General features: G+C 30.5%; 54 protein-coding genes, 1 pseudogene, 1 riboswitch and 1 other annotated feature (1 of these 57 running past the window's edge). Of the genes and pseudogenes, 1 reads left to right on the top strand and 54 read right to left on the bottom strand.

Features of this window, described 5'->3' with window-relative positions; translation table 11 throughout:
- From rsmB to B2694_RS14650, 53 genes and pseudogenes are all read right to left on the bottom strand, one after another.
- Positions 1-953, bottom strand: partial view of a 16S rRNA (cytosine(967)-C(5))-methyltransferase RsmB gene (gene rsmB, locus B2694_RS14910; RefSeq protein ID WP_346886403.1) — the 5' portion only. 379 nt of this gene lie to the left of the window's left edge; 953 of the gene's 1332 nt are visible here — the first part of the coding sequence; its start codon is at positions 951-953; its stop codon lies beyond the left edge, outside the window.
- Between the two features lie 45 nt (positions 954-998).
- Positions 999-1694: a zinc metallopeptidase gene (locus B2694_RS14905; RefSeq protein WP_346886402.1), complete on the bottom strand. Its 696-nt coding sequence runs from the start codon at positions 1692-1694 to the stop codon at positions 999-1001.
- A gap of 32 nt (positions 1695-1726) precedes the next feature.
- On the bottom strand, positions 1727-2671 hold the full coding sequence (gene fmt, locus B2694_RS14900; RefSeq protein WP_346886401.1) for a methionyl-tRNA formyltransferase: 945 nt from the start codon (positions 2669-2671) through the stop codon (positions 1727-1729).
- 11 nt (positions 2672-2682) lie between these two features.
- Positions 2683-3123 (bottom strand): peptide deformylase, encoded by a 441-nt coding sequence (def, locus tag B2694_RS14895; protein ID WP_346886400.1) that lies wholly within the window; start codon positions 3121-3123, stop codon positions 2683-2685.
- 12 nt (positions 3124-3135) lie between these two features.
- A complete protein-coding gene (gene priA / locus B2694_RS14890) occupies positions 3136-5325 on the bottom strand; it encodes a primosomal protein N' (protein ID WP_346886399.1) in 2190 nt (729 codons plus the stop codon).
- Positions 5326-5450: 125 nt separating this feature from the next.
- Positions 5451-6638: a bifunctional phosphopantothenoylcysteine decarboxylase/phosphopantothenate--cysteine ligase CoaBC gene (coaBC, locus tag B2694_RS14885; protein ID WP_346886398.1), complete on the bottom strand. Its 1188-nt coding sequence runs from the start codon at positions 6636-6638 to the stop codon at positions 5451-5453.
- A 61-nt stretch (positions 6639-6699) separates the two neighbouring features.
- Positions 6700-6921 (bottom strand): annotated as a pseudogene (rpoZ, locus tag B2694_RS14880) (DNA-directed RNA polymerase subunit omega); the annotation flags it as partial.
- A 5-nt stretch (positions 6922-6926) separates the two neighbouring features.
- Entirely contained in the window at positions 6927-7526 is a 600-nt protein-coding gene (gmk, locus tag B2694_RS14875; RefSeq protein WP_346886396.1) for a guanylate kinase, read from the bottom strand.
- 1 nt (position 7527) lies between these two features.
- Positions 7528-7800: an extracellular matrix/biofilm regulator RemA gene (gene remA / locus B2694_RS14870; RefSeq protein ID WP_035132703.1), complete on the bottom strand. Its 273-nt coding sequence runs from the start codon at positions 7798-7800 to the stop codon at positions 7528-7530.
- Positions 7801-7816: 16 nt separating this feature from the next.
- Positions 7817-8695 (bottom strand): YicC/YloC family endoribonuclease, encoded by an 879-nt coding sequence (locus B2694_RS14865; protein ID WP_346886395.1) that lies wholly within the window; start codon positions 8693-8695, stop codon positions 7817-7819.
- A gap of 257 nt (positions 8696-8952) precedes the next feature.
- The gene (locus B2694_RS14860) at positions 8953-10308 is read right to left on the bottom strand and encodes an NCS2 family permease (protein ID WP_346886394.1); all 1356 of its coding nucleotides are present in this window, start codon (positions 10306-10308) and stop codon (positions 8953-8955) included.
- Positions 10309-10380: 72 nt separating this feature from the next.
- A riboswitch (purine riboswitch) is annotated at positions 10381-10480 on the bottom strand.
- 85 nt (positions 10481-10565) lie between these two features.
- Positions 10566-11549: an asparaginase gene (locus B2694_RS14855; RefSeq protein ID WP_346886393.1), complete on the bottom strand. Its 984-nt coding sequence runs from the start codon at positions 11547-11549 to the stop codon at positions 10566-10568.
- Positions 11550-11815: 266 nt separating this feature from the next.
- The gene (gene spoIVA, locus B2694_RS14850; protein WP_346886392.1) at positions 11816-13294 is read right to left on the bottom strand and encodes a stage IV sporulation protein A; all 1479 of its coding nucleotides are present in this window, start codon (positions 13292-13294) and stop codon (positions 11816-11818) included.
- Positions 13295-13432: 138 nt separating this feature from the next.
- Positions 13433-14383 (bottom strand): M15 family metallopeptidase, encoded by a 951-nt coding sequence (locus tag B2694_RS14845; RefSeq protein ID WP_346886391.1) that lies wholly within the window; start codon positions 14381-14383, stop codon positions 13433-13435.
- A 135-nt stretch (positions 14384-14518) separates the two neighbouring features.
- Entirely contained in the window at positions 14519-15520 is a 1002-nt protein-coding gene (locus B2694_RS14840; RefSeq protein ID WP_346886390.1) for an NAD(P)H-dependent glycerol-3-phosphate dehydrogenase, read from the bottom strand.
- A gap of 128 nt (positions 15521-15648) precedes the next feature.
- On the bottom strand, positions 15649-16968 hold the full coding sequence (der, locus tag B2694_RS14835; protein WP_346886389.1) for a ribosome biogenesis GTPase Der: 1320 nt from the start codon (positions 16966-16968) through the stop codon (positions 15649-15651).
- Position 16969: 1 nt separating this feature from the next.
- Positions 16970-18304 carry a DUF512 domain-containing protein gene (locus B2694_RS14830; RefSeq protein ID WP_346886388.1) on the bottom strand — a complete coding sequence of 445 codons (1335 nt, stop codon included), beginning with the start codon at positions 18302-18304 and terminating at the stop codon, positions 16970-16972.
- Positions 18305-18502: 198 nt separating this feature from the next.
- Positions 18503-19156 carry a phosphate signaling complex protein PhoU gene (phoU, locus tag B2694_RS14825; RefSeq protein WP_346886387.1) on the bottom strand — a complete coding sequence of 218 codons (654 nt, stop codon included), beginning with the start codon at positions 19154-19156 and terminating at the stop codon, positions 18503-18505.
- A 60-nt stretch (positions 19157-19216) separates the two neighbouring features.
- A complete protein-coding gene (gene pstB / locus B2694_RS14820; RefSeq protein WP_150844780.1) occupies positions 19217-19966 on the bottom strand; it encodes a phosphate ABC transporter ATP-binding protein PstB in 750 nt (249 codons plus the stop codon).
- Positions 19967-19995: 29 nt separating this feature from the next.
- Complete coding sequence (pstA, locus tag B2694_RS14815) at positions 19996-20820, bottom strand: phosphate ABC transporter permease PstA (protein ID WP_346886386.1); 825 nt, start codon at positions 20818-20820, stop codon at positions 19996-19998.
- Between the two features lies 1 nt (position 20821).
- A complete protein-coding gene (pstC, locus tag B2694_RS14810) occupies positions 20822-21730 on the bottom strand; it encodes a phosphate ABC transporter permease subunit PstC (protein WP_346886385.1) in 909 nt (302 codons plus the stop codon).
- A gap of 85 nt (positions 21731-21815) precedes the next feature.
- Complete coding sequence (locus B2694_RS14805) at positions 21816-22685, bottom strand: phosphate ABC transporter substrate-binding protein (protein WP_346886384.1); 870 nt, start codon at positions 22683-22685, stop codon at positions 21816-21818.
- Between the two features lie 206 nt (positions 22686-22891).
- The gene (locus B2694_RS14800) at positions 22892-24625 is read right to left on the bottom strand and encodes a HAMP domain-containing sensor histidine kinase (protein WP_346886383.1); all 1734 of its coding nucleotides are present in this window, start codon (positions 24623-24625) and stop codon (positions 22892-22894) included.
- Complete coding sequence (locus B2694_RS14795) at positions 24615-25325, bottom strand: response regulator transcription factor (protein ID WP_346886413.1); 711 nt, start codon at positions 25323-25325, stop codon at positions 24615-24617. Before B2694_RS14795 ends, B2694_RS14800 begins: the two co-directional genes overlap by 11 nt.
- Positions 25325-26059 (bottom strand): peptidoglycan editing factor PgeF, encoded by a 735-nt coding sequence (pgeF, locus tag B2694_RS14790; RefSeq protein WP_346886382.1) that lies wholly within the window; start codon positions 26057-26059, stop codon positions 25325-25327. The genes B2694_RS14795 and pgeF overlap by 1 nt, the downstream gene beginning before the upstream one ends.
- Position 26060: 1 nt before the next feature.
- Positions 26061-26516: a transcriptional regulator NrdR gene (gene nrdR / locus B2694_RS14785; protein WP_035132824.1), complete on the bottom strand. Its 456-nt coding sequence runs from the start codon at positions 26514-26516 to the stop codon at positions 26061-26063.
- An 86-nt stretch (positions 26517-26602) separates the two neighbouring features.
- Positions 26603-26860 carry a YlmC/YmxH family sporulation protein gene (locus B2694_RS14780; protein WP_346886381.1) on the bottom strand — a complete coding sequence of 86 codons (258 nt, stop codon included), beginning with the start codon at positions 26858-26860 and terminating at the stop codon, positions 26603-26605.
- 275 nt (positions 26861-27135) lie between these two features.
- Positions 27136-27909, bottom strand: coding sequence for an RNA polymerase sporulation sigma factor SigG (gene sigG, locus B2694_RS14775; RefSeq protein WP_035132671.1), 774 nt, complete (start codon positions 27907-27909; stop codon positions 27136-27138).
- 73 nt (positions 27910-27982) lie between these two features.
- On the bottom strand, positions 27983-28723 hold the full coding sequence (sigE, locus tag B2694_RS14770; RefSeq protein WP_346848319.1) for an RNA polymerase sporulation sigma factor SigE: 741 nt from the start codon (positions 28721-28723) through the stop codon (positions 27983-27985).
- An 11-nt stretch (positions 28724-28734) separates the two neighbouring features.
- On the bottom strand, positions 28735-29538 hold the full coding sequence (spoIIGA, locus tag B2694_RS14765) for a sigma-E processing peptidase SpoIIGA (RefSeq protein ID WP_346886380.1): 804 nt from the start codon (positions 29536-29538) through the stop codon (positions 28735-28737).
- Positions 29539-29853: 315 nt separating this feature from the next.
- Complete coding sequence (gene ftsZ / locus B2694_RS14760) at positions 29854-30966, bottom strand: cell division protein FtsZ (RefSeq protein ID WP_343824218.1); 1113 nt, start codon at positions 30964-30966, stop codon at positions 29854-29856.
- Positions 30963-32222 (bottom strand): cell division protein FtsA, encoded by a 1260-nt coding sequence (ftsA, locus tag B2694_RS14755; protein WP_346886379.1) that lies wholly within the window; start codon positions 32220-32222, stop codon positions 30963-30965. Before ftsA ends, ftsZ begins: the two co-directional genes overlap by 4 nt.
- A gap of 306 nt (positions 32223-32528) precedes the next feature.
- Complete coding sequence (locus B2694_RS14750) at positions 32529-33527, bottom strand: type IV pilus twitching motility protein PilT (RefSeq protein WP_346886378.1); 999 nt, start codon at positions 33525-33527, stop codon at positions 32529-32531.
- Between the two features lie 276 nt (positions 33528-33803).
- A complete protein-coding gene (gene sigK / locus B2694_RS14745; RefSeq protein ID WP_035133266.1) occupies positions 33804-34505 on the bottom strand; it encodes an RNA polymerase sporulation sigma factor SigK in 702 nt (233 codons plus the stop codon).
- A 133-nt stretch (positions 34506-34638) separates the two neighbouring features.
- On the bottom strand, positions 34639-36303 hold the full coding sequence (locus B2694_RS14740) for a penicillin-binding transpeptidase domain-containing protein (RefSeq protein ID WP_346886377.1): 1665 nt from the start codon (positions 36301-36303) through the stop codon (positions 34639-34641).
- A 90-nt stretch (positions 36304-36393) separates the two neighbouring features.
- A complete protein-coding gene (udk, locus tag B2694_RS14735; RefSeq protein WP_035133265.1) occupies positions 36394-37020 on the bottom strand; it encodes a uridine kinase in 627 nt (208 codons plus the stop codon).
- Positions 37020-38246, bottom strand: coding sequence for a U32 family peptidase (locus B2694_RS14730; protein ID WP_346886376.1), 1227 nt, complete (start codon positions 38244-38246; stop codon positions 37020-37022). The genes udk and B2694_RS14730 overlap by 1 nt, the downstream gene beginning before the upstream one ends.
- A complete protein-coding gene (locus tag B2694_RS14725; RefSeq protein ID WP_346886375.1) occupies positions 38197-38895 on the bottom strand; it encodes an O-methyltransferase in 699 nt (232 codons plus the stop codon). The genes B2694_RS14730 and B2694_RS14725 overlap by 50 nt, the downstream gene beginning before the upstream one ends.
- Positions 38896-39063: 168 nt before the next feature.
- Entirely contained in the window at positions 39064-40047 is a 984-nt protein-coding gene (gene mltG / locus B2694_RS14720) for an endolytic transglycosylase MltG (RefSeq protein WP_346886374.1), read from the bottom strand.
- 24 nt (positions 40048-40071) lie between these two features.
- Positions 40072-41895, bottom strand: a complete 1824-nt coding sequence (gene typA, locus B2694_RS14715; RefSeq protein ID WP_346886373.1) for a translational GTPase TypA — start codon at positions 41893-41895, stop codon at positions 40072-40074.
- A 213-nt stretch (positions 41896-42108) separates the two neighbouring features.
- Positions 42109-43776 carry a ribonuclease J gene (locus B2694_RS14710; RefSeq protein WP_035133258.1) on the bottom strand — a complete coding sequence of 556 codons (1668 nt, stop codon included), beginning with the start codon at positions 43774-43776 and terminating at the stop codon, positions 42109-42111.
- Between the two features lie 177 nt (positions 43777-43953).
- A complete protein-coding gene (locus B2694_RS14705; protein WP_035133257.1) occupies positions 43954-44397 on the bottom strand; it encodes a Fur family transcriptional regulator in 444 nt (147 codons plus the stop codon).
- A gap of 39 nt (positions 44398-44436) precedes the next feature.
- Positions 44437-44700: a DUF1292 domain-containing protein gene (locus B2694_RS14700; RefSeq protein WP_035133255.1), complete on the bottom strand. Its 264-nt coding sequence runs from the start codon at positions 44698-44700 to the stop codon at positions 44437-44439.
- 128 nt (positions 44701-44828) lie between these two features.
- Positions 44829-45242 carry a Holliday junction resolvase RuvX gene (ruvX, locus tag B2694_RS14695; RefSeq protein WP_035133253.1) on the bottom strand — a complete coding sequence of 138 codons (414 nt, stop codon included), beginning with the start codon at positions 45240-45242 and terminating at the stop codon, positions 44829-44831.
- 416 nt (positions 45243-45658) lie between these two features.
- A complete protein-coding gene (locus B2694_RS14690) occupies positions 45659-45910 on the bottom strand; it encodes an IreB family regulatory phosphoprotein (protein ID WP_035133250.1) in 252 nt (83 codons plus the stop codon).
- A 62-nt stretch (positions 45911-45972) separates the two neighbouring features.
- The gene (gene alaS, locus B2694_RS14685) at positions 45973-48618 is read right to left on the bottom strand and encodes an alanine--tRNA ligase (protein WP_346886372.1); all 2646 of its coding nucleotides are present in this window, start codon (positions 48616-48618) and stop codon (positions 45973-45975) included.
- Positions 48619-48702: 84 nt separating this feature from the next.
- Positions 48703-48872, bottom strand: a binding site (T-box leader).
- 195 nt (positions 48873-49067) lie between these two features.
- Entirely contained in the window at positions 49068-50102 is a 1035-nt protein-coding gene (locus B2694_RS14680; protein WP_346886371.1) for an AI-2E family transporter, read from the bottom strand.
- Positions 50089-50607, bottom strand: coding sequence for a PRC-barrel domain-containing protein (locus B2694_RS14675; RefSeq protein ID WP_035133245.1), 519 nt, complete (start codon positions 50605-50607; stop codon positions 50089-50091). The genes B2694_RS14680 and B2694_RS14675 overlap by 14 nt, the downstream gene beginning before the upstream one ends.
- 104 nt (positions 50608-50711) lie before the next feature.
- Positions 50712-51116, bottom strand: a complete 405-nt coding sequence (gene nifU / locus B2694_RS14670; protein ID WP_346886370.1) for a Fe-S cluster assembly scaffold protein NifU — start codon at positions 51114-51116, stop codon at positions 50712-50714.
- A 140-nt stretch (positions 51117-51256) separates the two neighbouring features.
- Positions 51257-52336 (bottom strand): tRNA 2-thiouridine(34) synthase MnmA, encoded by a 1080-nt coding sequence (mnmA, locus tag B2694_RS14665; RefSeq protein WP_346848303.1) that lies wholly within the window; start codon positions 52334-52336, stop codon positions 51257-51259.
- Between the two features lie 13 nt (positions 52337-52349).
- A complete protein-coding gene (gene nifU, locus B2694_RS14660; protein ID WP_035133240.1) occupies positions 52350-52778 on the bottom strand; it encodes a Fe-S cluster assembly scaffold protein NifU in 429 nt (142 codons plus the stop codon).
- 2 nt (positions 52779-52780) lie between these two features.
- Complete coding sequence (gene nifS, locus B2694_RS14655; RefSeq protein WP_346848302.1) at positions 52781-53989, bottom strand: cysteine desulfurase NifS; 1209 nt, start codon at positions 53987-53989, stop codon at positions 52781-52783.
- Positions 53982-54422: an RrF2 family transcriptional regulator gene (locus tag B2694_RS14650; RefSeq protein WP_035133236.1), complete on the bottom strand. Its 441-nt coding sequence runs from the start codon at positions 54420-54422 to the stop codon at positions 53982-53984. The genes nifS and B2694_RS14650 overlap by 8 nt, the downstream gene beginning before the upstream one ends.
- Before the next feature lie 148 nt (positions 54423-54570).
- Here B2694_RS14650 and B2694_RS14645 point away from each other — a divergent pair, with 148 nt between their 5' ends.
- Complete coding sequence (locus B2694_RS14645; protein WP_346886369.1) at positions 54571-55914, top strand: aminotransferase class V-fold PLP-dependent enzyme; 1344 nt, start codon at positions 54571-54573, stop codon at positions 55912-55914.
- Between the two features lie 189 nt (positions 55915-56103).
- Here the strand turns inward: B2694_RS14645 and trpB are convergent, their stop codons facing one another.
- Positions 56104-57270, bottom strand: a complete 1167-nt coding sequence (gene trpB, locus B2694_RS14640) for a tryptophan synthase subunit beta (RefSeq protein ID WP_346886368.1) — start codon at positions 57268-57270, stop codon at positions 56104-56106.
- Positions 57271-57671 lie beyond the last annotated feature (401 nt).

Below are 57671 nucleotides of genomic sequence, written 5' to 3'. Positions count from 1 at the left end.
AAATCTTTGCATTCTTTAGTAGCATCTAATATATCTAATTCAATGTTTGTTAGTCCTAATCTTTCACTATTACTTCTTATAAGTTCTAGCTTATGATCATAAATATCAAAAGCCTTAACTATACCTGTATTATCCATTATTTCAGCTATATGAGTAGTTTTTCCTCCTGGAGCACTACATAAATCTAATACAGTCATATGCTCTTCTAAATCCATACTAGGTGCTACTAGCATAGCACTTTCATCTTGAACTGTAATAGCACCTTTCTTAAACAATGGATTTTCTTCTACACTCTTTCCTCTTACGATTCTTATGGCTTCAGGGCATATAGACCCCTCTTCTACGTTGTAAGCATTCTTTTCCAGCTCATGAAAAACCTGTTCAAAATCTCCCTTTGTGGAGTTTACTCTAACTGTAACAGCAGGTCTTTTATTAAGCCCATCTAGTATCTTTTCTCCAACTACCTCTCCATATTGCTCAATAAATAATTTTACCATCCATTGAGGAAAAGAATATGAAAATGCTAAACTTTCATTAATGTTTTCTTTATTATAATAATCTTTATTCTTATTTCTTAAATAACTTCTTAATACACCATTTACTAATTTGGAAGCTCCCACAGACACATTAGTCTTAGCTAAATTAACGCCCTCATTTACTGCTGCAAACTCAGGTATTTTATCTAAATATCTAAGCTGATATATACAAACCCTTAATAAATTTAAAATATATTTATCTGTTTTGTCAAATTTTTTTTCTAAAAAAGTCTTAAGTATTTTATCAATTGCGTACCTATATTTTATAGTACCATAAACAAGTTCTGTAGCTAATGCTTTATCTTTATCTCCAAGATTACATTGACTAAGGTTGTTGTTTAAAACAATATTAGAATAAGCCTTATTTTCAAAGACTTGTATTACTGTATTTATTGCTACTTCTCTAGCACCTATCATTCATATCATCCTATCTACGATTTCTAGTGTTTATCCATTTTCCTACTAATCATTTCTATTTCTTATAGCAATGAGTCTTAAAAGCTGTGCAATAGCTGTAACTGCTGCTGCTACATAGGTTAATGCTGCTGCAGTCAAAACATTTTTAGCTCCCTTTACTTCATCTTCATAAAGTATATTCCTTGCACTTAATATGGCTACAGCTCTACTGGATGCATTAAACTCTACAGGCAGTGTTACTATCTGAAAAAGAACTGCTGCTGAGAATAATATAATACCAAAGTTAACTAATGGTGTAAAAGACATTACAATTCCAATAAAGAATAATATCCAAGAAGCTTGGGAGCCTATATTAGCAATTGGCACTAAAGCTGTTCTTATTTTAATTGGTGCATATCCTTCTTTATGTTGAATAGCATGACCTATCTCATGGGCAGCTACACCTATAGCTGCCAGGGATGTACCGTTGTATACATCTGTTGATAGCTTTACCACCTTTTTACTAGGGTCATAGTGATCTGTAAGGTGACCACCTGTAACTAATACTGGAATATCAAAAAGTCCGTAGGCATCTAATATCATTCTAGCTACTTGACTTCCAGTATATCCATTTCTACTATATACTTGTGAATACTTTGCATAACTACTTTTTATTTTCATCTGAGCCCATATTGAAATGATAAGGGCTGGTATAATAATAATCATTGTTGTGTCAAGAAAACTTCCATAATAATATCCCATATATATCTCTCCTTATTTTGTTTAATTAATTTTTACTCTTCTTTTGAACTTTTTAATAATATATTTTCTTCAATAGAATTTCCTTTTATATATTCTTCTACTCTTAAAGGCTTTTTATTAGGAAATTGAACCTTAGTTATTAATATATTATTATCTTCAGATGAAACCAACATTCCTTCTTTATCAACTTTTAAAATAGTCCCTGGAGTTTTAGAAGACTTCTCGTTAGTAAGTCTAGTTTCAATTACCTTCATAGGCTCATCTTTATAATAAGTATAGGCTATTGGAAAAGAGTAAAGTCCTCTTACAAAATTATGTATGTCTTTAGAACTTTGATTCCAATTAATCTTTGCCATCTCTTTATTCAGCATACTGGCATAACAACTTTCACTTTCTCCTTGCTTTATTGGAGTTATCCTGTCATTATAAAGGCCTTCTATAGTTTCAATTAAAAGCTCAGCTCCACTGCTCATAAGTTTATCATGGAGCTCTGCAGTAGTCATATTTTCTGTAATCTCTACTTTGTTCTTTAATAACATATCTCCTGTATCTAAACCTATATCCATTAGCATAGTGGTATTTCCGCTTTCCTTTTCTCCCTTCATAATAGCATAATGAATTGGTGCTGCACCTCTATATTTAGGAAGTAATGAACCATGAAGGTTTATACATCCATACTTAGGTATATCTAAGACTTCCTTAGATAGAATTTGACCAAAGGCTACAACTATTATAAAATCTAAATTCATATTTTTTAATTCTTCTATTAAACTTTTTTCATTTTTTAACTTTTCTGGTTGATATACTTTTATATTATGGTTAAGTGCTACCTGTTTTACTGGTGACATTGCCACAGATTTTCCTCTTCCTTTAGGTCTATCTGGTTGAGTTAGTACTGCCTTAACTCCATATTTTTCAATAATTGCCTCTAAAGATGGCACTGCAAAATCTGGTGTACCCATAAATACTATATTCATCTTCATACCTCCTATTTCACTGTCTTATCAGTATATAATATTCCATTTAAATGATCTATTTCATGACAAAGAGCCCTTGCTAGAAAATCCTCCCCCTGAATTTCAATAGAATTTCCATCTCTGTCTTCAGCTTTAACTTTTACATATTGAGGTCTTATAACATTTCCTTGTTTACCTGGTACACTTAGACATCCTTCTACATCCTTAACTTCACCATTAGCCTTAACAATCTCTGGATTAATAAGTATTATTGGTCCATCACCAATATCTATAACCACCACTCGCTTTAAAATACCTACTTGTGGTGCTGCAAGACCTACTCCATTAGTTTCATACATAGTATCTAGCATATCATCAATTAATATTTGTGTTCTTTCATCAATGTTTTTAACTACCTTACTAATCTTCCTTAAAATTGGGTCTTCATTAATTCTTATATTTCTTAATGCCATAATCATTCTCCCTTACAGTAAATTATTTGGATTTATATCAATACCAATTCTTATATTTTTATAATTAATCTGCTCATAGACTAAATTTTTTATATCCATAGCATAATTATCATCAAAATCACCTTTAATTATAATTTGCCATCTGTACAAGCTTTTTATTTTAGAAACCCCACAAGGACATGGTCCTAATAACTCAATTTTATCACTTCCATAGTTTTTTATCCTTACTTTATCTGCTAAACTTTGTATACTTTTTATTAAATGTTCCTCATTTTCACTACTTAAATTTATACACAGAATCTTAGAAAAAGGTGGATACTCCCTTAGCTTTCTAATAATTATTTCTTCTTCATAAAAACTTTTATAATCATTTGCAGCAGCATAAACTATACTATAATTATCTGGAGTATAAGTCTGAAGTATTACCTTTCCAGCCTTATTACCTCTACCTGCTCTCCCAGCTACTTGAGTTACTAATTGAAAAGTCTTTTCTGCAGCTCTATAGTCCGGTAGATTTAAAGATAAATCTGCAGCAATTATTCCAACTAGGGTTACTTCTTTAAAATCCAAGCCCTTAGCAATCATTTGAGTACCTATTAACACATTGTACCTTTTTGCAGAAAAGTCTTTATATATTTTTTCATAAGAATCTTTTCCCCTTGTAGTATCAAAATCCATTCTAAGAGGTTTACTATATAAAAAGGTCTTTCTAACACTATGTTCTAATTGCTCTGTGCCTACTCCAAAATATTTCACATATTTACTTTTACATTTTGGACAAGTTTTTAATGCTCTTTGCTTTGCTCCACAATAGTGACAAGTTAAATTGTTATCATTATGATAGGTAAGCGAAATATCACAATTATCACACTTAAATACGTAACCACACTCTCTGCAAGATACAAAAGTAGAATATCCTCTTCTATTTAAAAACATTATGGCTTGCTCTTTTTTTTCTAAACATGCTATCATTTCTTCATAAAGTCTTCTACTAAACATAGACTTATTTCCTTCTTTTAGCTCTTCTCTCATATCCACTATCTCTATAGTTGGAAGATTAGCTCCATCGGCTCTGTGATTTAAAGTAATTATATCATATTCACCTTCTGTAGCCTTATAATAAGTCTCAATGGAGGGTGTAGCAGATCCTAACACCACTTTACATCCTTCAATTTCAGCTTTTAAACTAGCTATATCTCTCGCATGATATTTGGGGTCACTATCTGATTTATAGCTAGTTTCATGTTCCTCATCTATAACAATAAGACCTAAATTAGAAAAAGGAAGAAAAATTGCAGATCTAGCACCTATGGCTACTTTAACATTTCCTGTTTTTACTCTCATCCATTCATCAAATCTCTCACCTATAGATAACCTACTATGAAATATAGCAATATCTCTTCCAAACCTTCCTTTAAACCTTTCAACCATTTGAGGAGTCAAGGCAATTTCCGGAATTAATATTATAGAATCTTTATTTTTTTTAATCATCTCTTTTACTAGGCTCATATATATCTCAGTTTTCCCACTACCAGTTATACCATGAATAAGAAATTTATTACTACTACTTTGGGATAATATAGTATCAACACATCTTTGTTGAATTGAATTTAATATTTTTTCCTCATATTTTTTATATACATTTTCATTATACCTATTAACTATAGTCTTTTTAACATCTAAGAATCCATTCTTAATTAATGTATTAATCCTAGATAAAGAAAATTTAAACTCACCAGTAAGTTCTGTCTTATTATAAATTCCATTATGTTCTCCTATGAAACTCACAATATTTATATATTCTTCTTTACTATATTTTTCTGTTAAGGGTCTACCAATAATTACACTATTTTTAGTTTTAAAGGTTGTTCCTTTAGTTATTCCACTGGGAATCATAACTTTTATACATTCTAAATAAGTACATAAATACTTCCTTCTCATTATTTCTATAAGACGTATATTATCCTCCGTAAGAAATTCCATACTGTCATCTATATCAACAATTTCTTTCAATTTAGTATTATCATCTATATCATAAAATATATCAACTATAAATCCATATATTTTCTTATTTCCATTTCCAAAGGGAACTGTAACCATTCTGCCTTTTTTTACTTTACCATATAAGCTTTCAGGCACCTTATATGTAAATATTTTATCTACTTTTACAGCTTCATTATTTACGATAATTCCTAAATACACTTTTAGTCCCCCTTCTAGAGGTGTCTACCTCCATTCTAAATTAACTATTAACCATATTTTCTTTTTTAAACCCATTAGATATATTATATAAATAAATAATAAAAAAAGCGACTTAGTCGCTCTTTTTATTTATTGTTTAAAATCATATTAAAAAGCTCATGTCCAACTAATCTTTTACTCATATTATCAAGAGATATTTCTTTCCCATCTCTATTTATAATAGTAACCCTATTAGTATCACTTCCAAAGCCTGCATTACTTTCAGTTATATTATTAGCTACAATATAATCAAGATTTTTCTTTTTTAGCTTTATGTGAGCATTTTCTATTACATCGTTACTCTCAGCTGCAAATCCAACTAAGATTTGGTGTTTTTTCAGGGTTCCTAGTTCCTTTAGAATATCGTTATCTCTTTCTAGTTCTATATTTAAATTACCTGGTCCCTTTTTTATCTTCTTATCTGAATAAGTCTTAGGTTTATAATCGCTTACTGCTGCAGATTTAACCACAATATCACTAGTATCAAATTCTGCTTTAACTGCATTTAACATTTCTTCATTGGTTTCTACTTTTATGATTTTAACTCCTAATGGTGCTTTTATACTGGTAAGACCACTGACAAGAACCACTTCTGCTCCCCTGTCTCTAGCCTCTTCAGCAATTGCATATCCCATCTTACCAGTAGATCTGTTAGTTAAAAACCTTACTGGATCTATATTAGCTCTAGTAGGCCCTGCTGTTACTAGCACTTTTTTACCTACTAAGTCCTTTGGTTCATGAAGATGTGATAAAATCATTTCTGCAATTTCTTCTGTGTCAGCAAGTTTTCCATCTCCTACATCTCCGCAAGCTAATCGCCCACTACTAGGATTTATAAACTCATACCCATAACTTTTCAATTTTTTAATATTTTCTTTAACTATGGGATTGTTATACATATTAGTATTCATGGCTGGTGCAAAGATTACCTTTGCATTAGTAGCCATAATAGTAGTTGATAACATATCATCAGCAATGCCATTTGCTACTTTACCTATAATGTTTGCTGTAGCTGGAACTACTACTAGTACATCTGCTTTTTTAGCTAAAGATATATGCTGAATTTCAAAAACCTTAGGTTCATCAAACATATTCTTTATTACTGCATTTTGACTTAATGATTGAAAACTTAATGGAGTAACAAACTCACAAGCTGACTTTGTCATAATAACGTCCACATTTATATCTTTCTTTTTCAATCTGCTTATAACATCTAGAGCCTTATAAACTGCAACTCCACCTGTTACTCCAACAACTACATTTTTCTTACTCATCTAAATTTGAGCCTTCTTCCACTTCTTCATTTACTAGTTCAACTTCTTGAACCTTAGTAAACTTATCATCTGCCTCTCTAATTTCTATAATCCCTTGTTTAACTTCATTAATAGCAATAGTTAATGGCTTTGCACCTACGCCTTGTACTTTTGGTTCTTCACCGTCAATTATTTTTCTTGCTCTTCTTGAAGTAGATACTACTAATGAATATCTGTTATCCACTTTTTCTAATAATTCCACAATAGATGGATTAATCATTGAATTGCTCTTTGAATTACTCATATCTTTTAGAACCTCCCTAATAGCTCATCTTTAATTTTAAATACTCTACATTTTTCAGCGACTATTATACTTTCAATTTTTTTAACTGCATCTTCAACCTTATCATTTACAACGGCATAGTCATATTTAGATGCAAAGCTTATTTCATCATAAGCACATTCCATTCTAGTCTTTAATGACTCTGGAGTTTCGCTTCCTCTATTTGTTATTCTATTTCTAAGTTCTTCCATAGATGGAGGCATAATAAATATAAATATTCCTTTAGGATATGAAGATTTAATTTTTAATGCACCTTGTATATCTATTTCTAATATTACATCCTTACCTTCTTCTAACATCTTTAAAACCTCAGATTTTGGTGTTCCATAAAAATTACCATAAACCTCTGCATATTCCAGAAAATCTTCTTTATCAATCTTATTTAAAAACTCATCTCTCTCTATAAAGAAATAATTTACTCCTTCTACTTCACCTTCTCTTGGCTTACGCGTAGTGCAAGATGTAGAAATCCATATTGGATTTTTTTCAATTAGCGCCTTACATACAGTCCCTTTGCCTGCTCCTGATGGTCCAGATATAACTAATAATTGTCCTTTACTTCCCATATTAATCCTCTACCTCATCTATAGCATCATCACCTTTAGATGACAATCTATGTGCTACTGTTTCAGGCTGAACAGCAGATAGTATTACATGGTCACTATCAGTTATTATAACTGCTCTAGTTCTTCTACCATAGGTAGCATCTATTAGCATACCCCTATCTCTAGCTTCTTGAATTATTCTTTTTATAGGCGCTGATTCTGGACTAACAATAGCTACTAATCTATTTGCTGAAACAATATTTCCAAATCCAATATTTATAAGTTTTATACCCATGCCCTACCTCCTAAATTTATTCTATGTTTTGAACCTGTTCTCTAATCTTTTCTATATCACTTTTTATATCAAGTGCTATATTAGTTAATTCCAAATCGTTAACTTTAGACGCAATTGTATTTGCTTCTCTGTTCATTTCTTGAACAATGAAGTCTAGCTTTCTACCTATTGGCTCTCCTAGTTTAAAAGTTTTGATGACTTGCGCAACATGACTTTTAAGTCTAACAATTTCTTCATCAACACAGGATTTATCAGCTTGAAGAACTACTTCCATAGCAATGCGATTTTCATCAATACTTTTTTCTGCTAAAATTTCTTCTACTTTCTTTAGAAGTTTAGCTCTATACTCTTCTGTAACTTCTGGCACCCTTCTATTAATTATATCAACATTACTTGAAATACATTCACATCTCTTTGTAATATCTATCAAAAGTTTTTCACCTTCTTGTTGCCTCATGGACACAAGATTGTGTACTGCCTCTTCTACTGCTGGTAATAATATCTTCCATGTTTTTTCTAAATCTTCTTCCTTTTGTTCTAATTTTAGAACTTCTGGAAATCGTGCTAAGGTTGTTGCAGAAATATCATCCCTTAAATCATACTTATCCCTTAAATTATGTAATACTTTCACATAATTTTCAGCTAAACTCTCGTTTACCACCACGGACATTTCTTCGTTAGCTCCTTGATTTTGAGTGATAAATATATCTACCTTTCCCCTTTTAATCTTGTCATTTACATATTTTCTTATACCATCTTCTAAAGATATTAAAGTTCTTGGCATTCTAGCATTAAGTTCAAAGTATCTGTGATTTACCGTCTTTATTTCCACAATAAAACTAGATGCTTCGCCCTCTGATGTACCTCTTCCAAATCCAGTCATGCTTTTTATCATATACAACGCACCCTTCTAGACCTTCTTAAATTCTTTATTTATTATACATAAAGTATGTGGCTTATTTCAACCCATAAACAAAAGAATTTTAAAGAAAAATGAAATATTCTTTAGAAAACCTTAGAAAAACCATTATAATTTAAAATATTCACTCTATAAACAAGGGACATAAGCTTGTATTTTAAGCTTATGTCCCTGATTTGTAAATTAATTCAATAAAATCATCAATTTTAATAAATACATATATATAACTTTATTTAACCGAAGATTATTTTAAATAAGAATATTATTGCTAGAATATATACAACGAAAGATACTTTTTTTCTATCCTTAGCTTCCTTAGTTGTAATATTAGATATTAGGTTTAATATAGCATAAGATAACATTCCTATCATTAATCCATCTCCAATACTATATGTCATAGGCATTAATGCTATAGTAAGGAACGCTGGTACACCTTCAGTGAAATCAGAAAAATCTATATTTTTAACTGATTCTATCATGAAGAACCCTACAATAATTAAAGCTGGTGCTGTTGCACAACCTGGTATAGCAACAAATAATGGTGATAAGAACATAGCAAGTAAGAATAATATTCCTGTAACTACTGCTGAAAGACCTGTTCTAGCTCCTGATGCAACTCCAGCAGAACTCTCTACATAAGTTGTAACTGTAGATGTTCCTACACAAGCTCCGAAAGTTGTCCCAATTGCATCTACTAGTAATGCCTTACCTGCATTTTTAACTTTACCATCTTTATCTATCATTCCAATCTTTGACGCTACTCCAACTAAAGTTCCAGCTGTATCAAAGAAGTCTATAAATAAGAATACAAATACAACTGAAATAAATTTTGACATAGTTCCAGCATTGGTGAATACTGAGAAATCTAATTTACCTGCAATAGGTGCTATAGATTCAAACTTTAAAATACCTTTTGGTAAATATATTCCTGCAGCTGTAGCAGCTTCTGGTGATAAAGCAGCATATATCCATGCAGCTATAGCACTAGCAGCCATTCCCCAAAGTATTGCACCTTTTACATTTTTTTTAGATAAAATTACTATAACCATTACACCTAATATTGTAATTAAAGCTGTTGGACTTACTAAGCTACCCATGGTTACCTTTGTAGCTTCACTTCCAACTACTATTCCAGCATTACCAAAACCTATAAATGCTATAAATAGTCCAATACCTGCAGTAACTGCATATTTTAAGTTAGTTGGTATACAGTTTACGATAGCTTCCCTAACCTTTGTTAATGATAATAAAATAAATATAATTCCTTCTACAAATACTGCTGTTAACGCTATTTCCCAAGATATACCCATTTCCATTACTACTGTATAAGCAAAGAATGCATTAAGTCCCATGCCTGAAGCTAAGCCTAATGGTAGATTAGCATAGATTCCCATTAAAATAGTAGTAACCCCTGCTGCTAGGCAAGTTGCTGTAACAACTGCTCCTGGATTCATTCCAACACCAGGATCTCCTAATATGTTAGCATTAACGGCTATTATATACGCCATAGTTAAGAAAGTTATTAATCCACCAACAACTTCCCTCTTTACATCGGTACCATTTTCTTTTAACTTAAAAAATTTTTCCATAATACTTGTCCTCCTATCAATATGTATTATTGCAAAAAAATAGTCACTGGATAAGAATCCCAGTGACAGTTTTTTTAACATAGGAATTCTCATAGTCGGATTTTATCGGTATCCGGTAGAAACATCTAATCCATCGCATTAGACCTATATGAAAATTAGTGATTATTTCTTTTTACAAGATTATAATATCAACTTTATATACCTATGTCAATGATTTTACGTATATTAATTTTATTTTTATTTATAACGTTCGTGTATTAATAATGCCCTTTTTCAAATACTTCTCTTATTTCATCTAAATTTCTTGTTTTTCCCAAGGCTAAAATCATCTTTATTCTAGCCTTTTGCCCTGGCATGCTATCCCCAAATATAACACCCATATTTCTTAATTGTTTTCCTCCGCCTTCATAACCATAACTATCTAGAACTCTCCCCTTATAACATCTAGAAACTATTACTACTGCCACACCTTTATTTATAGCCTTTTCTACAGAACTCGCCATTAACGGTGGAATATTACCTCTCCCCATAGCTTCAATTACTAATCCCTTAGCACCTTGACTAACACAATAATCTATAAGTGTTCCATCCATTCCTGCACAGGATTTAATAAGCTGAACATTATTTTCTATTACATCAGTATTTATATATTCCTTTGTAGTGCTTCCTCTATAAAACCTTACTTCATTACTGTCAACAATACCTATTGACCCAAATTCTGGACTTTGAAACGTATTAAGGTGCATAGAGTGAGACTTTGTAACCTCACTAGCACAATTTAGTTCATTATTTAAACATACAATTACTCCACGATTTCTTGACTCTTTAGATGTAGCCGTACAAATTGATGCTGCTAAGTTAGCAGGTCCATCGTATCCTAGCTCAGAACTATTTCTCATGGAACCCGTAACTACTACTGGCTTTTCACTATTTATAGTTAGCTGTAAAAAATAAGCTGTTTCCTCAAGAGTATCTGTTCCATGGGTAACTACTACTCCATCTACATCTTCTCTTTCTAAAAACTTCTTAACATAATTTGATAATTCCATCATTATATCTGGGGTCATATGAGGGCTTGGAAGGCTAGAAAATGTATATGATTCTACTTCTGCATAGGATTCAATACCTGTTACCATGGACATTATTTCTTCACCTGTTAAATTAGGCACCGCTGCTTTTATTTTTTCATCTACCTTCATAGATATAGTTCCACCATTAAATATTACTACAACTTTACTCATACTTTATGTACCTCCAAAATCTTTATTATTTACAATCCAAAATAAAAGTTCAATTACACTTAACTTGTTTATAATCAATTTTAATTATATCTCTTTATCAAGGACATTGTAAATGTACCTTATCCATTATAGTCATTTCAATGAAATCTTTTACATAATTAAATATATTACATTGTGTAGAATTATACAATAAAAAATATAGTTTTGAATTTAATATTAATTTCAAAACTATATTTTTGAATTTAAAGAAAACGTCTTAACATTCATTAGATAATTATGCAGATAAGTCCACCATTTCCCTCATTAATAATTTTCTGAAGGGTTTTTTGAAGTTTAATTTGCACATCTTCAGGCATTTTGTAAAGTTTATTTTGAAGCCCTTCTTTAACTAATTCTTCTAAAGACTTTCCAAACATGTTACTTTGCCAAATTTGTGAAGGATCATTTTCAAATTGCTCTAAAATTGATTTGTAGAACTCTTCACTTTGTTTTTCACTACCCATTATTGGTTGAATTTCAGTTTCAATATCAGCTTTAATTAAATGTAATGATGGAGCTGAGGCTTTTAGTTTTACTCCATATTGATTACCCTTCTTAACAATTTCAGGCTCTTCTAGTTTCATTTCAGTAAGCTGTGGTGCAACTAATCCATAACCTGTCTCATTAACTTCTTTTAATGCCTCCTCAACCTTATCATATTCTATTTTAGCCTTGTAGAAACTCTCCATAATATTTAATAAATCATTTTCATTTTTTATATCAGTATTACAAATCTCTCCAAGGATCTTATAAAATAATTCATGTTTTGGATTAATATCCACACAGGAAGTACCTTCTCCCATGTTCATTTCTTTAACTTTTATGTCTGATAAGAATTCAATTCCTTTAAAGGCATCAAGACATCTCTTAACATCTCTAACTTTATAGATATCTTTACACATGGCTTTTAGAATAGTCATTATATTTACCTTTAACCAATGAGATGAATTTAAACTCTCCATCCACTGAGGCATATCAATATTTATTTCTTTTACCGGGAACTCTCTTAGAACTGTATCAAATATTTGTGTAATCTCATTGTTTCCTATATTCATTACATCCATAACTTTTACAGGAACATCATACTTTTCTTCTAGTTCCCTTCCTAGGCCTTTACTCTCTTCTGAATTTGGATTTACAGTGTTTAGAACTATTATAAATGGCTTATTTATCTCTTTAAGCTCCTTTATAACTCTCTCCTCAGCATCTACATAATCCTCCCTATCTAAGCCTGTAATACTTCCGTCTGTAGTTACAACTATACCTATTGTAGAGTGATCTGTTATTACCTTCTTAGTTCCTATTTCTGCCGCTTGCTCAAATGGAATTTCATAATCATGCCATGGAGTAGAAACCATTTTAGGTGCATCAGCCTCTGTATAGCCTAATGCATTCTTTACTATATATCCAACACAGTCAACCATTCTAACTTTAAATTTCACTCCGTCCTCAAACTGAATTTCTACAGCCTCATTAGGAACAAATTTAGGTTCTGTAGTGTGAATAGATTTTCCTGATCCACTCTGTGGCAATTCATCTTTTGCTCTGTCCTTCTTATGAGGATTTTCTATGTTAGGTATAACCATTAGTTCCATGAACTTTTTAATAAAAGTAGATTTACCTGTTCTAACTGGTCCAACTACCCCCACATATATATCCCCTTGAGTTCTTTCTGCTATATCTTTATATATATCAAAATTTTCCAAGGCTACCCTCCCGCAACTACATATTAACATTATATATATATTGATATAGAATTAATATTATGCATTAATAAAATAAAAAAGTTCCCCTTTTTATTTTCAAAGGAAAACTTTTAATACTTGATAAGTTTTTAAATTAAATTATTCACTTTTAGCATAACTAAGTAATTCTTCTAATGTTAAGTCCTTATTGTGACAAAGGTTACTAATTGTTTTATTTCCAACATATCTATAATGCCATGGCTCATATTTATAGCCTGTTATATCTTCTTTAGTCTTAGTATACCTTAAAATAAAGCCATACTTATAAGCATTTTCTAGAACCCAAGCACCTTCTTTGGTATTCTCAAAGGATTGATTTAAATCAAAGGCCATATCTCTGCTAGTAATATCAATAGCTAATCCAAGTTGATGTTCACTTTCACCTGGTTTTGCTACATATTCACTATGTTCACTGTCTTTATTTTGAATATCCTCATTGTAGATATATGTCTGAGAATCATATCCTCTAAATCCATTACTTAAAAATAAATTAATACCTTCTTCTTGAGCATCATAAAACATCTGCTCTAAATCTTCAACCATAGTTCCACTAACTAGGTTTTTTTCATTACTTTTTTCAGATACTAAATTGATATTCGGAATAACTAAATTATCTGGCATATACTCCTTAGAAAGTAAATTTTCTTTGTTTACCAATGTATATAATCCCGTTGTATCACTATTAATAATATCTTTTATTTCTTTTATCTCATCCTTTGTTAAGGTAGCGCTAACTGTAGAGTCATTTAAATCAGGTACTTCTCCTAAATCGTTATATTCATGTTCATTAATACTATTGCCCCTAGAAGGTGTTGTTTTCCCTTGGCTATATTTAGAAGTTTTATTCTCATAATCATTGTTGAATATATTAGCCGTATCAAGGACTTTTGAATCTTCCTTTAACACAAGTCCGATCATTATACCCACTAAAAATAATAACCCAACAATTATTGTAGTTCCATTATTAAAACCTGATTTCTTTTTGTAAAAAATATCTTTTCTTTTATAAAATGCATTTTTTTTCTTTGTATAATTTTTATTATTGAACATACGTTTTTGTTAGCCTCCTACCTTTATCTTCAATTTTTCATTGAAAATAAAATTAATTCTCATCTATCTAACCTTATATCATTATATCAAATATTAAGATATTATCAAAATAAAATATTTTAATTAAATAAATGTTTACAATTCATTGTTTTCATCCTTATATTTTCTTCCCATTAATTTTGTAACACATTCTTTAGCATTCTTGCCTTTAAAAAGAACTTCATACAATGCAGTAGTTATTGGCATATCTACATCAGTTTTAGATTTTAATTCATGAAAGGCTTTAACAGCCTCAATTCCTTCTACAACCATACCTATCTCTTTTACGGCTTCTTCCATTGTCTTTCCACTTCCAATTAATATTCCTGCTCTTCTGTTTCTACTATGCATACTAGTGCAAGTAACTATTAAATCACCCATTCCTGTAAGCCCATAGAATGTCTCAGCTTTTCCTGAGAGCTTAGTTCCAACCCTTATTATTTCACTCATCCCTCGAGTCATTAGAGCTGCTTTAGTATTGTCTCCATATCCAATGCCATCTGAAATCCCAGCAGCAAGGGCAATGATATTTTTAAAAGCTCCCCCTATTTCCACTCCAATAAGATCATTATTTGTATAAACTCTAAATGTATTATTGCTAAATACATACTGGATTTTTTTTGCAGCTTTCATATCCTTTGATGATACCGTTACTGTAGTAGGTATATTCATTGCTACTTCTTCTGCGTGACTAGGACCTGATAGCACTACTACAGAATGACCTTTTATTTCATCTTCAATTATTTCTGACATTCTTTTTAATGTATGATTTTCTATGCCCTTAGCCACAGTTACAATTATTTCATCTCCTTTAAGAAAAGGCTCTACTTTTTTTGAAATATCTCTAATAGCCTTTGAAGGTACTGCAAGAACTATTATATTACTATTTTCTATAGTTTCTTCAAGATCACCATAGGCAGTAACTTTTTCTGGTATGACAATTCCCTTAAGATACTTTGTATTTTCTCTTTTTATATTAATATCATTAACTGTGCTTTCACTATGGCACCATACAGAACATTCTGCCCCTTTCTTAGAAAGTAATACAGCTAAAGCTGTACCGAAACTTCCTCCTCCTATAAAAGAAATCTTATTCACCTTATCCCTACTTTCTTAAATTATATAAAACAATGAGAATAAATAATATAATATTTATTCTCATTGTCTCTATTAATTTCTTCTTATTTACTAAAAATCCATTTGTAATAAAAGATATAAAACTTTTATTAATCTTCTTTTCTCTTCCTAAATATAGTTTTTATTCCGGTACCTTTAAAATCAAAACTTTCCCTTAGCTTATTCTGTAAATATCTCTCATAAGAGAAGTGTAGTAAAGCTGGATCATTTACAAAAAATATAAATGTAGGTGGTTTTATATCCACTTGGGTTACATAATAAATTTTTAGTCTTCTTAATGCAACTACTGGAGGTTCATTCATAAGTACAGCTTTACTTACCACATCATTTAATACCCCTGTAGCTATCCTCTTAGTATAATTATTATAGCACTCTTTAGCTACATTTAAAACTTTGTTTACCCTTTGACCTGTTAATGCAGATATAAATAGATAATTAGCATATGGCATAAAAGATAATCCTCTACCGATTCTAGCTTTATAATCATTCATAGTCTTATCATCTTTTTCAATTAAATCCCATTTGTTAACTATTACAACTATTGCCTTATTAAGTTCATGGGCATATCCTATAATCTTTTCATCTTGATCACTTAACTCTTCTGTAGCATCAAGAATCAATATACACACATCTGATCTCTCTATGGCTGTAAGAGTTCTTATAACGCTATATCTTTCTATCTCTTCTTTAATTTTACTTTTTCTCCTTAATCCTGCAGTATCTATTAATATAAATTTACCCTCATCAGTTTCTAATTTACTATCAATAGCATCTCTTGTGGTACCTGGAATATTACTTACTATATTTCTATTTTCACCTAGTAACTTATTTATAAGTGAAGATTTTCCAACATTAGGCTTACCCACCATGGCAATTTTTATGTATTCTTCATCTTCTTCGCTACTTCCTAACTCATCAAAATGAGCTACAACTTCATCAAGCATATCTCCAAGACCTAATGCTTGAGTCGCTGAAATAGTTACTGGATTACCTATACCTAAGTTATAAAATTCATAAGCATTATCTTCTAATTCTCTTCTATCAATTTTATTTACTACTAATGTTATTGGTTTTCCTGATTTTCTAAGCATTTGTGCCACTTCATAATCTGATGGATGAAGACCGGCTTTCCCATCTACTATAAATATAATTACATCTGCTGTTTCGATAGCAATATTTGCTTGCCTTCTCATTTGAACCATTATAATATCTTCATTTTCTGGCTCAATTCCACCAGTATCAATAATTGTGAAATTATGTCTTAACCATTCAGCCTCTGCATAAATTCTATCTCTTGTAACTCCTGGTGTATCTTCTACTATAGCTATTCTCTTTCCTGCTAATTTATTAAAAAGTGTAGACTTTCCTACATTTGGTCTTCCAACAATAGCAACTACTGGTTTTCCCATATTAATCCTCCCTTAAATGTTCATTTATTATAGTTATTAAATCATCTCCTGTAAAATCACAAATAATAACTTTTCTATTTAGTTCTCTAGATAAATCTTCCACAGTATAATCATCTAATAGTATGGCTTTATCTGAATTAGAAAGTTCATAGCCTTTTCTAAGGACGTTATCAGGTATTATTATATAGTCTCCAACTTCTCTTTCTTTAAGTGTATTTATTATGTCTATTCCTGTTAAAAGCCCTGTTACTGTTATAGTCTCTCCAAAAAACTTATTTGGTATCTCCTCTACGGTAATATTTATATTATTATTTAACCTTTGAATTTTATCTTTTATATGTACTATTTCAGGATAAACTAAAGCCCCTGTTACAAAGGTAAAAGATCCCACTCCACCTTTCTTTAAATCTGGAAGTGTAGTATCTATGGTATCCTTTAATAGAGTTACCATTCCTACCCCATCTTCAATTTGCTCAAATCCTTGGTAATGCTCAGAGTCTGGTAATGATTCCCCTGATACTATATAAAATTCGTCTGACAATCTAACAAATGGTGTTCCACTTTCTTCATAGTACTTTTTTTGTAGCTCTTTAACTAAATTGATTTGTTTTAAAGAAGTTTCTTGTGTAAATAAATTTAGCTTTTTTAATCCTTCTCTATGCTTAGTTATCCCTAAGGGTACTACTGCTACACTATTAACATTAGGATAAAGTCTATATAGATCTTCTATAGTGCTAACTAATTCTTCTCCATCATTAATTCCTGGGCAGCAAACAATTTGAGTGTTCATCTTTATTCCTGCTGCTGATAACCTCTTAAGTATATCATACATTTTACCCGCAAATCTATTGTTGAGCATTCTAACTCTAAGTTCTGGATTTGTAGTATGTACAGATACATTTATAGGACTTATCTTGTATTTTATTATTCTTTCTATATCCTCTTCTTTCATATTAGTTAGAGTTAAAAAATTTCCTTGTAAAAAGGATAGTCTAGAATCATCATCCTTAAAATATAAAGTTTCTCTCATTCCTTTAGGTAATTGATCTATAAAGCAAAAAATACAATCATTATGACATGTCATAGGTTTATCAATAATTCCTTCTCTAAATACTATCCCTAAATCTTCATCATAATCCTTCTCAATTTCAATTTCCCAAATCTCTCCATCTTTCTTCTCCACTTCTAAAAGAAGTACTTCATCAGTAATAAGAAATTTATAATCTATTATATCTTTAACATCATTTTCATTTATCCTTAAAAGTCTATCTCCAACCTCGATATCTACTTCTTCTGCAATAGAATTTGGAATAACCTTACTTATTTCATTTTTCATATTTGTATCTCCTTCATTCCTATAGCATGATTATACCACTATTATGTTATATTATCTTAATTATATTCCCTAGTCAATGCACCTCATTAAGATTACCTCAAAGCTTTCTATTTTTCAACAAAAATATAATTTAATTTCTAAGTAAAATAAAAAAGCTGACTACACATAGCCAACTTGTAATTTGAAGATGGATTTAAATTAATTTAATTTTAGTTTTTCTCCGCACTCTAAATATATAGTCCATTCACAAATATTGGTAGCATGGTCTGCCATGCGTTCCAAAAACTTGCATATAAATAAAAATTGACTAGCTTGATTTATAGTTGTTTGATCATTTCTCATTATTACAAGTAATTCATCAAATATACTCTTAAATAATTTATCTACCTGATCATCCATTTTACTTACTTCATGAGCTCTACTTATATCTGTAGTTATATATACCTCTAAAGAGTCTTTAATCATTTTTTCTACAATTTTAGCCATATTAGGTATATCTATAAGTTCCTTAATATAAGTTTCTCCTATAAGTTTTTTTCCAATCTTAGCTATGTCTACAGCATGGTCTCCCATTCTCTCTAAATCAGTTATGATCTTTGTAGTGATAAATATCCTTCTTAAATCACTGGCTAAGGGCTGCTCTGTAGCCATTAGTTTTATACACTTATCCTCTATATCTTCTTCAAAGTCATCTATTACATCATCCTTTTGAATTACTTTTTCTGCTAAGACTTCATCCTGTTTTTTTAATGCATCAATGCTATCTTCTATTTGTTTGGCTACAGCCTCACCCATGGCCATTAAATCTTCATGAAGTTGTTGTAACTTAAGATCAAAACTATTTCTTGTCATCTTCTTCACCTACACTTTATAAATTTTAATTATTGATAACTACCTAATTTCATTCTATTATTAACCAAATCTTCCTGTGATATAATCTTCAGTTCTCTTATCCTTTGGCACATGAAACATCTCTTCTGTCTTTCCATACTCCACAATTTCTCCATTTAAGAAGAATGCTGTTTTATCTGATATACGTCCTGCTTGTTGCATATTATGAGTTACTATGACTATAGTGTATTTTTCTTTAAGTACGTCCATAAGTTCCTCTATCTTAGAAGTTGATATTGGATCCAATGCAGAAGTAGGTTCATCCATTAGTATGACCTCAGGTTCAACAGCTATGGTCCTAGCAATACAAAGTCTTTGTTGTTGCCCTCCCGATAATCCTATAGCACTTTTTTTAAGCCTATCCTTTACCTCTTTCCAAAGAGCTGCTCCTTGAAGAGATTTCTCTACAATTTCATCTAACTTTTTTTTATCCTTTATTCCATGAATTCTAGGTCCATAGGCAATATTATCATAGATAGACATTGGAAATGGATTTGGTTTTTGAAATACCATTCCTATTCTTTTTCTTAATTCTATTTCATTTAGCTCTTTGTAGATATTGTTATCTTCAAAAAAAACTTGCCCTTCTATTTTTACATCATCAATTAAATCATTCATTCTATTTAAAGTTCTAAGGAAAGTAGACTTTCCACACCCCGATGGACCTATTAAAGCTGTAACACTATTCTTATCTATTTCTATATTTATATTTTTAAGAGCATGATTTGTTCCATAGTGTAAATTAAGATCTTTTACAGATATTATTGACATCATATTTCCTCCTAGTTACATTCTAATGATTAAAATTTTTCTTTATTTATTGTTTTGGTGATTCCCTTAGCTATCAAGCTTAAAGCTAAAATTATAAATATTAGTATAACTCCAATTGCAGATGCTAGCTCTATATTTCCGGCTTCCTTAGTAACTAGATAAGCATGTACAGTAAGAGTCCTACCACTAGACATAAGGTTTTGTGGCATTGCAGCTACTGTACCAGCGGTTAAAAGAATTGCTGCTGATTCGCCTATAATTCTTCCAATAGATAATATTACTCCTGATAAAATTCCTGGCATTGCACTGGGAACTACTATTTTATATAAAACTTCAAACTTAGTTGAACCTAAAGCTACTGCACCTTCTTTATAACTTTGAGGAACTGTCTTTAAAGCTTCTTCTGTGGTTCTTATAATTACAGGTAGTACAATAATAGCTAATGTTAAAGAACCTGATACAATTGAAAACTGCAATTTAAGAGTAGATACAAAGAATACTGTTCCAAATAGTCCATATATTATAGATGGTATACCTGCAAGACTTTCTGTTGCAAACCTAATTAATTTAACTCCTCTTCCTTGCTTTGCATACTCTTGTAAATATATAGCTCCACAAATCCCTATAGGAATTGATATTAATAAAGATAATATTACCGTTAACAATGTAGTAACAATCATGGGAAATATACCACCACCATTTGTGGGAGAATAATCTCCAAAAATGAAGTTAAAATCTACAAGTCTAAAACCTTTTTTAAATATATATCCTACTATAATAGCAATAATTAGAGCTGTAATAGCTGCAGATAACCATAAAATAGTTTTTAATATATTGTCTTTTATTTTTCTCATATTAATTACCTGCCTTTTCTGATATTTTAGCTATTACAAAGTTTAACAATAGAATGAAAGAAAACAAAACTACTCCTGTTGCAAAAAGCATTTCTTGATGTGTTCCAAAGGCATATCCCATTTCCAATGCTATATTAGTAGTGAGAGGTCTTACACTATCTGTTATATTATTTGGTATTATGGGGCTATTCCCAGCAACTAAGATAACTGCCATGGTTTCTCCTATTGCTCTTCCCATCCCTAGTACTATAGCTGTTAAAACTCCAGACTTAGCTGCTGGTAAAATTACTTTAAATATAGTTTCAATTTTAGATGCACCTAAAGCTAAAGATGCCTCTTTATATTGTTTTGGTACTGATCTTATAGCTGTTTCTGCCACTGAAATAATAGTTGGTAGCATCATTACCGAAAGAACTATTATAATGGCAAGTAAACTTTGTCCTTTAGGAAGGGATAATTTACTTTGAATAGCTGGTACTATTATTCCAAGGGCAAAGACTCCAAATAATACAGAAGGAATTCCTGCTAATAATTCCACTCCTTGAGACATTATCTTAGCTACTGATTTAGGTGCTATTTCAACAATAAAAATAGCTGTTAATATTCCTATGGGTACCCCTATAACAAGAGAGCCTAGGGTTCCATATATAGAAGCAATTATCATAGGAAGAATTCCATACTTTTCTGAACTAGGTACCCACTCTGTTCCTAGTAAAAATTCTCCAAAGGAATATCCTTTAGATATAAATGGTGTCAAACCCTTATAAAATACAAAACCTATTATTAAAATTAAACTTATTACTGCTATTAAAGCACATACTTTAAAAACGTTCTCTGATATACCATCAATGATATATTTTATCCCCTTAAGTTTGTGGGGTTTTTCCATCTTAAATGATTTCACTGACATATATTTGACCTCCAATTTAAATTTAATAGACCTTTAAGATAATTTTTCTCTCAAAGGTCCATAACCATTGTGGCATATAAATTATCTATTTTACTTTTATTCCACCAGCTTCTTCAACAATACCTTGACCTTTTTCACTTAAAATGTAGTCAATAAATTGCTTTCCATCCTTTGTTAATTTATCTTCTTTATATACTACTAGGAAAGGTCTTGATAATTTATACTCTTTGCTTAATACTTTTTCAGGTGTTGCTTCACTTCCCTCTATTTTTAAATCCTTAATTGAATCATCTAATTGTTCAAAAGAAATATATCCTATTGCATTTTTATTTGTTGAAACTGTAGTTTTAACACTTCCATTACCTTCTGCTATAGTTGCATTTTTCTCTAATTCTTCTGAAGTATATCCTACAATTTCTTGGAAAGCATCTCTAGTTCCTGAACCATCTTCCCTTGAAACTACCACTATTGGCGCATCAATTCCTCCAACTTCCTTCCAGTTAGTTACAGCTCCTGTATATATGTCCTTAATTTGTTTCATAGTTAAGTTTTCTGCTTTATTTGATGGATGGATTACTAAGGCTATTCCATCATAAGCAATTACTGTTTCAGCAAGTTCTGATTTTTCTTCATCTTTCAACTCACGTGAAGCCATACCTATTTCACTAACGCCTCCTATAGCATTTTTTATTCCTGCTGAAGATCCTATCTGTTGAACCTCTACAGTAACATTTGGATTTTCACCTTTGTATCTCTCTGCTTCCTTTTCCATTAGTGGCCCTACAGAAGTTGAACCTGATATTTTGATAGTTACAGCTTTTGCTTTATTATCACTAGTATTATTACCGCTATTATTTGAATTGGAAGTATCCTTTCCGCCACAACCTACTAATAATCCCATGGTCATTGTTGCAACTATTCCTGCTATTAATATTTTTATTGACTTCTTTTTCATTTAAATTCCCCTCCAATTTGTTTTTTTATTTATCTTACAATATTGATTATATTCTTTATTAGTTAAGCTATTATTATCCATATATTAAAAAAACTTTACTTAGGTTAATAATACTTAACATAAACAGAGTTTTTAACTTCACAAGAAAAAGACTAGAGAATTTTCTCTCTAGTCTTTTATGAATATATTATCTTATCTTAATTATTCTATTTTTCTATATGATATGGAATTGTAATAATAAATTTTGTACCAACGCCTAAAGTACTTTCTACATCTATACTACCATTAAAACCAATAATTATATGTTTAACTATAGCAAGACCTAATCCAGTACCACCCTTTGCCCTAGATCTAGCTTTATCAACCCTATAAAATCTTTCGAAAAGTCTTGGTATATACTCTTTTGCAATTCCCATACCACTATCTTCTACAATAACTTTAAAGTAGGTATCATAAATTATCTTTGTTATTACTACTGTATCAAAGGCTTCACTATATTTTATTGCATTATCTACTAGATTTATAAGCATTTGTTTAAATTTATCCTTATCTCCTAGAATATTAGGTATCTCATCTCCAACTATACTTACATGCACCTGCTTTTGTTCGCCAGTATTTTTCATTAAATAAAAAACATCCTCTATAGCTTTATTTACATTAAATACTTCTTTCTTAAATTCTTGTTTATGCTCAATTTGTGATAACAATAATATATCTGATATAAGTGTTGTAAGTCTTTCTGCTTCTTCATTTATTATAGTTAAAAATTTTTTCTTAGTCTCATCATCATCGACCTCTTTTAAAGTCTCAGCAAAACCTCTTATAGATGTAAGAGGAGTTTTAAGTTCATGGGATACATTAGCCACAAATTCAGTTCTCATATTTTCTAACTTTTTCAAGTCAGAAATGTCTTGTATTACTGCTACTGCTCCAATATGCTGATGATTATGAACTATAATATCTGCGGTTCTAACCCTAAGAAATTTTATAGTTGGAGCACTTAACTTAAACTCTTTAATATCTCTATCTCTCATAGAAAATATAAATTTTAAATTCACTTCTTTACATATATTTTCAACTGGATTGCCTACTACATCTTCTTCAATATTAAAAATTTTCTTTGCATAGTTGTTTATCATTATTATATTGTGACTATTATCTATAGCAATTACGCCACTTTCCATACTTTGAAGAATTGCTGAAAGTCTATTTTGCTTTTCACTTACCTCATGTAAGCTACTTTCAAGTCTATCAGCCATATGATTAAAGTTCAAAGCTAATTTGCCAAGCTCATCATTGGTGGTAATTTTAATTCTTCTACTTAAATTTCCATTAGTGATCATAGAAGTAATAACATCTAAATCTCTAATTGGTTTAACAATTATATAGGATAACTTATTGGCAATCCAAAGAGATATAAAAATCATTATAATTATAGCACTACCATACCATACTATATATGTATCATTTAATTTATGTGTTGCTTTTACAGGGGTTGAAACTCTAACTACTATACCATCTTCTATAGCTACAGCATAGTAAATAACATACGTTTCTTCCCTATCACTATATCTAGTAGCAGTACCTTCCCCTTTAGATTTAGCCATGATAACTTCATCTTTATTATTATAATTTATTAATTTTTCCACATTTCCTAAAGAATCAAATTTGGCAGTGCCATTGCTATTTATAATAGTAATTCTAATATTCAAATTTTTCATTTTATCTACTACATTAGAAAAACTCGCCTGGTCAATGTTGTGTAACTGTTCACTTACTAAATAAGCATAAACATTTAATTGTTCTTTAGCACTCTCTTCACTTTCATAGGTAACTATTGTATAAAATACTGTAGTTAGAAATCCTAATACAAAAACTAATGCTGCAAAAACACTTAGCATTAGTCTTTTTTTCATAGTTCTTTGTGAATTATCTTTCATAACTTTCCCCAGAATTAAATTTATATCCTATACCTCTAATAGTTTGAATATAAATTGGATTTTTATCATTATCTTCTATCTTTTGTCTTAAATGTCTCACATGTACATCTACAGTTCTAGTTTCTCCTACATATTCGTAGCCCCATATCTTATCTAAAAGAAAATCTCTTGTCATAACTTTTCCTTTGTTTTTTATCAGTATTTCTAAAAGTTCAAACTCTTTTAATGTAAGCTCTATTTTTTCTTTTCCCTTATATACTTCATGTTTTTGATAATCTATATTTATATCTCCAAACTTAAAGCTATTGTCTTCTTGTTTAAAACTAGTTCTTCTTAATATAGCCTTAGCTCTAGCTACTAGTTCCCTCACTGAAAAAGGTTTTGTTATATAGTCATCTGCTCCTAACTCTAAACCTAAAATCTTGTCTAACTCCTCACCTTTTGCTGTAATCATAATTATTGGTGTAGACTCTATAGATGATTTTTTTCTAATAGACTTACATACTTCTAACCCATCCATCCCCGGTAGCATAAGGTCTAAAAATATTAGATCTGGCTTTTCATCTTCAGCTATTTTTAATGCATCAATTCCATTATCAGCAGTTATAACCTTAAATCCATTCTTAATTAAATTAAATTTAATTAGTTCCTGAATATGTGCCTCATCATCAACTACTAATATTGTTTTTTCCATAAATATCACTCCTTAAACTCATGGATAAATACAAAGGAAAATAATCTACCATGAGATTCTTCTTCTTTTCTATATGAATATAACTTTTTATCCTTGCTACAGTATGTACATAAATTTAAACATACTATATCACTATTCTTGATACCTTCATTCATTAACTCTATCTCTACACACTTTTGTAAATCCAAATTTCTACCATAATTAATTTGTTGATTTTTAAATAAATCACAATCCTTGAAATTATCTATAAGCTCTTGGCTTACTTCATAGCAACAGCTTTTATTATGAGGACCTATAAAAGCTTTAATATAGCTATGATCACACCCATAATTTTCTTTCATAACTTTAATTCCTTTAGAAACTATATTATTCAAAGTTCCTTTCCACCCACTATGAAGAGCTGCTATTACTTTATTTTTAGTATCTACTAAAATTATTGGCACACAATCCGCTGTAAATACCCCTATAGCAACTTGTTTTTCTTTTGTTACAATACCATCTCCATCATAGTTTACTATATCCATATTCTCTTCGTAAGAAAATACTTTAGTTCCATGAACTTGATTTAAATATACAACCTCATTTACTTTAAACCACTTTTTTAAATTATTTAAACTAGACTTTCCTTCATTAAATGTTTTATTAAAGTTTAAATTATTTTTTGCTGTAGAAAATCCAATGGTTATATCACCTAAATCATAGGTGAGAAATTCATTATTTTCTATGTTGTAGGATCTCATATTACTTATCACCACTTAAACCCTTTATCTCTTCTATAAAACTATTAATATCATCAAACTTTCTATATACAGATGCAAATCTTATATAAGCAACTTCATCCATATACCTTAATTTCTCCAATATTAATTCTCCTATTTCCTCGGATCTTATTTCACTAGTCATGGTATTATTAAGTCTTTTTTCAATAGAATTTACTAAGTTTTCTATCTCTAATCTTGATACAGGTCTTTTCTCACAGGCTCTTATAACACCACTTATGATTTTATCCCTATTAAATAACTCTCTAGTTAAGTTTCTTTTTATAACAAATATTTGTATATCCTCTATTTTTTCATAGGTAGTATATCTTTTATTGCAATTAAGACATTCTCTTCTACGTCTAATTGCACCATCATCTTCTGTTGCTCTAGAATCTACAACCTTACTTTCTTCTCCATTGCAATAAGGACACTTCACTATAATCACATCCTCTAAGTTTTTTCTGTTTATACTACGATTATACACAAAGTATTCACTATTTGTATATAATTAATTATTTTCTCCTAATTATTTTCAACAATACCCTCTCCATCTACTAAAATAACATCTACTCCAATTTTTTTAATTCTCTCCCAAGGCAATTCTATATCTTCATTTTTTGAAAACCATCCAGATTTCTGTGTTGGAAGTATTATTGCTTCTAATTTATATTCATCACAATTAACTTTAAAATCTTTTATATAGCCAAGTTTAGTACCTGTGTTAATATCTATTATCTCCATAGTTTTTAAACTATTTATCGCAAACATTGAAGTTTCCATAAAAACTCCCTCCTTAAATTTTATATCATTTAATCTATATTCTCTTTAAAATAATATAGAACATAAAAAAGAGCCTAGGCTCTCTTTTTTATACCACCTTGATATAGCTATAATAATCTATAAATCAAAAAGGAGCCTAGGCTCCTTTTTGCTGAGTTATAAATTTTTAATTTTAACCTCATTGCAATGAATTTTAATACAATATGATTTCACTACATAAACTATTGCAACTAGTTTTAATTCTAAATTAAGCTACCTACCTGTAAATAAGCATATTACACGTGTTTCCTCATATGTTTAAGTGCTGTCTTTTCCAATCTCGAAACCTGAGCTTGAGATATTCCAATTTCATCAGCAACCTCCATTTGGGTTCTTCCTTGGAAAAATCTTAAGTTTAAGATTAGTTTTTCCCTATCTGTAAGCTTCTTCATACCTTCTTTTATTGATATATTTTCAAGCCATCCATCATCTAAATTCTTACTATCACTAATTTGATCCATAACAAATATGGCATCTCCACCATCATGGTAAATAGGTTCAAATAATGAAATGGGGTCTTGAATTGCATCTAGTGCAAATACTATCTCTTCTTTAGGCATTTCTAGTTCTTTTGCAATTTGAGAGATAGTTGGCTCCTTATTATCTTTGTTAACAAGCTTATCTCTCACTTGTAATGCCTTATAAGCAATATCTCTTAAAGATCTACTTACTCTAATAGAGTTATTATCCCGAAGGTATCTTCTAATTTCTCCAATTATCATCGGTACTGCATAAGTGGAAAATCTAACATTCTGACTTAAATCAAAATTGTCAATAGCCTTCATTAGACCTATGCAACCTACTTGAAATAAGTCATCTACATTTTCCCCTCTGTTATTAAATCTTTGAATTACACTTAATACTAACCTTAGATTTCCTTTTATAAAATCCTCTCTACAGCCCTTATCACCTTGCTTTATCTTGATTAGTAGTTCCCTCATTTCCTTCTCTTTTAATACAGGTAGTTTCGAAGTATTCACTCCACAAATTTCTACTTTATTAATCATCATAAGGTCTCATTCCCTTCAGAATAATTACATTAAAATTATCTCCTGATGTAGCTTTTTTATACTAAAGACAACCTTATAACATTTTATTAATTTCTTTTTTAAGTCTCTTAATTATTCTTTTTTCCAATCTAGAAATGTAGGATTGAGATATACCAAGCATATCCGCAACCTCCTTCTGGGTTTTTTCTGTAATTCCATTTAGTCCAAATCTCAACTCTATTATTTCTTTCTCTCTACTATTTAATTTATCCATAGCAATTCCAAGAAGTTGCTTATCTACTTCTTCTTCTATATAGTTATATACTACATTACTATCAGTTCCTAATATATCTGATAATAACAGTTCATTTCCATCCCAATCAATATTTAATGGTTCGTAAAAAGATATTTCTGTTTTTATCTTATTATTTCTTCTTAGATACATAAGTATTTCATTTTCTATACATCTAGAAGAATAGGTTGCTAATTTAATCTTCTTTTCTGGTGCAAAGGTGTTTACGGCTTTTATAAGTCCTATAGTACCTACTGATATTAAATCCTCTACATTTACTCCTGTATTTTCAAATTTCCTTGCTATATAAACTACCAACCTTAAGTTACGTTCAATTAATATGGATCTTATGCTTTCATCTCCCATTTCTAAGTTTTCTACCAATACTTCCTCTTCTTCTTTAGTCAATGGTGGTGGTAATGCATCATTTCCCCCTATGTAGTAAATTGATTTTGCAAAGCCTTTAAACTTACTTAAAAATCTACTTAGTATGCTTTGTAACCCATTTCTCACTTCTAAAAATTTTTTTGATATTTTATTCATAAAAATTCCTCCTATTCTATAATCCCCCTTGGTAAAAGTCCATTATAATCACTATGTTTGCTAAGCTTATTATCACAAAATGCCAATATCAAACTTTCTTCTTTTATATTTCCATTAATGTTTATCTTCACACTATCTGGTCTAATTCCAATAAGTTTTCCATTACATCCACTTACCACAGAATAAGGAATGTTATATATACTATGGTTCTTTAAATTCAACTCTTTGAAAAACTTCCTTTCTACAATTATTACAGGCAAATTTGTTGCTGGCTCTCTAAGTTCATTACCTGTATCTAAAAAGGCTTTTATTATAGTCTTCACATTATCGATACATATTTCAGTAGTATATACATAATTAGTTAATGAGCGTCTATCTTTTACATATACAGTCAACTTATAAATTAACATATAAATAATCATTAAAGACAATATTAGATTCTTATAGGAAAAATTATATATCATAGCACTTGATGATAAAGATGGATTATCCTTTATGGCTATATAAAAAGACATTCCTGCAAGAAGTACAGAATACAATATAAATATTCCAGTAGCTTTTAATACTTCACCCATACTTTTATCTTTAATAGATATTATCATCATCAGTAGAGCTACTACTATTTTAAAGGGCGTAGATGTAAAAAACTGTAGTTTAGGAATAACTATAGCAAAAACATATGAAGCACCAATAGCTGAACTTAGCATTAACCTACCCATTGAAACCTTCTTTTTTATAGTTTGCATAGTTATTGTTAGTAAAAATAAATTCACTAAAAAATTTTCTAACAAAAGCATATCTAAGTACACTACCATTTTATTTACCCCCTTAAAGATTATTATATAGGTTGCTTACGGTAAAATTTGTAAAATCATATGGTAAAATTTCATATTATTACTAGAAAATTATGTCATTTTACGATTTTTTTTTTAAATTAAGTATCTATTAAAAAATAAACTGTGTAATTTAAACAAAAGTCCTTGAAATAATAAAGGGCTGAAATAGAATACGTATCATTCTAATTCAGCCTTTACATGGAATTTAAAAAATTTAAATAAGAAGAGACTATTGCAAAATGATTTTTAATCATTTTGCAATAGTCTCTTAATAAAATAAATAATAATCTTATATTATCTCATGCTTTTTCTTAGCCATGTAGGAACTGTAAAATCTTCACTTTCCTCTTTAGAAGGTGTAGTAGCTTCACTTGATTGAGTTGCTGCTACCTCTGATTTAGGACTCTGACTTTTAATAGAGTCAAAGCTTACTCCACTTTCCATTTTAGCTTTTTCACAATCAAACCCTGTAGCAATAACTGTTATTCTTATCTCATCATTTAAGCTCTCATCAATTACAGCACCAAATATAATATTTGCATCTGGATCAGCTTCTTCCTGTACTATTTGTGCAGCTTCATTAATTTCTAACAAAGACAAATCAGATCCCCCAGTAACATTTAAAAGTACTCCAGTTGCTCCTATAATTGAAGTTTCTAAAAGTGGACTTGCTATTGCTTCTCTTGCAGCATCTTGCGCTCTATTATCGCCAGTTCCAACACCTACTCCCATATGAGCAAGCCCTTTATTAACCATAATAGTGCTTATATCTGCAAAGTCCAAGTTAATTAATCCTGGTATAGTTATTAAGTCAGAAATACCTTGTACACCTTGTTTTAAAACATCATCTGCTTTTCTAAAAGATTCTACAAGGGTAGTTTTTTTATCCACAAGAGATAATAATCTTTCATTTGGAATTGTTACTAATGTATCAACTGATTCCTTTAAAGCCTTAATTCCAGCTTCTGCATGAATCATTCTTTTTCTTCCTTCAAAAGGGAAAGGTTTAGTTACAACACCTACAGTTAAAATCCCCATAGATTTAGCTATTTCTGCTACTACTGGTGCAGCTCCTGTACCAGTTCCTCCACCCATTCCACAAGTAACAAATACCATATCTGCACCTTTTAATGCTTCAATTATTTCTTCCTTACTTTCTTCTGCTGCTTTTCTTCCTATTTCGGGATTTGCACCAGCACCTAAGCCTCTAGTAAGCTTGTCTCCTAATTGGATTTTAAACTCAGCCTTAGATAAAACTAATGCTTGTTTATCTGTATTAATACCTATGAATTCAACATTTTTAAGTCCTTCTTCAATCATTCTATTTACAGCGTTGTTTCCACCGCCACCACAACCTACAACTTTAATTTTACATAAATCATCATTTTGAACATCGAAATCAATCACTTTATTACCTCCTCATTAGAAAAACTCTTTAGAATTCCTTTTAGTCTTTTTATAAACTTATTTTCTTTACTTCTATTATTGCTGCTACTCAACTTTTCATTACAACTTTCACAGGAACTTTTTTCTTTATTAAATATTTCTTCTTTGCTTAAAACATCTCTTATGATTCCTGTAGCTGTTGAATATATTGGATTTGCTGCTCCAACATAATTTGGAACACCTATTCTAACTGGCTTTCCTAATATTTCTGAAGCTATAGTCGTAATATCTCTAAATAAAGATATTCCACCTCCAACAATTACGAAACTGCCAATTTGATCACTTAATTGCTCTTTTTCAATGCGCTTATTTATTATTTCAAGTAGTTCTTTAACTCTTTCACCTATTATATCTACTAGCATTTCATAATTAATTTCCACTATACTATTTCCACTAGTGTTAATCTTTATTTTATGATTTTCAGTTGAATTATCTTTCAATAATGTATTACATTTAAATTTTAATCTCTCACTATCTTGTAATGATAACTTTAGGCAAATAGAAATATCATTTGTAATATTATTACCACCTAAGGGTACTGAAAAGTAATCTAAGAATCTATTGTTCTTAAAAACTGTAATTTCCATATTAGAACTTCCAATATCGATAATTGCTACACCTTTAGAAAGCTCAAGATCTTCAATTATATCCTTGCTTATACCTATAGCATTAACTACCCATCCCTTTATCTCAATTCCAGCTTCTTTTAAACATTTTTTATATCCATCAACATATTTTTTACTTAGTATAAATGCGTTGCCTTCTGATTCTAGTACCTTCCCTTTCATTCCTAATGGATTAGTAATATTCTTCATAGAATCAACTATGTATTCTTCAATATCAACTTGGACAATTTCTTGCTCCTTGCCAACACAAAACTTTGCAACTTCTCCTACATTTAATATATCTTCTTTGCTAATCTCTTTCATTTCTGGGAAAGACAAAACACCTTTAGTCTTTACGATTTCACATAAAGAAATTGGTACAGATAAGTATGCTTCTTCTAATGGTGAATTTACAATTTCCTTTAAACGCTCCACTACATTGCGTAAAATATAAGAAATATCCTCTTCATCCAACATTACATTATCCTTAACTCCCTCATAATCTGAAGTAGTAATTCCCATAACTTGTATTTTGTTTTCTTGGTCTAATCTCCCAACTACTCCACATACCTTTGAAGAACTTATATCTATTCCAACAATGTAATTATTCATATAACATATTCCTCCCACATTCTACTTCCTAAGAAGTTTACAGTGTACAAAGGTATATTCAACATGAAAAATGAAATTCCTTCAAAATAGCAGAATATTTTTAGAATATATTTATATAATGCCTAGTCTCTATAATACCTTACTACCATATACAGGTAAATAACGAAATTATCTCAATATATTATAAATACGCCATTTAATCATTTATATTCTATCTATAGTATAAAACTTAATTAAAAAAAACACAATAGCTAAATTCCCTATACCATTGATATTATAGGTTTTCTAAGAAGCAAAGAACTCTGTTTACAGTTCTTCTTTATCAATATATCTTATAATTTTACTTATAGCCATTTCCATAGTCTGCATACCATATTTTGACGAAGTTTCCATAGTTGATGGTATTTGATGTATTTTCCCTTCTCTAATTAAATTTTGAACTGCTGGGGTATTAACCATTACTTCAAGAGCTGCAATTCTTCCACTACCATCCACCTTCTTAAATAATCTTTGACATACTATACCTTTTAACACCGTAGAAAGCTGATTTCTTATCCTTAATTGCTGTTCTGACGGAAAATAATTTATGATTCTATCAATTGTTTTGTAGGCACTTATGGTGTGTAATGTAGAAATTACTAGATGTCCTGTTTCTGCTGCTAGAAGTACTGCTGACATAGTTTCTAAATCTCTTATTTCTCCAACTAAAATTACATCTGGATCTTCTCTAAGTATGGCTCTTAGTCCACTATCATAGCTTTCCGTATCCCTTCCTATTTCCCGTTGATTAATTAGAGACTTCTTATGATTATGTAAATACTCTATAGGATTCTCCAAAGTCACAATATGAGTTTTTTTATTTGAATTTATCTCATTTATCATAGCTGCCATAGTAGTACTCTTACCACTTCCAGTTGGCCCAGTTATAAGAATTAAGCCATCCTTTTTATTTGTAAATTCCTTTATAATTGTAGGCATATTTAAATCTTCTAGAGTTGGAACTTTTACTGGTATTACTCTAATTGCAATAGTATCAAAACTTCTTTCTTTATATACATTAACCCTATACCTGCCTACATCCGGTAGAGTATATAGTATATCTCTCTCCCCTATTTCATTATATATAAAGTAATCTTCTCCAAGGATTTCCTTACTATATTTCTTAACTATTTCTTCAGATAAAACTTCTTCTATTACATTTAATAATTCTCCATTTTTTCGTAGAATAGGAGGTGCTCCTACAGACAGATGCAAATCTGAACCTTGATTTTCAACCACATATTTTAAAAGTTCCTTTAGTTCCATTTTTTATCTCCTTACATATAATAAAATACATTTCCACCTACATTGTTATTTTTATAATTATCTACTTTACATTAAGTTTACTATAATTTTAATTAGTATATCAATTTATATAATCGTATTAAATATATTTATATTTATATAATTCTTTAACATTAGTTAAAGTTTTCTAAAAAATATGATATGTATTGATTCATATATCTTTATGAATCAATACATATCAATACCTTTTATAATATAAATATAATTATATAGTAAATAATTAATTAATATATATTATTAGCCTTCTCCAAAATTTAACTCTTTAAGTAGTTTCTTTAATGCTCTTTTTTCTATTCTAGATACATAGGATCTTGAAATACCTAATATTGAAGCTATCTCTCTTTGTGTTTTTGGTTTCCCATCTATTAACCCGTACCTCATTTCTATTATTCTTCTCTCTCTCTCTTGAAGACATGTTTGCAGTATACAATATAATTTTTTCACTTGTATCTTATTTTCCACTACCTCCAAAATGGAATCTTTATCACTACTTAATATGTCCATAAGGGATATTTCATTTCCTTCTTTGTCTAGACCTATGGGATCTTGCAAATATACTTCACTTCTAATTTTCTTATTGTTTCTAATAAGCATAAGAATCTCATTTTCTATACATCTTGCAGCATAAGTTGCTAACCTAGTTCCCTTATCCATATCAAATGAATCTATTGCCTTAATTAATCCTACTGTTCCAATTGATATTAAATCATCCACTTCTTTCCCAGGAAATGAATATTTTTTTACTATGTGTGCTACTAATCTTAGATTTCTCTCAACTAAGACACCCTTTGCTTCAGGATCTCCATCTTTTAATCTCTGTAAATATTCTTTTTCTTCTACTTCTGTAAGTGGCTGTGGAAAAGAGTTATTTCCTGAAACATATCCTGTAAGTAAGGCATATTCGCTAATTACATTCAATAACCAACTCAAGCAAAACATTTATGCTCCCCCTAATAGTGCTTATTATTATAATATGTTTACTTTAGGGGAAAAGTGACTATATGGTAATATTTATTTGAAAGAAAAATTTTAAATTTTAGGAATATTATATTATACAATGTAAAATCTAACTTTAGTTTAATTTCATAATATCACTATGAATTAAACTTTCTACTATATCCTTAAATACAGAACATGCAATTTGACTACTACCACTTTTTTCTTCTACCTGTGGTAAATATATAACCATTGAATAATACTTGTTTTCATATTTGAAAAACCCTGCAAACCAGCCATCAGAACACTTTTTATCTCCATTTAAATATTCAGTAGTACCAGTTTTGCCGCCGATTTCTATATTATCTATTTTAGCATTGCTTCCTGTACCAAGCTCATCATTTACTACACCTATCATACCTTCTTTAATTATATTAGCAGTACTTTCACTGAATACCTCTATAGATTCACTTTCATACTTCTTTAAAATTTTTCCTTCTTCACTTATTATTTTATTTATAATTTTAGGTTTAATATATTTACCACCATTAACTACTGTATTAGGAATGGATAATGCTGCTAGCGGTGTAGTTCTCACCGTTTGTCCTATAGATGTATTAGTAATGATATCTAAGTTATTTTCTACCTTATATCCTTCTATAGTTCCACTTTTCTCATCTTGAAGATTTAGCGTCTTATTAAATAACCCTAATCTATTAGATAATTCATATATTCTATCCATTCCAACCTTCCATCCAATCTGGGCAAAAGTATCATTAGATGATGCTATGTATGCTTGCTCCATATTATATGAGCCCAGCTTTTCAATACTTTTGGGGAAAATTTTCTTTAAATAGAACTTTTCATCTCTTCCTATTAGTTGATTTTCTAAAGCTGCTTCATATAGTATAGTTTTAAAGGTAGAACCAAGTAAAAAACCATTTCCACTAGGTATTCCAATATTTACATTAGATAAACTATCATTTTTCTGCGCCATTGATAATATATCCCCAGTGGTGCTTTCCATTAGTACTGCTCCAATTTGACCGTACTCTTCATAATTTTTACTTTTTAAAATCTCTTCTACTTTTTTTTGAATATTATAATCTAGGGTTGTAACTACATTATTATTACCTTTTATGTCACTAAATACTTTTTTAATAATATTACCACTAACATCCTTTTCAAGCTTTAATTGCTCTTTTTTATTATTTTTAATATATTCATATATTTCTCTTTCTAAGGTTCCCTCGTCTTTCAATTTTGAATTATCAGAATATTTCACTCCACTAGCTAGTATATTCTTTATATTCCAATCATTATACTTTTTATATTCAGTATATTCGTATACATACATTCCTCTTACATCTTCTATATTTTTTAACTTTTCATAACACTCTTTATCAATTTCATATTGCTTATTTCCATTTTCAATTTCATATTGTAATAAGGAAATATCATAATCTCTATTAAAACTTCGCAGTATATAGGATACATTTTTCATTGATATAAAAGCTGTTTCCTCGTTTAGTGTATAAAAAGTTAATGGATCTATCACTACATAATATTTTAATGTACTTTCAAAAAGATTATTGTCATTTCGATCAAGCAACTTAAAGTTAATATTATTTATATCCTCTTCATAGTAATATTGTTCATTAGCAGACACTGAAAGTGTAGGCCCCTCCATTAATTGAACATAGATAAACCTAATAATTAATCCTATAAACATTAATATCATAATGGATAATAGGTAATAATTTCTCTTAGTTACCTGTCCTTTATTACTTTTTTGAAACAATAAAAACACCTCCCTTAGTATAATCTTTGACTAAAGAAAGGTGTTTAATACCAAATTTTTGAAACTTGTTTATACTGACCTATGTAATAATTACTCTTGTCTTGCTAATATCTGGTGGATATTTCCTTTAATAACTTCTATAGCTACTTTATTATGTCCACCTTCTGGGATAATAATATCTGCATACTTCTTAGTATTCTCTGTAAATTGTTCATGCATCTGCTTAACTACAGTTAAATATTGAGTTATTACTGAATCTACAGTTCTTCCTCTTTCATTAAGATCTCTTACTAGTCTTCTTATGAATCTTACATCTGCATCAGTATCTACATATATTTTTATATCTAACATATCTCTAAGAGATTCATCCTCAAGAACAAGTATTCCTTCTACTATTACTATTTCTCTTGGTTCTACCAGTATAGTTTCTTTTTTTCTATTATGTACCTCAAAATCATACTGAGGCTTCTCAATAGCTTTACCATCAATTAAAGATTTTAAATGATTTACTAATAAGGCTGTATCGAAGGCATATGGATGATCATAGTTTGTCTTTACTCTGTCCTCCATAGTTAAATGGCTTTGGTCCTTATAATAACAATCCTGTTCTATCATAGCTATGCAATTTCCATCAAAACTTTTGCATATTTCCTTTGCTATGGTACTTTTTCCTGAACCAGTTCCACCTGTTATTCCTATTATAACTGGACGTTTCATTAAACTTCCTCCTTAGCCTTTATTATAATATCATTTTCTTCTAATTCTTCATTAACTTTAGCCGTATATATCATTTTTGCACTAGGTGCTGACTCAATTTTATTTCCTTTTTCATCATGAAGGTCTCTAAGAACAACTTGCTTATTTTCTCCTATTGGTCTTAAAACCTCTACTTGAGCTCCTTCAACTACTTTATTTCTATGCTCAATTGTAACTATTCCTGTTTCTTTATTATAATCCTTAACTATACCTATAATGTCATAATTTCTTACATAGGCTGAACTATCTTGAACTTGTTTATTTTCTTCATTGAAATAGAATCCAGTATAGTATTGTCTATGACTAGGTTTATTTAAGTCTTCTAACCATCTTGGATTAAACTTATAGTCTTCTGGAGACTTCATATATTCATCTATAGCTTCCCGATAAGCTTTAACAACACTTGCCACATAGTAAGTGCTCTTCATTCTACCCTCTATTTTAAATGACAGTGCTCCAGTTTCCATAAGTTCTGGAATATGCTCAATCATACATAAATCCTTAGAATTCATTATATATGTTCCCTTATCATCTTCCATGATAGGATAATATTCTCCTTCACGTTTTTCCTCTACTAGATGATATTTATATCTACATGGTTGCGCACAAGACCCTCTATTAGAATCTCTCCCTACCATATAGTTAGATATAAGACATCTTCCTGAATATGCCATACACATAGAACCATGAACAAATATCTCTAAATCCATAGTTTCAGGTATTTTCTCTTGTACCTTTCTTATTTCTTCAAGGGATAATTCTCTAGCTAAAACAACTCTTTTTACCCCCATCTTATGCCAAAACTCACAAGTCTTCCAGTTAACAGTATTTGCTTGAGTACTTAAATGTAACTCCATATTTGGTACAGTTTCTCTAGCCATCAAAATTATACCAGGATCTGATACTATAATTGCATCTACTCCTGCTTCATATAATTCCTTCAGATAATCTTCTAAACCATCTAAGTCATCATTATGTGGAAATACATTTAAAGTTACATATACTTTTTTACCTTTTGAATGAGCAAATTCTATACCTTCTAATAATTCTTCATTGCTAAAATTATCTGCAAAAGCTCTAAGATTTAACTTGCTACCACCTAGATATACTGCATCTGCTCCAAAATTTATTGCTGCTTTAAGCTTCTCCAAGTTCCCTGCTGGAGCTAATAGTTCCGGTGTTTTCATTTTCATTCCTCCTAACTGTCAGTGCTATACCATCTCCCATTGGTATTACTGTTGTAAGTAAATTTTCATCCTTTGAGATTGTTTCCATATATTTCTTCATTCTTTTTACTATAGTAATTTTTCTTCTTATCATCAAGTCTTTACATGCAACCATACCTCTAAATAATACATTATCTGATATAATTATTCCATCCTTTGATAACATTCTTATGCAATGAGGTAAAAATTCACTATAATGACCTTTACCTGCATCCATAAAAATCAGATCATACTCATCATTTAATCCTTCAAGAACTTCCAAACAGTCACCTTGTATTATTGATATCTTTTCATCTAAACCTGCTTTTTTTATATTTTCAGTTGCTATGGTTACCATTTTCTCATCTCTTTCAATGGTAGTTATAGTAACATTATTTTCCGATGCTAAGGACATTAAAATGGAGGAGTATCCTATTGCTGTGCCAAGCTCAAGTATCTTTTTAGGTTTTTTTAAATTAATCATAAACTCTATTAATCTAGCAGTTTCCTTTTGAACTATAGGCACTGCATTTTCTTCTGCAAAATCTTCTAACTCTTTTAACATCCCTTTAGAATCTCCTATGAGACCTCTTAAGTACTTTTCCATATAATCATATGTAATACCGCTCATTTCTTCCTCCATATAATCCTATATAATTTAATCATTATTTATATACTCTATTTAAAATCTCTTATACATATCATATACATTTACTATTAAGAATATAATAATTTTATAATACAAAGTTATAAGCTCAAAATTATTGAGCTTACAACTTTTTATTCTAAATTTAATATCTTAGTATCCTAATTCTTTTAACTTATTCATAAAGTCTACATCATTATCAGTAAAATAATGATGTGTTTTATCTTTTTCTAAAACGTAAAATAAATAATCAGTACTTTCAGGCTTAGCTGCTGCTAAAATTGATGATATTCCTGGACTAGATATAGGCCCCAATGGCAATCCATGATTTTTATAAGTATTATAAGGTGAGTCTACCTCTAAATGTTTATTTAAAACAGTATCTACATGCTCACCTAAAGCATAAATAACTGTAGCATCAATCTGTAGCTTCATTTCCTTTTTCAACCTATTGTATATAACTGAGGAAACTAATGGTCTCTCTTTATCTACTCTAGTTTCATTTTCTATAAGAGAAGCTATAGTTATTATATCGTAAATATTAGTTCCTTCAGTAATAATACTCTTAATTTTAGAATTAAAAGCATTATTCATAGTAGCTATAACTTCATTAGGTTCAACTCCTGGATTAAAGAAATATGTATCCGGAAATAAAAATCCTTCTAAATCATATCTCCTTCCTTCCTTTGCTGGAATATAATCAGGAGCTGCATATTCCTTTATAGCTTTTAAGAACTCATCCTTAGTAAATAATCCTTTTTCCTCAAATAATATAGCCATTTTTTCTATATCATATCCTTCTGGAATAGTTACAGATATAGAGCCTTCATTATTTTTATTCTCTAAAACAGCAATTATCTTCTCAAAGCTTAAATTACCTGATAACTTAAATGTTCCTGGTACAAGTTCTGCTGAAGTATTATGCAACTTCATATAAATCTTGATTAATGTTTTACTTTTTATAAAACCTTGATTATCTAACCTATCTAATACGTTGTAAAGCGAATCCCCTTCATTTACAACTACAGTGACTTCCTCACCTTTTAATGGAGACTTTGTCGCATAATTGTAATAAAAACCACTGACTGCTAATATTGCTAATAACACAATTACAATTATACCTACAATTTTCTTCATATTACACCCCCATGAACGGAAATATTATTTCTTTAATGCTGCTCTTTTTCTTAGGGTTGGATCTAGTATTTTCTTTCTTAACCTAATAGTTTTTGGAGTAACCTCTACAAGCTCATCAGAAGCTATAAACTCTATACATTGTTCTAATGACATATTAGGTACTGGTATTAATTTAAGTGCATCATCTGATCCTGAAGATCTTGTATTTGAAAGATGTTTTTTCTTACATACATTAACTTCTATATCTTCATTTCTTGAACATTCTCCACAAACCATTCCTTGATATACCGGAACTCCTGGTCCTATAAATAATCTTCCTCTTTCTTGTGCATTGAATAATCCATATCCAATAGACTCTCCAGATTCAAACACAACTAGAGATCCTCTGTTTCTCTCTACTATATCACCTTTGTATTTTTCATAACCAACTAAAACGTGGTTCATTATTCCATTTCCTCTAGTTTCAGTCATAAACTCATTTCTTAATCCAATTATTCCTCTTGATGGAACTTTAAATTCAAGTCTAGTGTATCCATTAACAGCACTAGTCATGTTAATCATCTCTGCTTTTCTTGGACCCATTTTTTCCATAACAACTCCCATATATTCTTCTGGTACGTCCATTGTTAAGTTTTCCATAGGTTCTAAAAGTTCTCCATTTTCATGTTTGTATATAACAGATGGCTTAGATACTTGGAATTCATATCCTTCTCTTCTCATAGTTTCAATAAGAATTGAAAGATGAAGTTCTCCTCTTCCACTAACTTTAAATGAGTCTGCTGAATCAGTTTCTTCAACTCTTAAACTTACATTAGTTTCAAGTTCTTTCATAAGTCTATCCCTTAAGTGTCTAGATGTAACAAAATCTCCATCTTGACCTGCGAAAGGTGAGTTATTAACTATAAAGTTCATACTAAGAGTTGGCTCATCAATATCAACAAATGGCAATGCTTCTGGATTTGTAGCATCTGCTATTGTTTCTCCAATATTTATACCAGGAATTCCTGATATAGCTATAATATCACCAAGTTTAGCTTCTTCTACCTCAACTCTTTTTAATCCATCGTAAGTATAAACATTTGATACTTTTACATTTTTCTTTGATCCGTCCTTTGACATTTGGGCTACGGTTTGATTCTTTTTAATAGTTCCTCTTTCAATCTTACCTATTCCAATTTTACCAACATATTCGTTGTAATCTATTGATGTTACAAGCATTTGTAATGGCTCGTCTATGTAACCTTTTGGTGGGTGCACAGTTTCAATAATTGCTTCGAATAATGGAACCATATCTACAGGTTCATCTTCAAGTTCTGATATTGCGACTCCATCTCTAGCAGATGCATATATTATTTTAAAATCTAATTGCTCATCTGTAGCACCTAATTCTACAAATAAGTCAAAGATCTCATCTATAACAGCCTCTGGTCTTGCATCTTTTCTATCAATTTTATTGATAACAACCATTGGATCTAATCCAAGCTCAAGGGCTTTTTTTAGAACGAATTTAGTTTGTGGCATAGCTCCTTCATAAGCATCTACTACAAGTAAAACACTATCTACCATTTTAAGTACACGCTCAACTTCTCCACCAAAATCAGCATGGCCTGGAGTATCTATAATGTTTATTTTAACTCCATTATACATTACTGCTGTATTTTTTGAAAGAATAGTTATTCCTCTTTCTCTCTCTAAATCATTCGAGTCCATAACTCTCTCTTGCATTACTTCATTTTCTCTAAATACTTTACTCTGCTTTAAAAGCGCATCCACTAAAGTTGTCTTACCATGGTCAACGTGAGCTATTATAGCGATGTTTCTTATATCTTCTCTTGTATATAAATTCATATTTTTCCTCCAAAATTTTATTTTAATAATAAACCACAAAATAAAATTGGATACTTAAGTATCCAATTTAAATTAACTATTTCAATTCTAATATTATGTGGATAAAAAGTCAATGTTATTAAAACATTATTAAATCCCAATACAGAATAGATTTGTCATTAATTACTATTTGTGTAATCTTAACTTATAGCAATTAATGAAAAATGAAGCTTTTTAAACTTCCATAATTATAGGTAAAATCATTGGTCTTCTCTTAGTCTTTTCATAAAGGTACTCTCTAAGAGCTTCTCTAATTGTTGCTTTTATAGTAGGCCATTCAGTAATGTGTTTTTCTTCACAATGTGCAAGGGCCTCTTTAACAACTTCTCTAGCCTTTTCCATTAAATCCTCAGATTCTCTAACATAGACAAAGCCTCTTGAAATTATATCTGGACCTGCAATAACACTTCCAGTATCTTTACCCATGGTAACTACAACAGTTAGAATACCATCTTGTGATAGATGTTTTCTATCCCTTAGAACAATATTTCCTACATCTCCAACTCCAAGTCCATCTACAAAAACTTGCCCTGAAGCTACCGTACCTGCTTTTCTTATAGATGTTCTACTTACTTCAATAAGATCTCCATTTTCTCCTATATACACATTTTTTTCTGACAAACCTAACTTAACAGCTAGTTCGCCATGTTGTTTTAAATGTCTATATTCACCATGAACTGGGATGAAAAATCTCGGTTTTACTAAAGAATGCATAAGTTTTAACTCTTCCTGGCATGCATGACCTGATACGTGAACTTCTGCTAGTGATTCATATACGACTTCCGCCCCTTGTTTAAACAACTGGTTTATAACCTTAGAAACTAATTTTTCGTTTCCTGGTATAGGCGATGCAGATAATATTACTAGGTCTCCCTTTTGTATATTTACCTTCTTATGTTCAGAAGCTGCCATTCTTGAAAGAGCTGCCATAGGTTCTCCTTGACTTCCTGTAGTTATCATAACTATTTCATCATCACGATATTTTCCCATAGAATCTATACTTATTAATGCATCTTCTTCTATAGTAATATATCCAAGTTCTATAGCAACTGCGATTATATTTTCCATACTTCTACCAGAAAGTGCAACTTTTCTATTATACTTTCTAGCTGCTGTTATTATCTGTTGAACCCTATGAATATTAGAAGCAAAAGTTGCAACAATAACCCTTCCCTTAGCACCATGAAAAATCTTTTCGAAACTTTCTCCAACTATGCTTTCAGACATAGTGTATCCTGGTCTCTCTACGTTAGTACTGTCTGCTAAGAGTACAGTTACTCCTTTTTTCCCTAGCTCTGCAAATCTAGTTAAATCTGTAACCTTGCCATCTATAGGTGTAAAGTCAATCTTAAAATCTCCAGTATGAAGTACTACACCTAATGGTGTGTGTATAGCTATAGCTACCGAATCTGCTATACTGTGATTTGTTTTAATAAATTCTACAGATACACTAGTAAGCTTTATGATATCCTTTGGCTTAACTTCTCTTAAGTCAACCACTCCTAATAATGCATGCTCTCTTAATTTACTTTCCACAATTCCTAGTGTAAGTTTAGTCCCATAAACAGGAACATTAATTTGCTTTAATACATATGGTAAAGCACCAATATGATCTTCATGAGCATGGGTTAAAAATATTCCAGTAACTCTATCAACATTTTTAACTAGATAAGTAACATCTGGTATAACTACGTCAATTCCCAACATCTCATCATCTGGAAATTTTAATCCGCAATCGATAACAACTATATCATTCTTATATTCTATAGCAGTTAGATTTTTACCTATCTCATTTAATCCCCCTAAAGGGATTATTTTAATCTTCTCTTTTTCTTTTTTCAAAACCTACCCTCCTTTTCTACATAATTTTCTTTATGCTCTGCCTAACTTTATTAATATAAAAGATTAGGTTTTTGAGCATTTTAATCTAATCTGTACATATATACATTTAATTTCTAATAGAAATTTTAATATCATATAGTATAGATTTATATAACATCTCTACTAATAATAAAGTTATTATTGTAAAGAACAATTATCACAAATTCCATAAAACTTTAAACTATGATTTTTTATTTTAAAGTTATACTTTTTTTCTATTCCCTGCTCTAACTCCTCTAAAAGATCTCCTTCAACCTCAATGACTTTACCACAATTTTGACAAATCAAATGATGATGTTGATGACTTTCATCTTCATCACAAAGTTCGTATCTACTGCATCCATCATCTAAATCAAGTTTATATAGCACTCCCATTTCTTCTAATAACTGAACAGTTCTATACACAGTTGCAAGTCCAATTTCCGGACAATTAACCTTTACTAAATCATATATTTCTTCTGTGGTTAAGTGGCTACCTTCATTTTTAATAATCTCATCAAGTATAGACCTTCTTTGAGGTGTCAATTTATAGCCCTTTTCTTTTAGAATAAGTTTTAAATTTTCAATTTTCTCATTAGACATAAATTAACACTACTCCTTTCACCACTAGGTGAAGTATATTTATTCTATAACGCCTTCGTCATATAGAGTTTCAAAAGCATCATTAACCATGTTAAACTCTTCTTCATCCTCTACTGTTGCAAAGTATTCTTCTCCATCTTCATCCTTAAGAACCTTCAATGCAATAGCATCCTCATTTTCATCATCAATAGGGGCTACTATAAAATACTCCGTATCTTCTATTTCTAACTTGGTTATAACTTCAAACTCAACGTCATTACCTTCTTCGTCAGTTAATGTTATATTTTCTAAAAAATTTTCCATAAAAATTCCCTCCTTCTACATATTTGTAGTATTTTTCTATATAGAAATTATCTATATTATAATTCTATTCTGTAAGCTATAAGTGCCTATTTAAGTTTATACTATATATTATCTTATTCATGATAATATTATTTACTAAGACTATCTAAGTACCCCTGTAAAATATAAGTAGCAGCTATCTTATCAACCAAGCCTTTTCTTTTTTTTCTTGACATATCAGCTTCTAACATAGCCATATGTGCTGCCCTAGTAGTAAGTCTTTCATCCCAAAATTTAATTTCTATGTTTACGTGCTCCCTTAAAGCTTCACAAAATCTTTGTACCTTTTCTGCTTGCTCACCTATAGTACCATTCATATTCTTAGGTAGTCCTGAAATTATAGTATCAACATTATATTCGTTGCATATTTTTATAATTTCTTCTATATCTGCCTCTTCCTTTTTACGTCTTATGGTAGTAATTCCTTGAGCTGTGAAGCCTAGTGGGTCACTTATAGCTACTCCAATAGTTCTATCACCCACATCTAATCCAAGTACTCTCATGCTCTTCTCCTAACTGTATATTACAAATATAGGAGCTCCATTATGATAAACAGAGTTATTTACTCCCTCTGAAGGTTACTAACAGAATTCTTAGTATCAGTATTTTCGATACTTAGAATTCGTTGTCCTTTAGGGGAAATCGTTATCCAGGGTCGTAGCCGCTCTTTACTCCCACTTTGAAGAAGATGGGAGTATTAGAGCGGGTAGTCATAGGACAAACCTCTTCTTTATCCTTATATAGGTGCTCCTTATTCTGATCATTACAAATTAATAATTATATGCTATTATAATTAACACTAATGGATAAAATCAATTTATTATTCCAACACTATATACATCTTTAACGGACCATATTACACTTTTACCTATTACATATTATGTGTAATTTTAAAATAAAAATGCCTTAAAAGGCATTTTTATTTTATATCTAGATAAGATTTTAAAACTTCTTCTAATATCTCGTCTCTCTCTAGTTTACTTACTAATGCTCTTGCGCCATTATAGTTGGTTATATAAGTTGGGTCGCCAGATATAAGATAGCCTACTAACTGGTTAACTGGATTATAGCCCTTCTCAATTAGAGCATCATATACATCAGTTAGTATAACTTTTGTCATATCTTTCTTATCTTTCATTACATCAAACTGAACTGTATGTTGTTTATCCATTATATCACCTTCTCAACCTTACTTTATTTTCTATTATACCATCATTGGATGCAAAAAGTATACTATTTTACTAAAGTTTCTACTATTTGACTTACCTTTGAAATTGCTTCATCTAGTTTTTCTGGTTTCTTTCCACCAGCTTGTGCCATGTCAGGTCTTCCACCACCACCACCGCCAGTGATGATAGCTACCTCTTTAATAATCTTTCCAGCATGAGCACCCTTTGCAACTGCTTCCTTACTAGCCATTACAACAAATTGAACCTTTCCAGCAACTCTACTCCCAAGAACTACAACTGCATCTGAAACCTTATTTCTAAGTTTATCACATAGATTTCTAAGTGCATCTCCTTCAATATCATCTAGTGCAGCTGCAATTACATTGATTCCTTTAATATTTTCAGCTTTATTAATTATTTCATCTTCAATACCACTAGCTAATTTTTCCTTTAATCCTTGTATTTCTTTTTCTTTTTCTTTTAAAGTAGTAAGTAATCCATTTAACTTATTTAATAAATCTTTTTCTCCACACTTTAAAGTTGTAGATATTTCTTTTAATAATTCCTCTTTTTCATTTACATAGCTTTCAGATTTAATACCTGTAACAGCTTCAATTCTCCTGATTCCTGCTGCTACTCCACTCTCACTTAGAATCTTAAACAGCCCTATTTCGCCAGAATTCTTAACATGAATTCCACCGCATAGTTCCTTGCTATATTCACCTACAGATACAACTCTAACATCCTCTTTATATTTATCATCGAATAAAGCCACAGCTCCCTTTTCTTTAGCTTCATCTATAGTCATAATCTCCGTGTTTACATCATAAGCCTTAAGAATTTCACTATTTAAACTTTCTTCTACTTCTTTAAGTTGTTCTGAAGTCATAGCTGAGAAATGAGTAAAGTCAAATCTCAATCTATCCCCATCTACATAAGATCCAGCTTGATTTACATGGTCTCCTAAGACTTCTTTTAAAGCTTCATGAAGCATATGAGTAGCAGTATGATTTTTGCATATATTACTTCTCACAGTGGAATCTACTAACAATTCAACAATTTCATCTATCTTAAGTTCTCCTTTAATAGCTTCTACAAAGTGAAGTATATGACCTCTGGTACTTTTTTTACAATCAAAAACTTTCCCTTGGAATTTATCCGTGCATATAGTTCCAACGTCTCCTACTTGCCCCCCCATTTCTGCATAAAATGGAGTTTTTTCAGTAACAACTACAAATTTTTCCCCTTCTCCTACTTTGCTTACAAACTCATTATCTTTTATCATAGATAAAACTTTACCTTTACTACTTATAGTGCCATAGCCTAAAAACTCAGTAGTTATTTCCATTGGAATATTGTTTAAAGCACCTTCATCATTTCCCATGTAGTTTGATGTACCTCTTGCAGCTCTTGCTGTATTCCTTTGATTTTCCATTTCTTTATGGAAAGCATCAAAATCAATTTTCATTCCCTTTTCAACTAAAATTTCTTCGGTAAGTTCAACTGGGAATCCAAAAGTATCATAAAGTTTAAATGCTTTTTCTCCACTTAATACATTTATCTTTTCAGTATTCATTTCATCGATATAGGATTTTAATATATCCATACCTTGGTCTATGGTTTCTGCAAATCTTTCTTCTTCTAAACTAATGACTTTCTTAATATAGTCTTTTTTCTCTTCTAATTCTTCATAAGCTCCCTTTGAACTATCAATAACTACGTTACAAAGTTCATTTAGAAATGTATCTGTGATTCCTAAAATTCTTCCATGTCTTGCAGCTCTTCTAAGAAGTCTTCTTAATACATATCCTCTACCTTCGTTAGATGGTAATATTCCATCTCCAATCATAAAGGTAATACTTCTTACATGGTCAGTTATTATTCTTATAGACACATCTAAATCTTTATTTTCGCCATAGGTTTTTCCAGCTTTTTTACAAACTGCACTTAAAACATCCTTAATTGTATCTACTTCAAAGATATTATCTACACCTTGCATTATAGTAGATATTCTCTCAAGTCCCATTCCTGTATCTATATTAGGATTTGTTAATCTCTCATATCCACCCTTACCATCTCCGTCAAACTGTGTGAAAACTAAATTCCAAAATTCAATTACTCTATCTTCATCACCAGCTTTAATAAATTCTTCAGTAGTTTCTATTTGCGGAAGATCTGATTTTCTATCATAGTGAATTTCTGTACATGGACCACATGGACCAGCACCATGTTCCCAGAAATTATCTTCTTTACCTAATCTAAAGATCCTACTTGGCTCTATATCAGTTTTCTTAGTCCAAATATCAAAAGCCTCATCATCTTCAAGATATATAGTTACATATAGTTTATCTTTAGATATTTTTAAAACCTCTGTTATATACTCCCAAGCCCATACTATAATTTCTTCTTTGAAATAATCTCCAAAAGAAAAATTTCCTAACATCTCAAAAAAAGTACCATGTCTTGAGGTTTTTCCTACATTCTCAATATCACCAGTTCTTATACACTTTTGACAAGTTGTTACTCTTTTACTTGGTGGCGTCTGAATACCAGTAAAATATGGCTTCAATGGAGCCATCCCCGCATTTATTAGTAAAAGACTCTTATCATTCTTAGGCACTAAAGAAAAGCTATTAAGTCTTAAATGCTCTTTACTTTCAAAGAACTTTAAAAAGCTTTCTCTTATTTCATTTAAACCCATATTATTCATATTACATTCCTCCTAATTCTTTCTAATAACAATGACTTTTATTCAATTTTTCTAAAATAAAATAAAAAAAAACTTCCATCCCTGAAAAGGGACGAAAGTTTTCCGCGTTACCACCCTAATTATACTAGATTAACTAGTATCTCTTAATTAATTATAGCTCCAAGACAGCTTCAATATGTTTCACTGAAAGTTTTCACCTACCACTTTCTCTCTGAAAGCTTCCCATATCTACTAATTCTTATCATAACTTCATATTTAATTGAAACTCGACTCACTGCGTTCGCTGAGTAAGTGATTCACATCAAATCATAGATTTGAGTTCTCTACTTAATTGAAACTCGACTCACTGCGTTCACTGAGTAAGTGATTCACACCAAATCATAGATTCTGGTTCTCTACTTATATGATAAATTATATTTAGCATTTCAGCAATTGTCAATAATTCTAAACTAAAATAAATAATAATCTATTTCTCCTACAACTATTTTAATCATTACCCATACTGGAATTACAATAATCATCCCTAAAATTCCACCTATACTTCCACCTATTATAAGTAGTAATAATATGGTTACTGGATGAGAATCTACAGTTTCACCTAAAATTTTAGGGCATATAATATCTCCTTCTAGCTGTTGAATTACAAACAACCAAAATATAACAATAACAGCTTTCTTAGTAGATGTTAAAAGTGCTATTAAAATTATTGGAATAGCTCCTATAACCGGCCCAAAATATGGTATTATATTAAACACTGCATTTACTAAAGATAATATTAAAGCATATTTTATACCACTTACCTTTAGTGCTATAAAGGTCAATATACCAATTATTCCACACAATTCAAACTGAGTTATTATATATCTTTCCATTACCTTATCCATATGATTTAAAGCTCTTCTAATGGCATATTTATTGCTAAAAGGCATATACTTCATGATTCCCTTTGAAATACTATCTCCGTCACTTAAAAAGAAATACACTAAAGTTGGTATTATAAATAACAATAACAAATTTTCAGCTATAGATACAATTTTTGATAAAAAATTCGATATAATTACCATAAGAGCGTCTTTGAATCTTTCATAGGAATTATATAATACTTCCTTAACGAAAGGACTATCAGTAACATATTTAATATCTCCAGTAATTCTTTCATAATAACTTTTCATCTCACCTATTACTTCAGCAAAATTAGAACTTTCATTATATATCCATGGAACTAAAATAGAAAATATTATAACTACAAATAATATAATAGATAGAATTACTATTAAAGCACTTAACTTTCTATTAAGTCCCCTTTCCATAAAGAACTTATGAAAAGGTCTAATACTATATGAAATTATAAAGGATATTATCACTACTCCTAAAACCTCAGTAAAAATAGGAAACTTCCACAATAAAAATATTATTATACCTATAATTAATAGAGCTATTGCTAACCTACCTAAGTTACTCCAATTCCAATCAATCTTTTTCATAATATACATCCTTATTAGTAGCTTTTTTCTTTCCTACATTAGGCATACATTCCAAAGCTATATTAGTGTTTTCAGCTGTATATAATATATAATCATCTCCTAGTATCAAGTATGGTTTTAATAAAATACTTCTACTTTTAAACATGCTGAATATATTATAATCTTTTACTGCAAGTCCTTTTATTTTAAAGTCATCATCACCGAATATAACCTCACTTACTAAACCTAATATATTAGAACATTTATCTATAACATGCATATTCAGAATACTTGAAAATTCTAAGTATTTATCCTTAACTATATTGTTAATTACTAGCTGAGACTTATAATATACTATATTCTCTTTTAGTACGTTAAACTCCTTACCCAATAATCTATATGGACTAATTTTAAATCCTATCACTTCCCCCTTATTAAAATCAACTAATAAATCCTTTATATATCCTATCTTTTTTCCTTGGATATTCATTACATCCATATAGATGTAATCTCTACTTTTAGCCATAAAATAAACTCCCTTCATAGGAAATGATATTTCTATCCTTGCCTATTTAAAGAGAGTTTATACTAATATTAATGTGGACTAAGTTATATAACCAAAAACATCATCTATTCATTGTCATATTTATCCTTCCACTTTTCAAGTCCATGAGATTCTCTATAGTTATTAATAGCCTTGTGTATAGTTTGTTCTGCAAGTACGGAGCAATGAATTTTAGAAGATGGTAATCCATCTAAAGCTTCTATAACAGATTCATTAGTAAGATTCCAGGCTTCTTCTAGAGTCTTTCCAATAATAAGTTCTGTGGCAATACTGGATGATGCAATAGCAGATCCACAACCAAAGGTCATAAATTTAGCATTTTTAATCACATTATCTTCTATAATTAAATATATCTTCATTACATCTCCACACCTTACATCTCCACATTCACCTATGCCATCAGCATCAGGTAAAGTGCCTACATTTCTTGGTGAATAAAAATGTTCTAGAACTTTATCACTGTAATCCATAAAAATCCCTCCTAGAATGACTTCAAGGATTGTCTTAAAGATTGCTAAACTTATATCAATAAATCTAGCTAACTCGCTTTAAGACAACCCTAAAATATTATTCAATCTTTTTATTGTACTTTAAAATTATATTTAATTTACTATTTTATAACTCTTTCAATAATTCCTCCACCAACAACAAGGTCACCTTGGTAGCAAACGACAGATTGCCCCTTAGTTATAGCCCGTTGAGGAGTTTCAAAGTCTAACTTAATATGATTTTCATCTAATTGAGTTAGTTTTGCAGGAGCTGGTTTAGCTGAATATCTTACCTTAGCCTCAACCATAATCTCTCCTTCTATTTTATCCATAGGAATTAAATTTATGTTTTTAGCAATAAGCGTAGTATTAAAAATTTCTGATTCTTCGCCTAAAACTACTTCATTTCTTTCTGGGATTATGTTAGTTACAAATACAGGTTTTCCAAGAGCAATTCCAAGACCTTTTCTCTGACCTATAGTATAATATACTATGCCCTTATGCTTACCTAAAATTTTTCCAGTACTATCTACAAAATTTCCTGGTACAACTTCTCTTCCACTAAATCTAGAAAGATAATTACCATGATTATTATCAGGTATAAAGCAAATTTCTTGAGAATCTTTCTTTCTAAATACTTCCAAACCTATTTTTTCAGCGATAGCCCTGATTTCTGTTTTAGAATAAGCTCCACAAGGCATCAAAGTATGTGCCAATTGATCTTGTGTTAGAGTATATAGCGCGTAGGTTTGATCTTTTCTATCATCTTCTGAACGCTTTAATCTATATCTTCCATCTTTGAAATCTATAGTAGCATAATGCCCAGTAGCAATATAATCAGCGCCTAGCCCTTGAACTTTTCTCAAAAATTCTTCAAACTTAATTTTTCTATTACATTCTATACAAGGATTTGGGGTTCTCCCACTAAAATACTCCTCTATAAAATTGTCTACTACATGCTCTTTAAAAGGAGCTTTAAAATTCATAACATAGAAGGGTATATCTAAAACATCTGCTACTCGTCTTGCATCATTAACTGCTGAAAGAGAACAACAACCACCTTCATTTTCTGCATATTCAGGATTATCTGGAGATAACTTCATCATTATTCCAGTTACATCATATCCTTGTTCTTTTAAAAGATATGCTGCTACAGAACTGTCAACGCCTCCACTCATCCCTATTACAACTTTTTTCTTCATCTAAGTATCACACCTATTCTCCATGAACTTGATCATGTATATCATCATGTTCTTCGTAATCCCAAGGCTGTAATCCTTGTTTCTCTCTGTAATCATTTATAGCTTTATGAATAGCTTCTTCTGCAAGAACTGAGCAATGCATTTTAACTGGTGGAAGTCCATCTAAAGCTTCTGCTACAGCTACATTTGTAAGTGTCCACGCTTCATCTAAAGTTTTTCCTTTTATTAGCTCTGTAGCCATACTAGAAGATGCTATGGCAGATCCACATCCAAAAGTCTTAAATTTACAATCTACGATTTTCTCATCTTCAACTTTTAAATAAACCCTCATTATATCTCCACATTTAGCATTCCCAACTTCTCCAATTCCGCTAGCATTTTCTATTTCTCCAACGTTTCTTGGGTTTGTAAAATGATCCATTACTTTTTCACTATATATCATAATTATTTGTCCTCCTTGTTAAAAAAACTTTTAATTTTTCCATTTAAGAAACTGTCATATAATGGTGACATATCTCTAAGCCTTTGTACTATTGCAGGTACAGTTTCTATTACATAATCTACTTCTTCTTCAGTTGTTTTAGCACCCATTGTAAGTCTTAATGAACCATGGGCAACTTCATGAGGAAGTCCTATAGCCAATAATACGTGAGATGGATCTAAAGATCCAGATGTGCAAGCACTTCCACTTGATGCACATATTCCTTTAGCATCAAGCATTAAAAGTACTGACTCTCCTTCTATAAATTCAAAACTAATATTTACGTTTCCTGGCAGTCTTCTATCTCCTACAGAACCATTAAGTTTAGAATATGGGATCTCTAGTAATCCCTTTATAAGCTTATCTCTTAAATAAGTTAATCTTTCTTTTTCTTCAGTTAAATTTTCCATAGCTAGCTCTATAGCCTTTCCTAATCCAACTATTCCAGCTACGTTCTCTGTTCCAGCTCTTCTGTTTCTTTCTTGAGCTCCACCATGAACCAAGTTGTGAATTTTTATGCCTTTTCTTAGGTATAAAACTCCAACACCTTTAGGACCATAAATTTTATGTCCTGATAGGGATAGTGCATCTATATCCATATTTTTAACATCCATATCTATATGACCTATAGCTTGAACTGCATCTGTATGGAAGAAAACTTTTCTTTCTTTACATATAGCGCCTATTTCTTTAATAGGTTGTACAGTTCCAATCTCATTGTTGGCAGTCATTATAGTCACTAATATAGTACTTGGTTTTATAGCATTTTTTAGTTCTTCTAATCTAATAGACCCTTCTTCATCCACATCCAAATAAGTTACTTCAAATCCTTGCTTTTCAAGATATTCACAAGTGTGAAGTACAGCATGATGCTCTATTTTAGTAGTTATAATATGATTTCCTTTATTTTTGTTGGCAAGTGCTATCCCCTTAATTGCCCAGTTATCCGCTTCTGATCCACCACCAGTGAAATATATTTCTGCTGGATCCGCATTAATAGCTTTTGCTATTCTATTTCTTGCTTTATCTATAGCTTTTTTAGTTTCCCTTGAAATCGAATATATAGATGATGGGTTACCATAAAACTCCGTAAAGTAAGGTATCATATCCTCTAATACTTCTGGTTTTGTGTATGTTGTTGCCGCATAATCCATATAAACTGTTTTATTCATTTAGGTTCACTCCTTTAATTTTCAATATGTTAGAATAATCGTCTACAATATCCTGTAAAGTTATTGCCATTGTTACAGAATCAATGCTATCCTTAATTTTTTTCCACACTATTCTAGTTGCGCAACAATCAATATTATTGCAGCCATCACTATCTAAGCAGGTTGAAATTTCGATAGGTCCTTCTAGCACCTCTAATACTTGGTATACTGTAATTTCTTTTGGATCCTTGGCTAGAATGTATCCTCCATTGGCTCCTCTTATACTCTTTATTAGCTCTGCTTTTCTTAACACAGAAAATAACTGTTCAAGATAATATTCCGAAATATTTTGTCTACTTGAAATACTCTTAATAGATATAGGGCTTTTTCCGTAGTTAATAGCTAGGTCAACCATAGCTTTAACCCCGTATCTTCCCTTTGTTGATAACTTCATAAAAATCATTCCTTAATGTTGAGTACTTTACTATGGTTTAATAATATCAAATCAGAGTATTTATGTCAACTATTCTTTTAATATCTGCACCAATAAAATATATCTTTAATATTATATAATAACAACTATTTAATTAAGGAGGTAAAAAATGAGTAACTTTAGGGATAATCCATATCGAGACTTAGTTTATGGAGTAGATATTAAAGTCCCATTGATAGATAAATCATATTGCATAGGTATCAATTTCGATAATGCAGCTACAACGCCTCCATTAAAATCTGTAATTGATGAAGTGGTAAATTTTTCTCCTTATTACTCCTCAATACATCGAGGAGATGGATATAAATCTCAGTTATCCACCTATATGTATGAAACTTCAAGGGAAATTGTGAAATTTTTCATTAATGATTATAGTGATATGATGGATGTTATATATGTGAAAAACTGTACTGAAGCTATAAATAAGCTAGCTGGTATATTAGCTAATCAAGATAAGGAGTCAATTATTCTATCCACTTCTATGGAGCATCATTCTAATGATCTACCATGGAGAAAAAATTTTGAAGTGAAATATATAGAAGTAGATGATGAAGGTTATTTAGATATGAATGATTTAAAGTCTAAACTAGAACAATATAATGGAAGAATTTCTTTAGTTGCAATAACCGGAGCTTCAAATGTTACTGGTATTAAAAATCCTATATATACCATAGCAAATTTAGCTCATAGTTATGGAGCTAAAATTTTAGTGGACGGAGCTCAACTGATTCCTCATAGTAAATTTTCTATAGGCCTTCAACTCCCTTTAGGACCTATTGACTTTGTTGCTTTTTCAGCACATAAGATGTATGCACCCTTTGGTTGTGGTGTATTAATTGGACCTAAAGATTTTTTTAATGAGTATGAACCTGACCACACCGGCGGAGGAACCATTAAATTTGTATCTCACGATAAAGTAATATGGACCGCTCCCCCTGATAAGGAAGAAGCTGGTTCCCCAAACCTTATTGGTTCAATAACTTTAGGTGCTGCTATAAATGAGCTTTCAAAAATTGGAATGTCTAATATAGATGAATATGAAAAATATTTAACTGTATATACTACAAAACATCTTCAATCTATACATTCAGTAAAAATATATAGTAATTATTCTGATTTTCAAAATAAAGTTAGTATTATTCCATTTAATATAGAAGGAATACACCATACTATAGTGGCTAAAATACTAGCCTATGAATTTGGCATTGCTGTAAGAAGTGGATGTTTCTGTGCTCATCCATATCTACAAAGGCTTTTAAAAATTCCTAAATCTATGATAGAAGAAATGACTCTTGCATCTAAAGATATTCAGCCTGGTATGGTTAGAATTAGTTTTGGTATTTACAATACAATAGATGAAATTGATAAATTCTTATATGCCATAAAGAAAATTGTAGATAATAAGGGTTATTACACAAAAAAATATAGCTCAATGAGAGGTGGCTTAATATAATTTATTAATGTTTTTAAAAATCAAAGCCTCCTCAAACCCGCATGAATAAAACAACTATTTAAATAGTTTTATATTTACCTAGTTTCCTATATAAATATTTATATAGGAAACTAGGTAAAGTTTTCATACTTTAAATAAAGGATTTTCAATTTAAATTAGATGATTAAATTTATAACAGTTAAAATCATACTAATTAAGAAGTTTATTTATAGCAGACACATCCTTATCCCCTCGACCTGAAAGATTTACTACTATGACTTCATTTTTCTGTAGGGTTTTTGCTAGTTTAATAGTATAGGCAATGGCATGAGCACTTTCAATTGCAGGTATTATTCCCTCTAACTTTGATAAAAGCATAAAAGCTTTTATAGCTTCATCATCTGTAATATATTTATAGTTTGCTCTACCAATCTCACTTAAAAATGCGTGTTCAGGTCCAACTCCTGGATAGTCAAGCCCAGGGGAAATAGAATAAGCTTCCTTAACATCTCCACTATCATCCTTTAATACAAGGGTATTCATACCGTGAATGATAGCCTCTTTTCCTTTTGTTATTGTAGCAGCATGCATTTCTGTTTCTACTCCAAAGCCTGCTGCCTCTACTCCAATAAGATTAACATCTTTATCTTCTAGGAAAGCTGTAAAAATTCCAATGGCATTACTTCCTCCTCCAACACATGCAACTACATAATTGGGAAGTTTATTTTCCTTTTCCAAAATTTGTTTTCTAGCCTCTTCACCAATTATTTTCTGAAATTCCTTAACAATTTTTGGATAAGGATGAGGTCCCACAGCGGAACCAAGGACATAAAAAGTATCTGAAATATTATTTACCCATTTTTCTAAAGCTTCATTCACTGCATCATTTAATGTTTTAGTACCACTAGTTGCTGGAGTAATTTTTGCTCCTAATATTTTCATTCTAAATACATTGAGCTCTTGTCTTTTTATATCTTCCTCCCCCATTACAATTTCACATTCCATTCCAAATTTTGCAGCTAAAGTTGCTGTAGCTACTCCATGCTGACCAGCTCCCGTTTCTGCAATTACTTTATTTTTTCCCATTCTTTTAGCCAATAGAATTTGTCCTAATACATTATTTATTTTATGTGCTCCTGTATGATTTAAATCTTCTCTTTTCAAATATACCTTAGGGCCTCCACAAAACTTTGTTAGGTTCTCAGCAAAATATAAGGGTGTTTCTCTACCACTATAATCCTTTAAATAGTAATTATACTCCCTCATAAAGTCCTTATCTTCAATAGCTTTTTCAAAAGCTTCTTCTAACTCATTTAAAGCTTTTTTCACCTCATTTGAAACAAATGCTCCGCCATACTTACCAAAATATCCTTTCATGATAAAATCTCCTTCTCTCCAAAATTATTTCTATAATTTTTATTAAGTATATTAAGTTTTGTTATTAATTCTTCGCACTTTCACTTCATACATACCACCACCTAAAACAATTCAAATACTTCCATACAACAATAAAAAGATAAAAAAACTCCGTCCTATAAAAATAGGACGGAGATACTTCCGTGGTGCCACCTAAATTGCCATTGATAAATACACTAATACAAATTTATCAATATGCCTCTTAATTTCAAGTACTTACATACTCTATCTACTGTAACGTGTAGCCTACGATATCAGGTACTCTCACCAATAATTTCCCCTTATTTCTCAAAGGTCCATTCATCTAATTCCTTCATGCTAGGATTCCACCATCCCCAACTCTCTTTATCAAAGCTAAATTA

The sequence above is a fragment of the Clostridium sp. UBA4395 genome (assembly GCF_002390995.1).
GTDB lineage: Bacteria > Bacillota > Clostridia > Clostridiales > Clostridiaceae > Clostridium_J > Clostridium_J sulfidigenes.
This window is presented reverse-complemented; position numbering and strand designations above follow the sequence as displayed.

Coding starts and splice junctions, on each gene's coding strand:
- B2694_RS14905 (WP_346886402.1), bottom strand. CDS start 1,694: ATGGGATATTATTATGGAAGTTTTCTTGACACAACAATGATTATTATT.
- fmt (WP_346886401.1), bottom strand. CDS start 2,671: ATGAATATAGTATTTATGGGTACACCAGATTTTGCAGTGCCATCTTTA.
- def (WP_346886400.1), bottom strand. CDS start 3,123: ATGGCATTAAGAAATATAAGAATTAATGAAGACCCAATTTTAAGGAAG.
- coaBC (WP_346886398.1), bottom strand. CDS start 6,638: ATGAGTAAGAAAAATGTAGTTGTTGGAGTAACAGGTGGAGTTGCAGTT.
- gmk (WP_346886396.1), bottom strand. CDS start 7,526: ATGGGAAGTAAAGGACAATTATTAGTTATATCTGGACCATCAGGAGCA.
- remA (WP_035132703.1), bottom strand. CDS start 7,800: ATGGGTATAAAACTTATAAATATTGGATTTGGAAATATTGTTTCAGCA.
- B2694_RS14865 (WP_346886395.1), bottom strand. CDS start 8,695: ATGATAAAAAGCATGACTGGATTTGGAAGAGGTACATCAGAGGGCGAA.
- B2694_RS14860 (WP_346886394.1), bottom strand. CDS start 10,308: ATGGAAAAATTTTTTAAGTTAAAAGAAAATGGTACCGATGTAAAGAGG.
- B2694_RS14855 (WP_346886393.1), bottom strand. CDS start 11,549: ATGAGTAAAGTTGTAGTAATATTTAATGGTGGAACTATATCTATGAAG.
- B2694_RS14845 (WP_346886391.1), bottom strand. CDS start 14,383: ATGTTCAATAATAAAAATTATACAAAGAAAAAAAATGCATTTTATAAA.
- der (WP_346886389.1), bottom strand. CDS start 16,968: ATGGGAAAACCAGTAGTTGCTATTGTTGGAAGACCAAATGTAGGAAAG.
- B2694_RS14830 (WP_346886388.1), bottom strand. CDS start 18,304: ATGAAAAATGAAATAAGTAAGGTTATTCCAAATTCTATTGCAGAAGAA.
- phoU (WP_346886387.1), bottom strand. CDS start 19,156: ATGACAAGAAATAGTTTTGATCTTAAGTTACAACAACTTCATGAAGAT.
- pstB (WP_150844780.1), bottom strand. CDS start 19,966: ATGTCAATAATATCTGTAAAAGATCTTAATTTACACTATGGAACAAAT.
- pstA (WP_346886386.1), bottom strand. CDS start 20,820: ATGAGAAAAATAAAAGACAATATATTAAAAACTATTTTATGGTTATCT.
- pstC (WP_346886385.1), bottom strand. CDS start 21,730: ATGTCAGTGAAATCATTTAAGATGGAAAAACCCCACAAACTTAAGGGG.
- B2694_RS14805 (WP_346886384.1), bottom strand. CDS start 22,685: ATGAAAAAGAAGTCAATAAAAATATTAATAGCAGGAATAGTTGCAACA.
- B2694_RS14800 (WP_346886383.1), bottom strand. CDS start 24,625: ATGAAAGATAATTCACAAAGAACTATGAAAAAAAGACTAATGCTAAGT.
- pgeF (WP_346886382.1), bottom strand. CDS start 26,059: ATGAGATCCTACAACATAGAAAATAATGAATTTCTCACCTATGATTTA.
- B2694_RS14780 (WP_346886381.1), bottom strand. CDS start 26,860: ATGGAAACTTCAATGTTTGCGATAAATAGTTTAAAAACTATGGAGATA.
- sigG (WP_035132671.1), bottom strand. CDS start 27,909: ATGATGATTAATAAAGTAGAAATTTGTGGAGTGAATACTTCGAAACTA.
- sigE (WP_346848319.1), bottom strand. CDS start 28,723: ATGAATAAAATATCAAAAAAATTTTTAGAAGTGAGAAATGGGTTACAA.
- spoIIGA (WP_346886380.1), bottom strand. CDS start 29,538: ATGGTAGTGTACTTAGATATGCTTTTGTTAGAAAATTTTTTAGTGAAT.
- ftsA (WP_346886379.1), bottom strand. CDS start 32,222: ATGAATAATTACATTGTTGGAATAGATATAAGTTCTTCAAAGGTATGT.
- B2694_RS14750 (WP_346886378.1), bottom strand. CDS start 33,527: ATGGAACTAAAGGAACTTTTAAAATATGTGGTTGAAAATCAAGGTTCA.
- sigK (WP_035133266.1), bottom strand. CDS start 34,505: ATGTTTTGCTTGAGTTGGTTATTGAATGTAATTAGCGAATATGCCTTA.
- udk (WP_035133265.1), bottom strand. CDS start 37,020: ATGAAACGTCCAGTTATAATAGGAATAACAGGTGGAACTGGTTCAGGA.
- B2694_RS14730 (WP_346886376.1), bottom strand. CDS start 38,246: ATGAAAACACCGGAACTATTAGCTCCAGCAGGGAACTTGGAGAAGCTT.
- B2694_RS14725 (WP_346886375.1), bottom strand. CDS start 38,895: ATGAGCGGTATTACATATGATTATATGGAAAAGTACTTAAGAGGTCTC.
- mltG (WP_346886374.1), bottom strand. CDS start 40,047: ATGAAGAAAATTGTAGGTATAATTGTAATTGTGTTATTAGCAATATTA.
- typA (WP_346886373.1), bottom strand. CDS start 41,895: ATGAATTTATATACAAGAGAAGATATAAGAAACATCGCTATAATAGCT.
- B2694_RS14705 (WP_035133257.1), bottom strand. CDS start 44,397: ATGTCTAATGAGAAAATTGAAAATTTAAAACTTATTCTAAAAGAAAAG.
- B2694_RS14700 (WP_035133255.1), bottom strand. CDS start 44,700: ATGGAAAATTTTTTAGAAAATATAACATTAACTGACGAAGAAGGTAAT.
- ruvX (WP_035133253.1), bottom strand. CDS start 45,242: ATGAGAGTACTTGGATTAGATGTGGGTGATAGAACTATTGGAGTAGCT.
- B2694_RS14690 (WP_035133250.1), bottom strand. CDS start 45,910: ATGGATAAACAACATACAGTTCAGTTTGATGTAATGAAAGATAAGAAA.
- alaS (WP_346886372.1), bottom strand. CDS start 48,618: ATGAATAATATGGGTTTAAATGAAATAAGAGAAAGCTTTTTAAAGTTC.
- B2694_RS14680 (WP_346886371.1), bottom strand. CDS start 50,102: ATGAAAAAGATTGATTGGAATTGGAGTAACTTAGGTAGGTTAGCAATA.
- B2694_RS14675 (WP_035133245.1), bottom strand. CDS start 50,607: ATGGCTAAAAGTAGAGATTACATCTATATGGATGTAATGAATATCCAA.
- nifU (WP_346886370.1), bottom strand. CDS start 51,116: ATGGATTACAGTGATAAAGTTCTAGAACATTTTTATTCACCAAGAAAT.
- mnmA (WP_346848303.1), bottom strand. CDS start 52,336: ATGAAGAAAAAAGTTGTAATAGGGATGAGTGGAGGCGTTGACAGTTCT.
- nifU (WP_035133240.1), bottom strand. CDS start 52,778: ATGATATATAGTGAAAAAGTAATGGATCATTTTACAAACCCAAGAAAC.
- nifS (WP_346848302.1), bottom strand. CDS start 53,989: ATGAATAAAACAGTTTATATGGATTATGCGGCAACAACATACACAAAA.
- B2694_RS14650 (WP_035133236.1), bottom strand. CDS start 54,422: ATGAAGTTATCAACAAAGGGAAGATACGGGGTTAAAGCTATGGTTGAC.
- B2694_RS14645 (WP_346886369.1), top strand. CDS start 54,571: ATGAGTAACTTTAGGGATAATCCATATCGAGACTTAGTTTATGGAGTA.
- trpB (WP_346886368.1), bottom strand. CDS start 57,270: ATGAAAGGATATTTTGGTAAGTATGGCGGAGCATTTGTTTCAAATGAG.